Annotated in this window: 53 protein-coding genes and 3 pseudogenes; 34 read left to right on the top strand and 22 right to left on the bottom strand. The window is 67.6% G+C overall.

Going from position 1 to position 51,442, the window contains the following annotated elements:
* Positions 1-203 precede the first annotated feature (203 nt).
* Positions 204-1,826, bottom strand: coding sequence for an integrase (locus ACF08B_RS39100; protein WP_392321804.1), 1,623 nt, complete (start codon positions 1,824-1,826; stop codon positions 204-206).
* Positions 1,827-2,059: 233 nt separating this feature from the next.
* On the bottom strand, positions 2,060-4,717 hold the full coding sequence (locus ACF08B_RS39095; protein WP_392321806.1) for an ATP/GTP-binding protein: 2,658 nt from the start codon (positions 4,715-4,717) through the stop codon (positions 2,060-2,062).
* 320 nt (positions 4,718-5,037) lie between these two features.
* Between ACF08B_RS39095 and ACF08B_RS39090 the strand changes: the two genes are divergently transcribed.
* Entirely contained in the window at positions 5,038-5,253 is a 216-nt protein-coding gene (locus ACF08B_RS39090; RefSeq protein ID WP_392321803.1) for a hypothetical protein, read from the top strand.
* Here ACF08B_RS39090 and ACF08B_RS39085 read toward each other — a convergent pair.
* Together ACF08B_RS39085 and ACF08B_RS39080 are read right to left on the bottom strand one after the other, a co-directional pair.
* Positions 5,217-7,082 carry a zeta toxin family protein gene (locus ACF08B_RS39085; protein WP_392321802.1) on the bottom strand — a complete coding sequence of 622 codons (1,866 nt, stop codon included), beginning with the start codon at positions 7,080-7,082 and terminating at the stop codon, positions 5,217-5,219. The genes ACF08B_RS39090 and ACF08B_RS39085 overlap by 37 nt on opposite strands.
* A gap of 75 nt (positions 7,083-7,157) precedes the next feature.
* A complete protein-coding gene (locus ACF08B_RS39080; RefSeq protein ID WP_392321801.1) occupies positions 7,158-7,586 on the bottom strand; it encodes a DUF4357 domain-containing protein in 429 nt (142 codons plus the stop codon).
* 145 nt (positions 7,587-7,731) lie between these two features.
* Between ACF08B_RS39080 and tap the strand changes: the two genes are divergently transcribed.
* Genes tap through tpg (ACF08B_RS39065) form a run of 3 tightly spaced genes read left to right on the top strand, consistent with a single transcriptional unit; the run spans position 7,732 to position 10,788 of the window.
* The gene (tap, locus tag ACF08B_RS39075; protein WP_392321800.1) at positions 7,732-9,795 is read left to right on the top strand and encodes a telomere-associated protein Tap; all 2,064 of its coding nucleotides are present in this window, start codon (positions 7,732-7,734) and stop codon (positions 9,793-9,795) included.
* A gap of 48 nt (positions 9,796-9,843) precedes the next feature.
* Positions 9,844-10,227 (top strand): hypothetical protein, encoded by a 384-nt coding sequence (locus ACF08B_RS39070; protein WP_392321799.1) that lies wholly within the window; start codon positions 9,844-9,846, stop codon positions 10,225-10,227.
* Positions 10,228-10,230: 3 nt separating this feature from the next.
* Positions 10,231-10,788, top strand: a complete 558-nt coding sequence (gene tpg, locus ACF08B_RS39065; RefSeq protein ID WP_392321798.1) for a telomere-protecting terminal protein Tpg — start codon at positions 10,231-10,233, stop codon at positions 10,786-10,788.
* Here tpg (ACF08B_RS39065) and ACF08B_RS39060 read toward each other — a convergent pair whose 3' ends face one another.
* A complete protein-coding gene (locus ACF08B_RS39060) occupies positions 10,789-11,310 on the bottom strand; it encodes a hypothetical protein (protein WP_392321797.1) in 522 nt (173 codons plus the stop codon). It lies immediately after the preceding gene.
* 59 nt (positions 11,311-11,369) lie between these two features.
* On the opposite strand from ACF08B_RS39060, the pseudogene ACF08B_RS39055 reads away from it, so the two are divergent.
* The 4 genes and pseudogenes from ACF08B_RS39055 to ACF08B_RS39040 form a co-directional block, all read left to right on the top strand.
* Positions 11,370-11,534: pseudogene (locus ACF08B_RS39055) on the top strand (DnaB-like helicase C-terminal domain-containing protein); the annotation flags it as partial.
* Positions 11,535-11,610: 76 nt separating this feature from the next.
* Positions 11,611-11,688 (top strand): annotated as a pseudogene (locus ACF08B_RS39050) (XRE family transcriptional regulator); the annotation flags it as partial.
* A 370-nt stretch (positions 11,689-12,058) separates the two neighbouring features.
* Complete coding sequence (locus ACF08B_RS39045) at positions 12,059-12,628, top strand: sigma-70 family RNA polymerase sigma factor (protein ID WP_392321796.1); 570 nt, start codon at positions 12,059-12,061, stop codon at positions 12,626-12,628.
* Positions 12,625-13,710 carry a hypothetical protein gene (locus ACF08B_RS39040; protein ID WP_392321795.1) on the top strand — a complete coding sequence of 362 codons (1,086 nt, stop codon included), beginning with the start codon at positions 12,625-12,627 and terminating at the stop codon, positions 13,708-13,710. Before ACF08B_RS39045 ends, ACF08B_RS39040 begins: the two co-directional genes overlap by 4 nt.
* Positions 13,711-13,952: 242 nt before the next feature.
* Here the strand turns inward: ACF08B_RS39040 and ACF08B_RS39035 are convergent, their stop codons facing one another.
* Entirely contained in the window at positions 13,953-14,873 is a 921-nt protein-coding gene (locus ACF08B_RS39035) for a hypothetical protein (protein ID WP_392321794.1), read from the bottom strand.
* 399 nt (positions 14,874-15,272) lie between these two features.
* Here ACF08B_RS39035 and ACF08B_RS39030 point away from each other — a divergent pair, with 399 nt between their 5' ends.
* From ACF08B_RS39030 to ACF08B_RS39020, 3 genes are all read left to right on the top strand, one after another.
* A complete protein-coding gene (locus ACF08B_RS39030; protein WP_392321793.1) occupies positions 15,273-15,578 on the top strand; it encodes a hypothetical protein in 306 nt (101 codons plus the stop codon).
* Positions 15,579-15,917: 339 nt separating this feature from the next.
* Positions 15,918-16,835, top strand: a complete 918-nt coding sequence (locus tag ACF08B_RS39025; RefSeq protein ID WP_392321792.1) for a hypothetical protein — start codon at positions 15,918-15,920, stop codon at positions 16,833-16,835.
* Positions 16,836-17,598: 763 nt separating this feature from the next.
* Complete coding sequence (locus ACF08B_RS39020; RefSeq protein ID WP_392321791.1) at positions 17,599-19,245, top strand: hypothetical protein; 1,647 nt, start codon at positions 17,599-17,601, stop codon at positions 19,243-19,245.
* 140 nt (positions 19,246-19,385) lie between these two features.
* On the opposite strand, the gene ACF08B_RS39015 is transcribed toward ACF08B_RS39020, so the two are convergent.
* The 4 genes from ACF08B_RS39015 to ACF08B_RS39000 all read right to left on the bottom strand — a co-directional run bounded on the left by ACF08B_RS39015 (position 19,386) and on the right by ACF08B_RS39000 (position 23,250).
* On the bottom strand, positions 19,386-19,907 hold the full coding sequence (locus ACF08B_RS39015) for a hypothetical protein (RefSeq protein ID WP_392321790.1): 522 nt from the start codon (positions 19,905-19,907) through the stop codon (positions 19,386-19,388).
* Between the two features lie 1,326 nt (positions 19,908-21,233).
* The gene (locus ACF08B_RS39010) at positions 21,234-21,653 is read right to left on the bottom strand and encodes a helix-turn-helix domain-containing protein (RefSeq protein WP_392321789.1); all 420 of its coding nucleotides are present in this window, start codon (positions 21,651-21,653) and stop codon (positions 21,234-21,236) included.
* Positions 21,654-21,711: 58 nt separating this feature from the next.
* The gene (locus ACF08B_RS39005; protein ID WP_392321788.1) at positions 21,712-22,332 is read right to left on the bottom strand and encodes a hypothetical protein; all 621 of its coding nucleotides are present in this window, start codon (positions 22,330-22,332) and stop codon (positions 21,712-21,714) included.
* 609 nt (positions 22,333-22,941) lie between these two features.
* On the bottom strand, positions 22,942-23,250 hold the full coding sequence (locus ACF08B_RS39000) for a hypothetical protein (protein WP_392321787.1): 309 nt from the start codon (positions 23,248-23,250) through the stop codon (positions 22,942-22,944).
* Positions 23,251-23,537: 287 nt separating this feature from the next.
* Between ACF08B_RS39000 and tpg (ACF08B_RS38995) the strand changes: the two genes are divergently transcribed.
* The 6 genes from tpg (ACF08B_RS38995) (at position 23,538) to ACF08B_RS38970 (ending at position 26,651) form a co-directional block, all read left to right on the top strand.
* A complete protein-coding gene (gene tpg, locus ACF08B_RS38995; protein ID WP_392321786.1) occupies positions 23,538-24,092 on the top strand; it encodes a telomere-protecting terminal protein Tpg in 555 nt (184 codons plus the stop codon).
* A 455-nt stretch (positions 24,093-24,547) separates the two neighbouring features.
* Positions 24,548-24,739 carry a hypothetical protein gene (locus tag ACF08B_RS38990; protein WP_392321785.1) on the top strand — a complete coding sequence of 64 codons (192 nt, stop codon included), beginning with the start codon at positions 24,548-24,550 and terminating at the stop codon, positions 24,737-24,739.
* Positions 24,732-24,902 carry a hypothetical protein gene (locus ACF08B_RS38985; protein WP_392321784.1) on the top strand — a complete coding sequence of 57 codons (171 nt, stop codon included), beginning with the start codon at positions 24,732-24,734 and terminating at the stop codon, positions 24,900-24,902. Before ACF08B_RS38990 ends, ACF08B_RS38985 begins: the two co-directional genes overlap by 8 nt.
* Before the next feature lie 135 nt (positions 24,903-25,037).
* Positions 25,038-25,394 carry a hypothetical protein gene (locus ACF08B_RS38980; RefSeq protein WP_392321783.1) on the top strand — a complete coding sequence of 119 codons (357 nt, stop codon included), beginning with the start codon at positions 25,038-25,040 and terminating at the stop codon, positions 25,392-25,394.
* 325 nt (positions 25,395-25,719) lie between these two features.
* Positions 25,720-25,929: a hypothetical protein gene (locus ACF08B_RS38975; protein ID WP_392321782.1), complete on the top strand. Its 210-nt coding sequence runs from the start codon at positions 25,720-25,722 to the stop codon at positions 25,927-25,929.
* A gap of 95 nt (positions 25,930-26,024) precedes the next feature.
* Positions 26,025-26,651 carry a restriction endonuclease gene (locus ACF08B_RS38970; RefSeq protein WP_392321805.1) on the top strand — a complete coding sequence of 209 codons (627 nt, stop codon included), beginning with the start codon at positions 26,025-26,027 and terminating at the stop codon, positions 26,649-26,651.
* 134 nt (positions 26,652-26,785) lie between these two features.
* On the opposite strand, the gene ACF08B_RS38965 is transcribed toward ACF08B_RS38970, so the two are convergent.
* Together ACF08B_RS38965 and ACF08B_RS38960 are read right to left on the bottom strand one after the other, a co-directional pair.
* Complete coding sequence (locus ACF08B_RS38965) at positions 26,786-27,169, bottom strand: hypothetical protein (RefSeq protein WP_392321781.1); 384 nt, start codon at positions 27,167-27,169, stop codon at positions 26,786-26,788.
* Between the two features lie 654 nt (positions 27,170-27,823).
* A complete protein-coding gene (locus ACF08B_RS38960) occupies positions 27,824-28,036 on the bottom strand; it encodes a hypothetical protein (RefSeq protein ID WP_392321780.1) in 213 nt (70 codons plus the stop codon).
* 294 nt (positions 28,037-28,330) lie between these two features.
* Here ACF08B_RS38960 and ACF08B_RS38955 point away from each other — a divergent pair, with 294 nt between their 5' ends.
* Positions 28,331-29,068, top strand: coding sequence for a hypothetical protein (locus ACF08B_RS38955; RefSeq protein WP_392321779.1), 738 nt, complete (start codon positions 28,331-28,333; stop codon positions 29,066-29,068).
* Positions 29,069-29,434: 366 nt separating this feature from the next.
* Here the strand turns inward: ACF08B_RS38955 and ACF08B_RS38950 are convergent, their stop codons facing one another.
* Both ACF08B_RS38950 and ACF08B_RS38945 read right to left on the bottom strand, forming a co-directional pair.
* Complete coding sequence (locus ACF08B_RS38950) at positions 29,435-30,013, bottom strand: ImmA/IrrE family metallo-endopeptidase (protein ID WP_392321778.1); 579 nt, start codon at positions 30,011-30,013, stop codon at positions 29,435-29,437.
* Between the two features lie 8 nt (positions 30,014-30,021).
* Positions 30,022-30,390, bottom strand: a complete 369-nt coding sequence (locus ACF08B_RS38945; RefSeq protein ID WP_392321777.1) for a helix-turn-helix domain-containing protein — start codon at positions 30,388-30,390, stop codon at positions 30,022-30,024.
* 122 nt (positions 30,391-30,512) lie between these two features.
* Here ACF08B_RS38945 and ACF08B_RS38940 point away from each other — a divergent pair, with 122 nt between their 5' ends.
* From ACF08B_RS38940 to ACF08B_RS38915, 6 genes are all read left to right on the top strand, one after another.
* Positions 30,513-30,638 (top strand): hypothetical protein, encoded by a 126-nt coding sequence (locus ACF08B_RS38940; RefSeq protein WP_392321776.1) that lies wholly within the window; start codon positions 30,513-30,515, stop codon positions 30,636-30,638.
* Between the two features lie 894 nt (positions 30,639-31,532).
* Positions 31,533-31,793: a hypothetical protein gene (locus ACF08B_RS38935; protein ID WP_392321775.1), complete on the top strand. Its 261-nt coding sequence runs from the start codon at positions 31,533-31,535 to the stop codon at positions 31,791-31,793.
* Complete coding sequence (locus ACF08B_RS38930) at positions 31,793-33,631, top strand: helix-turn-helix domain-containing protein (RefSeq protein WP_392321774.1); 1,839 nt, start codon at positions 31,793-31,795, stop codon at positions 33,629-33,631. Before ACF08B_RS38935 ends, ACF08B_RS38930 begins: the two co-directional genes overlap by 1 nt.
* 857 nt (positions 33,632-34,488) lie before the next feature.
* The gene (locus ACF08B_RS38925) at positions 34,489-35,001 is read left to right on the top strand and encodes a sigma-70 family RNA polymerase sigma factor (protein ID WP_392321773.1); all 513 of its coding nucleotides are present in this window, start codon (positions 34,489-34,491) and stop codon (positions 34,999-35,001) included.
* A gap of 1 nt (position 35,002) precedes the next feature.
* Positions 35,003-35,710, top strand: coding sequence for a hypothetical protein (locus tag ACF08B_RS38920; RefSeq protein WP_392321772.1), 708 nt, complete (start codon positions 35,003-35,005; stop codon positions 35,708-35,710).
* 516 nt (positions 35,711-36,226) lie between these two features.
* Positions 36,227-36,646 carry a hypothetical protein gene (locus ACF08B_RS38915; protein WP_392321771.1) on the top strand — a complete coding sequence of 140 codons (420 nt, stop codon included), beginning with the start codon at positions 36,227-36,229 and terminating at the stop codon, positions 36,644-36,646.
* 148 nt (positions 36,647-36,794) lie between these two features.
* Here ACF08B_RS38915 and ACF08B_RS38910 read toward each other — a convergent pair whose 3' ends face one another.
* Entirely contained in the window at positions 36,795-37,028 is a 234-nt protein-coding gene (locus tag ACF08B_RS38910; RefSeq protein WP_392321770.1) for a hypothetical protein, read from the bottom strand.
* A 452-nt stretch (positions 37,029-37,480) separates the two neighbouring features.
* Between ACF08B_RS38910 and ACF08B_RS38905 the strand changes: the two genes are divergently transcribed.
* The 4 genes from ACF08B_RS38905 (at position 37,481) to ACF08B_RS38890 (ending at position 39,736) form a co-directional block, all read left to right on the top strand.
* On the top strand, positions 37,481-37,837 hold the full coding sequence (locus ACF08B_RS38905; protein ID WP_392321769.1) for a hypothetical protein: 357 nt from the start codon (positions 37,481-37,483) through the stop codon (positions 37,835-37,837).
* Complete coding sequence (locus ACF08B_RS38900) at positions 37,824-38,165, top strand: hypothetical protein (RefSeq protein ID WP_392321768.1); 342 nt, start codon at positions 37,824-37,826, stop codon at positions 38,163-38,165. The genes ACF08B_RS38905 and ACF08B_RS38900 overlap by 14 nt, the downstream gene beginning before the upstream one ends.
* A gap of 401 nt (positions 38,166-38,566) precedes the next feature.
* Positions 38,567-39,127 carry a helix-turn-helix domain-containing protein gene (locus tag ACF08B_RS38895; RefSeq protein ID WP_392321767.1) on the top strand — a complete coding sequence of 187 codons (561 nt, stop codon included), beginning with the start codon at positions 38,567-38,569 and terminating at the stop codon, positions 39,125-39,127.
* A gap of 237 nt (positions 39,128-39,364) precedes the next feature.
* Positions 39,365-39,736, top strand: coding sequence for a hypothetical protein (locus ACF08B_RS38890; RefSeq protein WP_392321766.1), 372 nt, complete (start codon positions 39,365-39,367; stop codon positions 39,734-39,736).
* Between the two features lie 471 nt (positions 39,737-40,207).
* Here the strand turns inward: ACF08B_RS38890 and ACF08B_RS38885 are convergent, their stop codons facing one another.
* The 3 genes from ACF08B_RS38885 to ACF08B_RS38875 form a co-directional block, all read right to left on the bottom strand.
* Positions 40,208-40,789 (bottom strand): ASCH domain-containing protein, encoded by a 582-nt coding sequence (locus ACF08B_RS38885; RefSeq protein WP_392321765.1) that lies wholly within the window; start codon positions 40,787-40,789, stop codon positions 40,208-40,210.
* On the bottom strand, positions 40,786-42,825 hold the full coding sequence (locus ACF08B_RS38880) for a GNAT family N-acetyltransferase (RefSeq protein ID WP_392321764.1): 2,040 nt from the start codon (positions 42,823-42,825) through the stop codon (positions 40,786-40,788). Before ACF08B_RS38880 ends, ACF08B_RS38885 begins: the two co-directional genes overlap by 4 nt.
* 397 nt (positions 42,826-43,222) lie before the next feature.
* A complete protein-coding gene (locus ACF08B_RS38875; RefSeq protein ID WP_392321763.1) occupies positions 43,223-43,642 on the bottom strand; it encodes a hypothetical protein in 420 nt (139 codons plus the stop codon).
* A 39-nt stretch (positions 43,643-43,681) separates the two neighbouring features.
* On the opposite strand from ACF08B_RS38875, the pseudogene tpg (ACF08B_RS38870) reads away from it, so the two are divergent.
* A pseudogene (gene tpg / locus ACF08B_RS38870) lies at positions 43,682-44,014 on the top strand (telomere-protecting terminal protein Tpg); the annotation flags it as partial.
* Between the two features lie 145 nt (positions 44,015-44,159).
* Here the strand turns inward: tpg (ACF08B_RS38870) and ltrA are convergent.
* A complete protein-coding gene (gene ltrA / locus ACF08B_RS38865; RefSeq protein WP_392321762.1) occupies positions 44,160-45,923 on the bottom strand; it encodes a group II intron reverse transcriptase/maturase in 1,764 nt (587 codons plus the stop codon).
* Between the two features lie 728 nt (positions 45,924-46,651).
* Here ltrA and ACF08B_RS38860 point away from each other — a divergent pair.
* From ACF08B_RS38860 to ACF08B_RS38845, 4 genes are all read left to right on the top strand, one after another.
* Positions 46,652-46,975, top strand: coding sequence for a hypothetical protein (locus ACF08B_RS38860; protein WP_392321761.1), 324 nt, complete (start codon positions 46,652-46,654; stop codon positions 46,973-46,975).
* An 8-nt stretch (positions 46,976-46,983) separates the two neighbouring features.
* On the top strand, positions 46,984-47,292 hold the full coding sequence (locus ACF08B_RS38855) for a transposase (protein ID WP_392321760.1): 309 nt from the start codon (positions 46,984-46,986) through the stop codon (positions 47,290-47,292).
* Positions 47,289-48,161, top strand: a complete 873-nt coding sequence (locus ACF08B_RS38850) for an IS3 family transposase (RefSeq protein WP_392321759.1) — start codon at positions 47,289-47,291, stop codon at positions 48,159-48,161. The genes ACF08B_RS38855 and ACF08B_RS38850 overlap by 4 nt, the downstream gene beginning before the upstream one ends.
* A 75-nt stretch (positions 48,162-48,236) precedes the next feature.
* Positions 48,237-48,446: a hypothetical protein gene (locus ACF08B_RS38845; RefSeq protein WP_392321758.1), complete on the top strand. Its 210-nt coding sequence runs from the start codon at positions 48,237-48,239 to the stop codon at positions 48,444-48,446.
* A gap of 259 nt (positions 48,447-48,705) precedes the next feature.
* Here ACF08B_RS38845 and ACF08B_RS38840 read toward each other — a convergent pair whose 3' ends face one another.
* The 3 genes from ACF08B_RS38840 to ACF08B_RS38830 all read right to left on the bottom strand — a co-directional run bounded on the left by ACF08B_RS38840 (position 48,706) and on the right by ACF08B_RS38830 (position 50,872).
* Complete coding sequence (locus ACF08B_RS38840) at positions 48,706-49,026, bottom strand: type II toxin-antitoxin system PemK/MazF family toxin (protein WP_392321757.1); 321 nt, start codon at positions 49,024-49,026, stop codon at positions 48,706-48,708.
* Between the two features lie 11 nt (positions 49,027-49,037).
* Positions 49,038-49,718: a hypothetical protein gene (locus tag ACF08B_RS38835; protein WP_392321756.1), complete on the bottom strand. Its 681-nt coding sequence runs from the start codon at positions 49,716-49,718 to the stop codon at positions 49,038-49,040.
* A 788-nt stretch (positions 49,719-50,506) separates the two neighbouring features.
* Entirely contained in the window at positions 50,507-50,872 is a 366-nt protein-coding gene (locus ACF08B_RS38830; RefSeq protein ID WP_392321755.1) for an STAS domain-containing protein, read from the bottom strand.
* Between the two features lie 194 nt (positions 50,873-51,066).
* Between ACF08B_RS38830 and ACF08B_RS38825 the strand changes: the two genes are divergently transcribed.
* Positions 51,067-51,369 carry a hypothetical protein gene (locus ACF08B_RS38825; protein ID WP_392321754.1) on the top strand — a complete coding sequence of 101 codons (303 nt, stop codon included), beginning with the start codon at positions 51,067-51,069 and terminating at the stop codon, positions 51,367-51,369.
* The last annotated feature ends 73 nt before the right edge of the window (positions 51,370-51,442 follow it).

Genomic DNA, 51,442 nt, shown 5'->3' with positions numbered 1-51,442 from the left:
CTGCACCTCTTCGTCGGCAGGCACGCTTACCGATCATGTCGGCACCAAGCTGCCCAAACTGCCGCACTCATAGGCATTTTCAATGACGCCTAACACCCCGGTCGAAGGAGGCTGCAGGTGGCCGGTTGGGCCCTGTGGGCGAGTCGGCCGGACGCCACCAGTCGACGGCGGCTCTGCTGCAGTGGCGGTCCTCGCTGCGGTGCTCAGCGAGGGGGCTCGAGTAGGTCAACGGTGGTCAAGCCGGTTTCGCCGTCGACGAGTTGCAGGGCGACTTCAGCGCGCGCGGCGAGATCGAGTGGGTCAAGCCCTTCGGTGTAGGAGGCGTGGACGATGCGGTCGAGGCCGGCGCCCAGGAGGGGTGCGGCTGTGCGCAGGGAGGCGTCCAGGGCTACGCCTTGGGTGGCTCCGCCATGGAGGACGATGTTGCGGGTGCGGTAGAGGCGGCGCAGGGCGATGCGGAACGCGTGGTTGACCTCGGTGAGTTGTTTGCCGGGGTTCTGTACGAGTGCGGCCATGCGCTGGGCGGCTGCGGTGTCGGTGTACTTCAGGGCGAGGGCGTCGGGCCCTCCGCTGCGTAGGGCGTCGGCGACGAGCCGGGCGCGTTCACGGTTGGTGGTGCAGGCCGCGATGGCCTCGGAGAGGGCGTCCGGCTGGGCGGGCTGGTGGCGGTGGGCCAGCGTGGTCAGTTCGGCCCGGGGCCAGGAGCAGGCGATGATCGCGGCCATGCGGTCGGCTGCGACGGCCTTCCCGGACCGTTCTCCGTCGCCCCTGGGGTCATCGGGGTGGACAAGGAGGGACTCGACTGCTGCCCAGCCGCCGGCGACGGCAGGCGCCAGGGCGCCGCGGTTGCTGACGGCGGCGAGTTCGAGTGCGTCGTCGATGCGCTCGGGGCTGTCGACCTTGTAGAGGTGGCCCTCGTATACGAGGGAGAGGACGTCGACGCCACGGGCGGGGGGTTCGAGCGGTATGGGGGTGTCGTATCCAGCGACCCAGATGTGCGGCAGCGGCTGTACGCCTCCGCGGCGTCCGCGGAGGAATTCCGAGCGGGCGGTCATGCGGTCCAGGAGCTGGCGGGCCTGGTCGGCCGCGCCGAGGGGATCGAGCGCCTGCAACGGGTAGACGAATCCTCCGCCGGTGCGGAAGCCTGCAGTGTCGTGGCCCTGTTCGCGCAGCCAGGCGCCGACCTTTCCTTTGTCGAGCCAGTTCGGCAGCGGCTCGGCGAGATCGCGGTGGGGCACCTTGTCGAGGGCCACCAGGACCTCGAAGGTCTGGGGGCGTGCGCGGGCCAGTTCTGCGGCGCTCTGGGCGATGTCGGTGGCTGTCACTCGGGCGGTCCTGAGGCCGCGCGCCCAGTTCCGCAGGTGGAGGCCGCTGTAGCCGAGGTCCAGGAGGTGGGCGGCCACGGTCCGGGAGAACCGCTCCGGCTTGACCCGCTTGGCTTCCTCGACATCGATCGCTGTCACCCACCGGTCCAGATAGCCGGGACGCAGATGCCCGATGACCTCCTTCAGCCGGCGCCGCTCCGGGCTCGGGTCGGGCAGGGGCTTACTGAGCAGGGTCGTAATCTCCCTGCGGAGGTCCCTGTCGCCGAGACCGGCGTCCCGGCCGAGGATCGCCTTGAGTTCATGGCGCTGCCAGTCGCACGCGGCAGGCCGGAGCACGTTGTGGGCCTGCCAGCGGCCGGCCTCCCACACTTCTTCCAGCGCGAGCACGGAGCCTACGTCCCAGAGGCGGCGGGGCCAGGGCGTACGCTCATCGGCGAAGAAGTCGGACATACGCGCGAGGACGTGACGTGCGTAGGGGTCCTGGACTGCGGTGGAGGCCATTTGGGCACCCTATCGAAGCCTGACCAGCGGAAACTGGTAAACGGGTGTCCCGTGCTACAATCGGTGCAGACTTGAAGGGGCACTCGCCATTTATGGCCACTGCCCCTCTTTTCTTTTGGTCCGCACGCCGATCGGCGTGCGGACCATTTGCTTTGCCGGGCCCTGGCGCTGGCGGCCTGCACGACGGCGGCCCCGGACCCTGTTGATCCGGGCCGCCGTCCTTGGCCGGGTGGTCAGTCGCGGTTGCGCAGGTGTTGTTGCCGGTCCTGGACCAGGCCGCGCCATGCGGAGCGCACGTGTTCTTCGCTCTTGGTCCAGCGGACGGCAGAGAGACCTGGCAGGGGCAGGCCGGCCATGAAGTGGGCGACGTCGACGAAGTACGCGAAGTCGCCGCTGGCAGTGAGAGCTCGGAGCCGGTCGATAGTCGCGGCAAGGTCCTGGTCCTCGCCGCAGACGGCGTGGTGGAAGGCGGTCGCAAGTTCCACGAACCGATGGAGGAAGGGGAGCCCGGCGGCCTCGATGTCGCTGTGCAGAGCCTGGGCCCGGGAGGGAACGCTGTGCGTTCCCGCGTCCTTGATCAGGGCGGCGGTGTGCGCGAGGAGGGTGTTGGAGCGCTGGTCGAGCCCGTCGAGGAGCTGGTGAGCGAGGGCGAGTTCGTCATCGGCGCGGACCGGGGCGGCGAAGGAGACGGCCAGGGCGAGGCGGACCTGCATCATGGCGCGCTCGCCGGCGGCGCCGTGCTGCTCGGCTTCGGCACGGCCGGCTTCGAAGGCGGCCGCGGCGGCAGCGGTGTCGGCGTGGGACCAGTGGATGTCGCCGAGGACGCGGTAATGGCGGCCCTTCCAGCCCAGGGTGGGGACTGCGGCCAGCGCGGTGGGGAAGTCGCCGGCGAGGCGGGCCAGGTTGGCCAGGCCGCGGCGGGCTTTGGGGGCGAGACGTCCGCCGAGGTCGGCGACCTGCTGCATCCCTGTCCGGGCTGCATCGTTCTGGCTGAGGTCCTTGTGGGCCTTGGCCCGGTAGTACAGGGCCATCTCGGTCAGCTCGGCGGGCAGCAGCCCGCTGTCCAGGACGGCGGTGAGGCGGTCGGCGGTGCGCTGGCGGTGCTCGCGCTGGCGGCGGGCGATGGCGGTGAGCAGTTCGGCCAGGGCGTCGGCGGCGGTGTCCAGTTCCGGGTTCGGTGCGCTGGTGGGTGGGGTGAGGTGTTCCCACACGGAGTCGTCGGTGTAGGCGTGCGCGGCGTCGATGAGCCAGCCCAGGCCGGTCAGGCGGTGGTCTCGGGCAAGACGCAGGCCCTGGCGCAGGCAGGCGACGAGGAGCGTGCGGCTGGGGGTGAGGGACGCGTTCGCGGTCCATTGGTCGCCGAGTGCGGCCAGGGCGCGGGTGGCGGCCTGGTGCCAGTCGGCGTGGGTCCAGCGGTCGTCGGTGTGGTCGTCGGCTTCGGTGAGGGCGGAGCGGATCGCGCCGTGCAGGTGGTAGGGCCACAGGGCGTACGGGTTCTCGTAGACGATGGGCCGCTCGGTCAGGCGCCGGGCGGGCGCCTGGTGGGTGAGGCCGGCGGCGCGTGTGGCGAGGTCGAGGTCGAAGGCGTCCAGCAACGACACCGAGCGCAGCACGTGGCGTTCGTCGGCGGTGAGGTCGGACAGCACCCGGGCCAGGAGTGCGGGGAAGGTGCAGTCGAAGTCGGCTGGCTCGGGAGTGCGGCCGTTGCGGCGGATCTCCAGGAACCGGCCGACCGCGAGGTCGAGGTGGAGGGGCAGTCCGTGGGACCGGTCGGTGATCACGGTGCGGACGGCGGGGCTGATGAGGGGCTGGCCGTTGTTGACCAGCCGGCGGGCGAGATGGTCGTCGCAGTCTTCGGGGGAGAGATCTCCCAGCAGATGCTGCCGCCCGCCCGGCGTGTGTGTGCGAGGCGCCGGCACTGTGCCGGACGTCGCGGACAGGCCGGGCCAGGCGGTGGGGCCGGTGTAGTCCAGCTGCCCATGCAGGGCAGGATCGGCCCACTGCAGGCGGGAGCGGCCGCTGATGACGAACAGGCATCCGGGCATCAGCCACACGACCCGCTGCAGCATCCGCTCGAAGTCACGGTGGCGGTCGGCGGCGTCCTCGAAGGTGTCCAGCAAGATCACCGGCGTGACCTTCTTGCCGGCAGGCAGCCGATCCATTTCCCATGCCAGGAGATGCGGGTAGAAGGACAGCGCATCCAGGTCGGGGTCGGCTTCCAACAGGGGGGCCAGGCGTGCGCAGCCGGCCAGTGCTCTCACGGTCTGGTGCCGCTCGCGCAACGCGCGGACCAGCGCGCCGGTGACCTGTCCGACCACCGAGCCGACGGTGCCGGGCAACAGCAGCGCCTGGGCGATGTCGCTCAGGGCGCTCTGCGTCTGCTGCGGCAGAGCTTTGCCGAACCGGCTGGCCAGCCCGCCACGTTCGAGGTAGCCCTCCAACGGGTCGCCGGGATGTCGTACCTCCCAGTACCGGCGCAGGGCGATGTCGAAAGCGGGCAGCGGGCGGCCTACCGTGGCAGCGAGCGCGGCCCGGATGGTCAGCACGACGTCCTCGAAAGTGGTGTCGGCCGACCGGGCCAGGTCGATCCGAACGGGCAGGATCGTGTGTCCGCCCCATACCGGCTCACCCCACCGGGCGGGCCGTTGTCCGGCGCCGCCGAGAACGGCTTCGAGCTTGCGCAAGAAGGTGGACTTGCCCACGCCGCCCACCCCGTGGAAGCACATGACATTGGTGCGCGGCGCTTCAAGGTCGGACGGGTCGAAGCCCGGGGCGCTGGCGTGCCGCAGATGCTCTTCGAGCACGGTGGCGAACAGCTCCCACTGGCGCTCGCGGTTGGTGAACGCCTCGCTCGTGTCGATGGGTTCGTTCGAGCTGAACAGGGCACGCATATCGGTCACTTGATTTCCCCCACCGGGTGATCACCAGGCGTTCAGCCTATGCCCGTGCTCGCCTCGCCCGGCAGCCCCAACCTGGCCGTCCCGACCGGTACCGGGCTGGATTTTGACCGCGGCGCGCCGGCCCGCGGAGGAGCATGCGGCTTGCCGGGGTGAGACGAGGCCTTGAGAATGATCCCTGCCTGTTCCTCTTCGACTTGGTGGCCTTCGTGCACGACCCCGCGCTCCCCGACCCCAACGCTGACCCACAGCCCGGCCACAGGCCGGGGGCTGCGCACTCGGGCGGGCACGGAGGAACTGTTGACGAGGCGGCAGTGGCAGGGCTGCTGACGCAGGTGATCGCGCTGTACGGCCAGCTGATTCACACCGAACGCCGAGGTGGAACGGATCAGCATCGACTCGACGAGCTGCTCGCTGAGCAGCAAGCCTGCGTACGGGACCGCGCGCGCCTCGCGGAGGCTGACACCGAGGAAATCACGCGCCTCGCGGCCCTCTACTCGGCGCGGCTTAAGGAACTGCAGGACTCGTAATTGCGTGCGGGCAGAGCGGCCACGTCGGCAGGCCCGCGCAGCCGGTACGGCAGCAGGTGCTCGGGCATCAGCGGTCGCGCCAGCTGGGCGATCTGCTCGAGGTCGCGGCGGTAGAGCGGCAGCTGCGAGCGCAGCCGCCGCTGGATCGCCCAGAACCGGGCGGCCTCCTGATCGGTGTACGGGCGATTGTGCTCGGAAACCAGGGCGTGGACTGCGCCCGCCGGCCTCACCCACGACTCTCCGGACGCGCGCTCATTGCGGTACAGCACGCTGCCGTCCCGCCGCATCACCGTCACCAGCTCGGCCACGGGCACGTCCTCGGCGGCCTCCACCGCCTCCTGAAGCGCCGCGAAGTGCATGTCGTGCCCGCTGGCGGTAGTGAACCGGCCCGCTGCGCCCAGCTGCAGCATCTGCGCACAGCGATCGGCGGTGCCCTGGCGGGAGTCGGCGGCCCGCACGGCGAGCACCACCAACTCCACGCGGTATCCCGCCTGCCGGTACAGCAGCGCGGCGTTGAGAAACGTGGCCGCGCTGGAGGGGGCGATCTCAATGACTGCATCGCTGCGCCGCTCGCGCACGTACTGTTCGGCCAGGACCTGCCAGGCCCGGTAATCCGCGCGGATGCGGGCCCCTGCGGCGCGCGGTTCGTCTTGCAACAGTTGGTAGTAGTCAGGGTGGGCTGCTTTGAAGTCGTCGCCGCTGATCCGGGTGGGCCGGCCGCGCAAGGAGCGCAGGACCATCCGCGTCATGTTCGTCTTGCCGGCCCCGGGCTGGCCCATGAGGTAGACCACGACGGGCTTGTCCTGCGGGCTGGTACGTGCGGCAAGGTCCGGCAGGATCAGGTTGTCGAAGATCCACCGGTGTTCCTCACCGGTCAGCCGGTGGTAGTCGACGCCGGGCGCCTCGCCTCTGGGCTGGGCGATCCGCCGGACAGGCTCGGCCAGCGCGGCAGCGCGTTCTGCGTCGCGCCGCACGGCCAGGGCCCAGTCCTCGGGAAGGCGCGGGTCGTGGGTGCGCCGGTCGGCCTCTGCGAGCTGTCGGCGAAAGGCGCCGGTCTCCGCCGGTGTCCATTTGCGGGCGCGTTCGGCGAGCAACGTCTCGCGCGCAGCGGGCGAGCGGGCCCACTGCCCACGGTCTGTGAGTTCGTTGACGTAGAGCACCTCCGTGCCGCGCCGCACAACGACGACCCGGTCGGCCAGGTGCTCGGTTTCGATGTCCGCGAGTACATCGACGAGCGCCGTGGCGCAGGCGTCGTGGTTGTCCCAGGACACGTACCGGGCCCGGCCTTCCTCGGCCAGGCGCAGGTAGCGGTCCAGTATCCCGAGCTGGCTGACCGCTTCCGGCACGGCCAGGGCCACGACCTCGATCCGGTATCCGGCTTGGCGGTAGGCGGCGAGCGTGCCCTTGAAGGCGACCGGGTCGGCCAGGGCCTCCTCGGCGACCACGTCGTAGCGGTGCCTACGGGCCTGAGCCTCGACCTCGGCCTGCCACCGGTAGGTCTCCGGCCGCACCCGAACCCCGGCCGTCCGCACGTCCTCCGTCAGGAAGCCGGAGTAGTGCGGGTGCACGGTCTTGTAGGCATCCCGCTCCACCCGGAGTGCACCGCCCCGCCGGTCAAGAGCGGCGTGGACCACGTCCATCACGAGCGTCTTGCCGCTGCCGGCCTGCCCTGCCACGAAGACGACTATGGGCTTCACCTGGGACGTCGCTGTCCGAGCGGCGCCTGGGAGGGTTGCTACCTCGAGCTCTCCTGAGGCCTGGCCAGGCAGACAGCCCAAGGCTGCTCCCGCAACCGGCGCCGGGAACAGCGGGTGGAACGGCGAGCTCACGTGCTCCTCCACGGGCGAATGACGATAGAGGGTTACGGGGTGTCCCCGGGCCGGATGGTTGGGCGGATGGGCCGGTCAGTCCTGCTGCAGCTGATCGCGCCGCAGCGCATCGAGGGTGCGGCCGTCCGCGGTGCGCCACAGGGTCCAGCCGTTCACGGTGCTGTGAGTGACCGCGCTCGCAGCCTTCGACGGCGAGGTGTAGGGCATGGGGTGGCCTTCGACGATCAGATGGCCCTCAGCCGTCACCACGGCAGTCGCCTGCCGTCCCGCCCGCCGTTGCTGAAACGACAGAACCTCACCGGGCTGCAGCAGGCCTCGCAGCAGCAGCTCGGCCAATGGTCCCTGAGGAGTCACCGCTTGCTTAGCAGCGGAGTCTCCAGAAAGTGAGGTGCCAGCCGACGGTGCGGCGTCGATGGACAGAGTGATGTGAATGGTCTCGTCTTGAGCAGCCGCAGCCAGCTTGGCCAGCAAGGACGAGTCGAAGTGAAAGCTCACCGTGGGCACTTGGGCTCCTCTCGACGTCCAGACCAGCATAGCTGCTGACGCCTCCAGTAATGGAGTCGTCAGCAGGAAAAATCCTGTACGGGTTAAATGAACGGGTTAAATCTGAGGCCAAGTCCTGCTAGCGTGGAGAGCGGAGGTAGAAGACATGGCGTCCGAGGAAGAGCTGTTCGCGAACATCGACGCGCTGCTGGCGGAGGAACCGCAGCTCCCGCCCCCGGCGGAGCGCGCCCGGCTTCGCGAGGCCGCCGGCATCACCCAGGCCCGGCTCGCGCAGGCCCTGAAGTCGACCGTGCAGACGGTCAAGAACTATGAGAACGGCCGCTCCGAGCCGAAGTCGCCGCGCCTGGAGGCGTACCAGCGGCTGCTGAAGGGGTGGGCGGCGAAGTACCCCGCCCACGGCACCCCCGCCACGCCTGTCGCCCCCGTGGCTCCGGCCGCCGCGCCGGTGGAGGCTCCCGCCACCCCGGAGCGCCCCGCCCGCCCGGCCGCCCGTCCGACGACGTCACGGCGCCCCGCAGCGAAGAAGGCGACGAAGCCCGCCGTCGACCCGCGCTTCCCACACGGCCCGCTCGCCGTGCTGGACGGCGACGGCTCCGCGTACGGTGTCGACGGGATCGTGCTGGACTGCCCGGCGACCACCGTGGTGGAGCTGGTGGAGTGGACGCTGCGCGAGTCCGGCCTCGGCGCCCCGAAGCTCAACCGCTACGGCAAGGACTCCGATCCGCTGATCGTGCTCACCGCTGCGGCCGCCGTGAAGCTCGGGCTGCCGGAGCGCCTGGAGGGCCACGAGCAGCGCCGCTCCCTGCGCCTGCCGGAGGACCACCCGGTCGTCAAGCAGGTGTTGAAGGCGAAGTGGCAGCTCACGCAGCGCGGTTTCGGCCCGTGGGCGCGGATCTACCGCAAGGCGCAGGGCCGCGAGAGGCAGTGTGTGCAGCTGGCGATCCTGTCGTGGGACGCCCTCGATGAGCGGTCCTGGCCCGGCGTGAGCGAGATGGAGTCGGCCGACATCGCCCGCGTCCTCGGGGTGTACGCCCAGCGGGTCATCACCCCGCGTGGGTCGACGGCTGTCTCGGGCCTGGAGCTGATGACGGCGCTGCGGCCGCCGACGAAGCCGGAGCGCGATGAGGAGACCGGCAACTGGGTGTCGGCCTACAACCCGGGGTCGCTGGGGACGGAGCCGATGGACCCGGCGCCGCCGGAGGCCACCGCGGAGCACCCGGTGGTCGTTCAGTCCGGCTGGACGGGCGGGTTCCTCAAAGAGGAGGCGTACCAGTGGGTGCGGTCGGTGGACTCGCTCAGCGATGAGGAGTGCATGATGCCCTTCGCGGTCGGCCTGGACCTCAACACCGCGTTCCTCGCCGCCGCGGCCCGCCTGGTCGTCGGCCTCAGCGCTCCGGACCACTTCCACGCCCCGAAGTTCAACCCGAAGATCCCCGGCTCGTGGCTGGTCGACCTGTCCCACATCGAGCTGGACCCGCGTCTGCCTTCGCCGTTCACGCCGGACGGCTCCCGTCCGACGGGCCCGGCCTGGTACCAGACGCACACCGTCGCCTACGCCCAGGAGCTCGGCTACGACGTGCACCCGATCGAGGCGTACCTGCGCCGCGAGACCGGTGCGTACCTGGACCCGTGGCACGACCGCCTCAAGAACGCCTACGTCGACACCCTCGCCGACCTCGGCATCACCAAGGACCTGGACGACCGCGCCTTCCTCGCCGCGATGGAGCAGCACAAGCAGGTCGACCCGGCCCTTGCCGCCGTCCTCGCGGCCATCAAGGCCACGGTGAAGGGCGGCGTCGGCAAGCTCCGCGAGCGTCCGCAGGGCAAGCACTATAAGGAGGGCGAGCGGTGGCCGGCCCTTCAGCGGCCGACCTGGCGCCCGGACATTAGGGCCGCCGTCATCAGCAAGGCCCGGGTCAACATGCACCGCAAGCTCAACAACATGGCGAAGATGACCGGGCTGTTCCCCCTCGCCGTCCTCTCCGACTGCGTGGTCTACCCCTCGCCGGGCGCGAGCCCGCTGGACTTCCTCCCCTACGCGGCCTCCGGCAAGCCGCAGCCGGGCGGCTTCCGCCTCGGGTCGACGCCGGGCCTGGCGAAGCTGGAAGGCGTCCAGCCGATGCTGTGGGCGGTGGAGCTGATGGAGAAGGGCCTCAACCCGGCCCGCCACATTAAGGGCGGTGACGCCGTCCTCGAGGACGGTGAGTAACTTCCCACCTCGCCTGCCCTACCCGACTCCATACGAAGGACCGCACCGATGACCTCCACCAACAGCGTCCGCCCTCGATGGGCACTGCCTACCCGCCCGCCGGGCCACGACCCGATCCTGTTCGCCCGGGCGATGCGCGACATGCGCCTGACCTGGCGCGCCCGCGGTGTCCTGGCCGAACTCGCCACCGGATACCCCGACGACGACCAACCCCTGATGCACCAACTGTCTTCGCTGACCCGCGAGGAGCGGCTGGCCGCCGAAGGCCGAGAGGCGTTCCGCAAGGCCGTCGCAGAACTGCGCACGCTGGGCTACCTCAAGCCCGAGAGCGATGGGGTTGCCGAGCGCTTGGCCGTGAACCTCGACGCGGCCAAAGATGCCCGCCTCGTTCACGACCGGTTCCACCGCGATGCCGATTACGACGGCAGGTGAGCCGTGAAAGAGATCGAGGACGCGATCGAGCGTGCCGACCGCGAGGCATTCACCAAGGAGCCGCCCAAGACTCTCAAGGGCCAGATCGGCTACCTGATCCGGCAGCTCGGCAGCGCGAAGGCCGTCGCGCAGGAGATCGGCGTCACCGCCGACTCCGTCAACCGCTACCGCCGCGGCGCCCGCAAGCACGCCCGCGATGACGTCGCCGCGAAGATCGATAACGCCGTACGGAAGCGGTGGCAGCCGCTGGTGCGCAAGCGCCGGCAGAAGCAGGCCGCCACCACCGGCGGGATCACGGTGGAGACCCGGGCCCGGTTCGGCTACACCGCGCCGGTCGGCACGACCGACGACGGACGGTTCCGGCGACTCACCGTGCACCTCCCCCCGGAGTACGCACGGCGCCTCTTCGACGCCCGCGACGCGGGGGTCAGCGACCAGCAGATGCGCGGAATCATCGCCGAAGGTTTTAAGGAAGTGTATTTCCAGGACGGCGGCGGTCGCGCTATGGGACTGTCGGACGTGGAAATCAACGACATCGACTACCTCGATCTGGATTACTGACTAGGAGCGAATACGTGACGGCTGAATTTCTGTGACTGAGCCGAAGAAAGGTGCGCGGGCTTTGGTGTACCAGTCCGGGACGTGGCCGTCGGCCGGGGCCACGATGCGGAGAATCAGTGGAAGCATGTCCGGCACCGCGTTGGAGGCAACGGCACGGATCTCGTCCAGGATCCGAGCGAATTGGACGGAACCGACGGGCGCGTTCCAGACGCGCGGCAGCTCGAAGGGATAGTCCTCCAGACCGTAGTGTCGGTGCACCACCCGCAGGTCGAAGGCGATTTCTGCCTGGTCGTCGAGCCCGTCGACCGGGCGCACCACGAACGAGAACTCCACTGCGGCCTTGCCGTCCTGATCCGGCGAGGTGAACAGCGCGCCGCGTTGATGTCCCCACTGGGGCATCAGCATCGGCAGCAGGCGCGTCGCGTCACTCGGCTCGGGCTGCGACTCGTAGTAGAGGAACTTGCCCTGGAGCATCCCGTTGACCACGCCCCACAGGTCCGTGAAAAGAGCGTTGAGCTCCACGACGACTGGTCAAGAGAGTTCCGGCGCTACAGAGCCAGCTGCGCGGCCTCGCGCGACGCAGCACGATCTCCCGGCACCTGAAGCTGCTGGCCAAGGACCTGCGTGGGCCGGTCATCGCCCTCTCGCAGCTCAACCGCGGCTCCGAACAGCACGAGAACAAGCGGCCGGTGGTGTCCGACTTGCGCGAGTCAGGTGCGATCGAGAACGACGCGGCCATGGTGATCCCTCGTCGGACGGGCTGATCGGCCGCCAGGACTGGTCGCTGATGGCCTGGACCGTGCCGTGCAGAAGGTCCGCCCGATGCCGAAGTCCGCAGGTGCGCAGATGCGTTACCTGGTCCGCCAGCTCAAGGGCAGCCGCCAGGTCGCTGAGCTGCTGGTGGACGCTGGTCGGGGGAGCGTCGAAAAAATCTTGGCTATTAGGTTCACGCTGAGGACGTCTATCGCCTCTTAACTCTGACGAGCTCATCGCGGGTGCGTCGTAGGGAGGAGGCTCGCGTGGACTGGGCCACGTTCGTGATCGGTACCGCATCGCTGGTTATAGCCAAGGTAAGCGGGCTACTTGCCCTGTGGCTCCGCCTGCGGTGGCGTGAGCGGCATGAACTTGCACGTCAGAGCTGTTTGGCGGATGTAGCGAAGACCGTTGCGGCAGGTGGCCGCCTTGAGTTCACCACGCGCTCGGGAGATGGACACCACCTGACGATGCGGGTCGATCGTGGGCCCGTGGCTGACGCGGGGAGGGAGGCTGCGTGAGCGATGACAACCTGGCCCGTCCCGCGGAATTACCCGCTTCGCACAATGCTACAAGACGTGGTTCGACTCCCCCAAAAGGGAAAGATGAGGAATTTTCCGCCTTTTATCGCGAGACGGTGCGAATGCTGATTGGCTTCCTAATCAACCAGGGAGCCTCCCTAGCTGACGCGTCTGACATATCACAGACTGCGATGGCCTCCGCGTATCAACGGTGGAGCGAGATTAATAATCATCGATCCTGGGTGTTTACGGTTGCTGCTCGAGCTCTAGTCAGGAAAATCGCTGATGTGCGCGAGGATCCAGTCGATGAGATACCTGAACCGACCTCCCTTACGCCACGCCCCGATGCTGTGATCGAATGGGAATGTCAACATTATGCTTTGAGTGTCATCAGGAATTTGCCTGCCCGGCAACGGCAGGTCCTCGCTTGGACCCTTAGTGACTTCACGCCGGTGGAGATTGCTGAGCAACTGGGCATGAGCCCCGAAGCAGTAAGAGCAAGCCTTAAAAAGGCCCGGCGCGCTGCGACCGCACGCATCCGCGAGTGGGAGGAAGGGGAACGATGAACCGGAATACACCTCCCGGTGGAACGTCAAAGGCGAAGCTCAACCAGGCGCATGACAGGCTCCTGGCGTCGCTGGACTCAGTTATCGATGTAGAAGCAGGCCTGCGAGAAATCCTACTTCAAGCCGACAACGAAATCGTGACGCAAAGTCTCAGCTCAGTCATCGACGTGGAAGCAGGCCTGCGAGAAATCCTGCCCGCAACACGTGTCGAGCTGCGCCAGAACCCCGAAGCCGTTGCGCCGCAGTCGGCCAACGGTGTCGATAAAATCAAGGCGGAAATATCCCCTGCAGCACGAATGATGCTGCGCGCCAACCCTAGCTTCACCAAGCTCATCGCTGGTCAGCACCAAATGGAGGTGGCCGAAGAGAACTGCCGAGGCCTAAGCGATACCGTGCAACGCCTACATGATGCACTGTTTGGCGGGCGGAGCATGAAGCTCGCGGTAGCAGTTGACTGCTCGGTTGTCTTCATCAGCACAGCCGAGAACATGCTCATCACGCTACGTGAGATTGCTGAAATGGTTCCCAGGGTGTTTGATGAAACTGAGGAGCAGCTCGAAGAGATGGTGAAATTCGGCAGAGAGCTCGGACTAGCCATTGATCGAGCAAGCAATATCAACCGTGAGCAGCAAAGGGTGCGCAGGGATAGCAGCTCCCGCGGTCGACAGACTGCACGAGAGTTGACCCGAGACCTTGCCCGAGCACAGAAAGAGGTTGAGTACAGAGCGCGCGGCCTCGATCGTATCGTGCCAACTTACGCGATGATGCTCGCCGAAACGAAGTTCCGACACTTCGTGAAGAATGAGGCGCAAAACTTTCTGCACGCGCCGAGGTTCCCAGTATTGACTTTCTCAGAATGGCGTGAGTTTTTGGATGATTTCACAGCAGCAGACCTGCGCAGCGCTCTGCTAGTGGGAGTTGACTTGGCTGGGGTTCGCTGGACCTTGCGTCACACCCTGTGGCCCCAAGAGATTGACGTTGAAGACCTTCTAATGCGCTCTTTGGAGATTCCTGAGGGTAGCGGAGTATTTGTGGTTCGATCTGGCACAGCAAGGACCCGGAAATTCGCAAGCGCGACATAAGAGACGCGGGCGTTGAGAGCCGGCGACCGGTTTTTCCTGTGCAGTGGTGAAGGGCCCACTGATGTTCGACGGTCGGGCGGCGGGCCGTCTGCTGATGACGAAATGGGCGGCGAGCTGAGCGAGGACGTGCCCGGGGCTGAGGCCGGCCCCGGCCGCGGGCTTGCAGTCGGTGGTCTGTGCGGGCAGCCACACCTGTGCACGCAGTTCGGCCTTCGCGCCCTGATGCTCGCCCCATGCCTGTATCAGGTCAGGCACTGATGCCTCCATACGGGCCCGAGAGTTGAGCGGGTCTGCACGCGGTTATGCAAGAGGAGAGGTTGTGACAGCCGGCGGCAGGGCGGCTTCCGCAGCCTATCGCCGGGGTCGGCATCCAGCGTGGTTCTTGATGGCGTGCATGATGGCTTCTGCCAGCTGATCGGGGTGCGCCAGTGGGCTGCGCACAAGCAACCCGTCTTGGTTGTGCCACGTCTTGCTTCCGTCAAGGGTCTCAAGTGCGTCGCTGTCGCACAACAGGTCCACCCCATGTCTGCGAGGTCGAAGTAGTACAGCTCGCCGTCGACGTGAATGCGGATGTGGCAGCCGCAGGGGTCCTCGCTGGCGCCTTGGTTGTGGCCGATGTCGGGTGTGTGGAGCCGGGCGCACGGCCCCAGGGCCTTGGCGACGGCCACCATGGTGCCGTGCACGTCGGAGGCGGGACGGTACAGGCCAGGCGCCGCATCCAGGACGCTGATGGCCGGCAGCAGCACGCCCAGGTGACCCTCGACTTCGTCGGCCACGGTTTCCAGACGGTCCAGGGCGTCTCCCGGAGTCTCGTCATCCACGCTGATGAATGCGCCAGTGGGACCGGGCTGAGCGAAGTCGCCACGAGCGGCCACTTCTTTCACAGCCGCAGACAGGGCACGCAAGTTGGTCACGGCGGCGGCCATGCTCGCGTGCAGCGCTGACGCGACAACGGCCGCCTCCTGCGGCGTGTAGAGCGCCCAGACGTGCCCCAGCGCCTTCTCCAGGCCCTCGCCGGCTTCGGCCATCGCGCAGGCCAGGGCAAGCGTGTCAACGGGCTCGGTTGCATCGTTTCCGACCTGCCCGATCTCGCCGGCCACATCGCCCATGTAGGAGGCGTTCTGCGCGGACCAACCGCTGTGGACGGAAGAAGTGTTCGGCACGTACCCACCTCAGCAAAGGGAAGCCATCGACCGCTGATGCGGTTGACCTAGGCACCCTAGCGACGCCAGGGCCCAATAGGTTTCGGTGCGCGGGCGTGCCGCCCGCCTAGCAGCCCTGTTCGACACCCAGCAAGCGGGGCCAGCGAGCAGCAACTGTGTGGCACCCTGCGCACCCAGTAGGAGGGGATCCGTCCATGCCCGCATCGACGGCCACCCGGCGCGCCTACCGTGAGGTGACGACCCGCCGGGAGGACCAGATGAGCGCGCAGCCCGACCACGCACACCCGTCACGCCGTACACCCCCGCGCCCGAGGCGCCGGCCGAACTCCTTGCCCAGCTGCGCGCCGACCGGCGCGCGGACACCTGGGTGCCGGCCTTCGAGCGGGTGATGAGGCCACGGTGCGCGCGGTGGTCCGCCAGGCCGTCCGTGACCTCCGCACCGCGCCGCCCCCGCCACCCGCCGTCCCGTCGGCGGACCCGACCGTCGCCGCGCTGCGCCGCGTTGTCGACGAACTCGCCGCCAGCACCCACGTCATCGGCGAGCTGATGCTCGAAGTCGCGCCGGCCTACCTGTCCGACACCGATGCGGCCGACGTCCTCGCCCTGCTCTGTGAGGAGATCGGTGAGCCCCTCGAGCACGGCCTCGCCGCCCGCCGCTACGCGATCTCCGGTGACCGCCGTGCCCTGCACGGCACCGTCCTCTGACCGCCGCCGCTCGCGGACACCCGGCTCCCGCTTTGAGTCACACACCCTGTTCTCCCTGGTGGACGTGGGGTGCTGTGAGGTTGTCAGGCGTACGACCCGGGCCGCCGCAATCACCGCATCCCGCGACCGCGACATGATCCGGCACGACGATTGACCGTCAGACCCTGCATCGGGTGCGCTACTCTGCCGCCTGCGGCAGCACGCGCCTGCCAGACTCCCGGCCGGAAGCACCCACGCGCCCCGGGACGAGGACAAGGGTCACCGACTCGCGCGATCACCTGACTTGATCATGATGGCCGGGCTACGGCATGGGCGTGGGCATGCCGTGGTAGGAACGTCGTGACCAAGGACAAGAAGCGGAAAGCTGAGATCCGCGCCGCCCAGCAGAGCACCGACCGCCGGTACACCCAGCTCGCCCGTGAAATGGCCGCAGCACCGGCCCGCACCACCCGAACCTTTCTCCTCTCCGAGCTGCTGAACGAGTGCGCCACCCTTCCGCCCGCGGACGTCGACTGGGGCTATGACGACGAGTACGCGCCGGCCGTTTTCCAGTCCCAGGTACTCGGCGAAGCCATCCCCTACGGCACCGTGCTCGAACTGGCAGGCTCCCTTGCCCGGGAAGGGCACAAGGCACGGATCACCGTGGAGTCCATGGACCCGCTGGAGACGGCGTTCGTGGTGTGCAACGAACGCCGCTTCCGGCTCATCATCACCCAAGACCGGGCCGACGAGCTGTGCCGGACACCTGGCTGCCGGCACTCGCCCACCTCGTGGGCCTTCAGCCGATGCGACAGCCACCTCGCCGACTGCGACGCCCAGACCCTGGCACGCATGGCCAGCGACTGGGGGCACGCCCGAAACGAAGAACTCGACCGCGACCCAACCCGTCTCGGCGGCAGCCCCGAGGCGGACCTGCTCATTAAGGCCGCCGTCGCCAACGGCGCCTTCGAACCGGTCAGCAGGTCCCTGCTGCACATGTGCTTCGAGGACCCTGACGTCATCGACGAAGTCTTCTGGAACGAGACGGACGCCCTCGCCATGCGGTACGGGCTCGAACGGGAGCGGCTGCGCCTCTACGAGGTGGCACGGAAGGAGGCACTTCGTATCCGCGCCAAGGTCGGCTCCTGCGCGACGTGCAACGGACCTTTCCCGAACCCGAGCCTGCGAGCGTGGGACCGCGGCATTCCGCCTCAGTTCTGTTCGAAGGACTGCCTCACACCGTCCACTCCTGGACCAGGGGATCACCTCTGGAGCTAGCGGGCTGCGGACATGCGTGAGGCGAGGGCCTGCGGCAGGGACCTGGTGCTGCTCCTGGTGGTGGCCGTCGGATGACAGCAGGGCAGTGTCGTGGGTGCAGCGCAGCATTTACATGCGCCCGCGTAGCACAAGGGTGCCGCACGGGTCGGCAGCCGGCCCCGGGATGGTGCAGCGGATGGCGCCGGTTTGTTCTGCTGCTCCAGAACGATCCGGTGTAGTCAGTGCTACCGGCCGCGCTGCGGTCCCGGCCGGGGAAGACGACGGCGCCCTCCCGGTCGGCGGGCGCCGTGACGGTGCGAGGGTGCGGCGGCGATTCAGCCGGCTAGCCGGAGGTTGGGCCGGACCTCGGGGGCGAGGACATCCGCCACGCCTCCGTCGGCCAGCTCTCCCTCACGTACTGGGTGAACCGGCCCCTGCTCCGCCTGTCGGTCCTGACCATCGCCTGGCTCGGATAGCCCCGGTGCAGGCGCTCGACCCCGGCATGTAGCGGCCAGGGAGGGGACGTCGCCAGCGTGACGGGAACGCGGTCCGCACCGTAGTAGCCGACACCGAACCCGTTGATCCAGGACGAAACGGATTGCCGGAATTCCTTATGATCACCCGGCATCTGTTGGATTGTCAGTGCCTGGCTCTACCTTCGAAGGGAAGTCCTCCCAAGCGAAGGCGGTGCACGTTGGCGAACGGCGTCTGGCACGAGGAACTCCAGCAAGTCCTCGCACTCGACAAGGACGACCTCGGTCTCCCCCGCGACAGCAGACACCTCGTGCCCGACCTGATCGACGCGCTGCTCCGCCCGATCGCCGAACGCGACCGGTTCCTGCTGCAGTGCGTCGAAAGCCAGGCGGGCCGCGTGTGCAAGGCAGAGGAGAACGGCGTGCAGAGCCGTTTCATGTACGTCCGGAAGCATCGCGGACCCGATGGCCTGGTGCGTTTGCGGGCGGCGCACCTGCCCACGTCCCACGAGATGACGCCGGAGGAGAGCGACCGGCACAAGGCCATGAAGGAGTTCGTGGCCCGGACCTGTGACGCGGCCGGCATCCGGTACGACGTGGAGAAGGCGACCAAGTTCCGAACGTCCCGGCCGGACGTGACCGTCATCGGCGATGGAGGGCTGAACCTGGGATGCGAGGCGCAGTACTACAACGCCAGCTCCGGGACGGTCCTGCGCCGGTCCCGAGCACACGCCAGCGCCGGGCTCACCGCCAACTGGATCACCGACAACGACAAGTTCCACCTCGTCGACCGAGCGAACTGGATGCTGACCCGGCCGGCAACGTGGCGGCAGATCAGCAATGCCACCGATCTTCCCCTGATGGGCGGGTACCGCGTCCTCGTCGAGTGGGCCTGCACAGCGGCGGCTGAGCGTCCATGCCCCGACGGCCTGGCGAAGACCGGCTGCGGCCGGGTGCACCTGCAGTGGGACACCCCCCGGCGGCTGGACGACGAAGGTACGGGCTGGACCGGGGAAGCCGGAAACACCCGGGGCGTCACCGTCGGCCAGACGCTGATCGGCGCGGCCACCGGAACCGTGGTGCCGCTCTTCATCCCCTCACAACGCAGCCCGCGGGCTGGGACATACATGTGGGTGCCTGCCCGGGACCGGGCCACGTGGTCCGGGTACCGGCCGATCGAAGAGCCGCCGGCCGAGGGAGTCGTCGAACCTGGCGACGCGATCCACTTCTCCGGTGAGGAGGCGGAGCTGTCCTGCCGATTCGGAGAGGAAAAGTGGACGCCATGCGCACCGCTGCCCCGACGCGGCCTCGCGCAGCTCTCCATCACCGTCGACAGGCCCCAGCCTCCCGTGCACCCAGCCGCGGCGGAGCTCGCGCCGCAGTGTGCCCCGCCGGTCCTCCGCCAGCCGCAGCCTGGGGAAGGCGAGACCGAGGTTCTTCGGCGTGACCAGGCGGCGCAGCCCGCCGTCCCGCCCTTGGCTGCAGAGCCGGTCCGTGCTCCCGCTGTACAGGACCGGCAAGCCCCTCAGGACGCGCCCGGTACAGGCGCGTCGAACACCGAACCGGATTCGAACACGCGTATCGTTTCGGTCATGGCTGAGACGTCCTTTCCCAGCGACCTGCTCGCCGCCCGGACCCGCCTGAACCAGGCCACCGCGGAGCTGTCGGCGCTGCTGCGGTCCCTGCCTTGGTCGGTGGAACCCGCGGAGGGCTGGCCCGGCATCGAACACCCTCATACCGGCGAGGTCACCGGAGGCCGGGAGCCCAGCCCGGGATGGACCAACGAGCAGAAGGACGCGGTCACCCGGCTGCGCCAGGAGCGCCTCAAACTGTCCGCAACCATCGTCACCCACTCGTACTGGGATGCCTTCCAGGGCGAGGACGTGGTCAGGGAACGGATGCGACTCAAGGCCGCCTCCCGCCCGATGACCACAGCGGGCCTGAGCCCGGCCGCCTGAGCCGCACGGCGCCGGGCACGCCCTATATCCACCCATCCCCGGGAAGGGGAGCGCCACAACCGCGATCCGTCGGCGACCCTGGCGAGGGCGGCACTTCATGCCCGTGACCCGCAGCTGCCCGGTAAGGCAGCGCCAGGGGATCAATCAGGCTCGGAGGCGAGGGAGTTGAAGGTATCCCGCATGAGCAGGTCGGTGGCGCCGGGCTGTTCGACCACACTGTCGAAGAGATCGGCGAGCAGCCAGAGCACGAAGTTGTGCACCAGGGCCTCCGCCGGCGGGATCGCTCCGAACTGGTCACGCCAGGCCACGGTGTCCATGCCCATGGCCGCAGCCATGAGAACGCCGGTGACCATCGGCACTTGTGCGGGGTCGGCCAGTTCGAAGTTGGGCAGCTTGCGGATCACGGCTGGGATCAGATCGCTGATCGGATCGAGGCGGTTTTCCTCTGCGCCGTCCTGCTGGCCGACGATGTGCGCGGTCAGCGCGCCCACCAGGAACACAGCGCCCCGGGACACCTCCTCGCGACCATAGGTGTCCATCACGGCTTGGACACGCTCCTGCGCCTGCCAGCGCTCCGCCTCTGACGTGCGCTTTTCTAAGATCCGGCACCAGTCCCATGCCGCACGGACCGCCTCGTCCGCTAGTACACCGTCATTGGTCATGTGCCGACCGTAGTGAGTCGGCGGACCGTAGTGGCGGTACTCGCATGAACCGCAGTCCTGGGCCCTGCACGGCTCGCCGGGTTCCGGCCAGAGTGCCGGTCGGGTCGGAGGCCGCAGAGTTTCCGGACACCAGGCCTGTGAGACCTGTGAGACTCACAGCCCAAGATGAGGCCACGGTGCGCGCCGTGGTCCGCCAGGCCGTCCGCGACGTCCGCACCGCCCCGTCCCCGCCGCCCGCCGAACCGCCGGCGGACCCGACCGTCGCCGCGCTCCGAGCGCAGCATTTGCATGCCGAAGAGGTCGTGGGAAGCCGCCGAGAGCCTGAGTCACGATGAGACGCGCCGGACGGGCAAGTGAATCACCGGCGCAGATGGCTGGAACAGCGCGCTGAAAGCGTCCATGAGGGACTCTGGTACGTGGCTGGGGCGCTCCGGGGTGCTGTTTCGCCGGCGGAAGCGGCTGCGGCGGCTGCCTTGACGGAACAACTCCAACTCCCGTCGGCGGTAATCCCATGCGCTGGGAGAGAGTCGGCGTAAGACGTGACCAGGCATCGGCTGGTGCTGGCCAGCAGCCGGAGTCGTTGTCGACACCCGCGGGGTATCGCGGATACCAAGGAAAGCTTTGACGGCTTCGCGCTGTGCCATAGCGAAGTCGAGATGGGGGAAGTACTCGCTTCGTGGGCTGGATGACGGCGAGATCGCGCGGCAGTTCGTGAGCGCGCAAGCCTCGGTGCCCCTGTAGTGGGACGCGCTGGGGATAGCCATGCCCGTGTGACAGCGCCTCCTTGACGGTGCGCTTCTGTACGCAGCGCTTCGAGGCGGGCGCGCGGTTGCCCAGTGGAGCCGATCTTCACGTACGTCACAGCACCAGTGATCGCGAGCACATAGACGTGTCCGGTGCCTTCCAGCGCCTGTCTGGGCACCTGGTGCGCCCTGAAAAAGTGCAGTAACCAGCCGCGCGGATCGTTGTGTACCAGTTCGAGCATGTCCCACCCCTTGGTCTCGGCTGCAACAGTGAATCGAAGGGGTCTGACAGCAGGTGCTGACCTGACGTTTTCCTCGCGTGGCGAGGATGAGTGGCGTCGGCATCCTGCGGTTTGTTCTGCTCCTCTAGAACAAACCGGTTCACCTGGTGCTACCGGCGTCCTGCTACTCGCAGTGGCTGGCGTTTGTTCTGCTCTCCCAGAACAAGCCGGTTTACGTAGTGCTACCGGCTTGATCGCGGGCGGGCATGAAGAAGGCGCCGCACCCGGAGGTGCAGCGCCTGTGTGTCTTCGCTGGGCCAGGAGCCCGCTGGAGGGCCGTTCAGGGTCCTCGGTGGGGTTATTCAACCGGTGGCGGCGAGATTGGCCACCTGGGCGGCGAACCGGGCCCGTCGCTGCTCGGTGAAGCTTTCGGGGTCGGCGGCCTTGATCTCGGGCACCGACATGACGGGGGAGGAGACCGCACCGCCGGTCAGCAGCGGGTGGAGCTGGTAGCGGCCGTCCTCGAGGCCCCAGGCGAGTCCGCACTCGCGCAGCTCCTTGAAACCGCGGTTCACGGTCGGCTTGCTCGCGCCCAGCTCGCGCGCCATCTCGTTCTGGCTGATCTCGGCGGTGCCGGTCTCCGGGTCGCTGAGGTACAGCAGCTGGTCCAGAACGCGGCGGCCGGCGGTGGAGACGTCGACGAGGGCCAGGAGGCGCAGGACATTACGAGTGATCGTGACGGGTGCCTCGGTGGGAGGGCTGGGGACGTAAGAGCTACTCACGGAGCCTCACCACTTCCGATTAGGTCGAGACGTTGTATCGAGGATATGCCGCGCGCGGTCATGCGCTCGCCTTGCGTACGGGCCGACGCTGCCGCAGCGTGACGACCTTCTCCTTGCGGCGGGCCGACTCGGCGGCCTTCTTCTCCGCCTCGCGGATCTGGCGCCACTCGGTGGGATAGTCGGAGTGCGGGATGATGCAGGCCGGGCCCTCCGCGCTGTTCCACAGCGCCTGCCACTTCTCCTGCTCGCCGGAGGTGCCGGCCACCGTGAGCCACGGGTTCAGCTGGAGGATCCCGCGCTTGGCGGTGCGCATCCAGCCGATGTGCGCGAAGAACTGCGACGCCTCGTTCACCGAGGCCGCCGACAGGTTGCACCGGGCCTGGAGGTCACGCTGGTTCGTCTTCACGAAGCCGCGGGCAGCAGCCCGCAGGTTGTCGTCAGCGCGGTTGGCGTTCTGCAGCGACACAAGCTTGCACCAGACCTGGAACCAGGAGCCGGGCATCTTGAGACTACCGAGGACGTCCATCAGCAGCCGGGCGTCCAGCACGTAGCCTCTGCACTCAGCGCTCGCGGCGAACTCGCGGCCCTTGATCTTCTCGACGCCCAGGATCAAGCCGCCCTTGCCGTCCGGCCGCGCGACAACGCGCTCGCCGGGGCGGACGATCGGCAGCTGTTCCATCAGCGCAGCCCTCCAGAGATGATCAACGTTTCGGGAAGCACGGTAGCACTAGGTAAACCGGCTTGTTCTGGAGACGCAGAACGAACGCCACCCCACAGTTGCCTGACGGGTTGTCATCTCTGAAGGGTTTTTGTTCTGGATATCCAGAACACCCGGGACGCGTTTGTTCTGGAACCCCAGAACAAACGGTTTCGCATCACCGCAGGTCAGGACCGGTTTCAGAGCAGAACGCTCTTATGTGTCACTAGAGCCCGGCTGCCACACGCACCCCCACCGACATCGGCGCGCGGTGCGCGGCACAAGCAGCTGGCAGCAGCGGGCGTGTCGCCGTCGACAACCACCGGATCGGGGAGGCCGGCCTCAGCGGCTGAGCTCGCTCAGCGCGCGGCACTGCGCCCCGGTGCGGGTCGCTCAGAGCAGTAGCGGGTCTGAGCGTCGGGTGGTCAGGGCTGTGACGCTCTCAAACACGGAAGCGTGGCTGGTGCCGGTGGGCGGTTCCGCCGCCCGGCCCCGGGGGGCCGTTCGGCTCAGGTACCTCCGTACGTCGAATTTCGACGCTCGCATATCGGGGCTTCCGTTCTGTGGCTGAGCAATTGACGGCCGCGAATTTCAACTGCTGCGCGGTAGTTTGTCGCCGGGGATTGGGGTAGTGCGGCCATAACGCGCGTTCAGGCCCTGCACGACGTCTTGGCTGCCGACTGGCTCGACCATCGCCTGCGCAGTACCTCCTTCGACGTCCCCTTCCTGGTCGGGTGGTTCCCGCACCACCAACCGTGAGCAGGCCGTTGCCGGGGTCTCCCGTAGCCTGAAGATCGCTCCGTCATGCTCGACTGCCCCGACATCGCCCTGCCCCAGCTCGATGACGATGGCCTCATGCGCGATTTGCGGGCGATCAAGAACGACGCGCGTTGTGATCAATTGAGCGACGCGATGCGGACGACAAGGAATCGGTGCGGGCCGGCGAGGTCGACCTCGTCATCGAGGAGAATAGGCTCGGGCCCACCGCCTGCGTGACCGTCGCCGCCCAGCTCCACTACAGCCGATTCGTGGACATGTCCCAGACCTGACCACCCCGGCGCCCCCGCGGAGCGTCCTGAGCGCCCCTCTCGCGGCCGATCACCTGGCCCGGCGTCATATTCCCCCGCCGGGCAGGCTGATCGACCGCGAGAGGGGCCTACAGCAGATCTTGAAAGGATGTCCCTCCCATGGGTCTGGTCTCCGAGGGCCTGGACCGCGCCGCGCAGAAGGCGTTCACCCGCCCGATCCCGAAGTCCGCGGGTGCGCAGATGCGTTACCTGGTCAAGCAGCTCAAGGGCACCCGGGCGGTGGCCGAGCTGCTCGGCGTCTCCCAGCGCACCGTGGAGCGCTACGTGAAGGACCAGATCCGCCGGCCCCGCGCGGACCTCGCCGGGCGCCTGGCCGACGCGGTCCGCGCCCGCTGGCAGCCCCGCATCCGCGAGCAGGCCCGCCGCCAGGCGGCCACCAGTACCGGTCTGATGATCGACACCCGGGCCCGGTTCGGGTTCACCGCCGCGCCCGGCACCACCGACGACGCCCGCCTGCGTCACCTCACCCTCGCCCTGCCCCCACACCTCGCCGCCCGCCTCTTCGACGCCCAAGCCGTCGGCGCCACCGAACAGCAGCTGCGCACCATCACCGCCGAAGCGTTGGGCGAGGTCTACTTCCGTGACAGCGGCCGCCGCGCCCACGGCCTCGAGGTCGAGCTGACCGACGTCGAGCAGCTCGACTTCGAGCTGTAGGTGCGGCGCCTGGCGCACGGCTTGTAGGCGTATCAACCGTGTGGTGGCTCGGTGCGCGGCTAGCCTCCACTTCGGATTATCCGCTTCGGAGAGGCGTAGTCGGTGCGATCTCCTCTCACGCTGGGCGCTGAAACCCCGCGTTGGGGTGACGTAGGCCGGGCACAGGGCGGGCAAGGTGCACTCGTGTATGCATCGCCCATCAGTCGCCGGCACACCTATCCGGAGGCGGCAAGAGTCCTTCGCGTCAACGAGACGTGGCTCCGTCGGCACATCAGGAAGCTGCCCCACACCAAGCTCGGCCGGACTGTGTACTTCACCGACCCGGACCTTGAGCGGATCGACAGCCTTTTCCATCACGAGCCGGCCGCAGGCCGGTTCCCCCTTAAAGCAGACCGGTCGTACAGCACCCGCGTTTTGGTTCCGCTGGCGAGCCGGCGTAGCGCCCGAGAAGCGCTGTGAACCGCGAGGAGCGTCGCGCCATCCTCGGCGACGACGTGATCGAGCGCATCCATCGACGCGTCGCCGCCGCACCCGAGCCCAGCGACGAACTCGTCCAACAACTGCGGCGAATCATGACCGCCCACTGCCGCCCACTGCCCACCCCAACACCAGAACTGCCCGGTGAGGAGCCATGCAACGATGAATGACAACCACTTCTCCCTAGCCGAGGCCGACGCGCTCTTCGGGCCCGAGGCAATCGAGCGCATCAAACGCGAGGTGGCTGCTGCGCCCCGGTTCACGCCGGAGCAGTGCGAGAAGTTCCGTGCCCTGTTTGCCACTGTCCTGCATCAGCGACCTGAGCAAGGGTGACGCTGCCCAGACGAATGTTGTGCGTGGGGTGGAACGCCGTCGTGATCGACTGCCAGGACGGCCCTGTCGACCACCGGCGAGTGATCTTGCTTGGCCAGCCGTGACGACCGGCGCGCGATCGCAGATTGGCTGGGCATGATCCGACGACTCCTCAAAGCGGCGGCCGCCACGGCCGCCGTCCTCGCTACCCTCACCGCAGCCGCCCCTGCCTCGCAGGCACACGCGATGGCCACGGCCCGTCCCAAAGCCTGCAACACGGACGGCGCGGCCGCTCAGCTCCACACCACCGGCCCGGTGCATCTGAGGGCTGGCCGCGGCACCGGGCACCGCTCCCTGACCGTGCTGGCGATGGGCACCGACTTCTACGCCGAGTGCTGGGGCGTCACCGCGCGGGATGTGTGGTGGGCGTACGGCGTGGTGGAGTCCGGGGCCCGCAACGGGCGCCGTGGCTGGGTGAGCGGCGACCATCTCGCCACCGGCTACCAGCACTGACCATGACGCACGGGCTTGTCCATGCGGGGCCGGGCTGGGCACGCCCAGCCCCACAACGCGAAGACTAGCCGCTGTGCCGTCCAGCGCCGGCAGAGCAGAGGCCCGCTACACCGTGGATGGACGTAGGCCACCACATGCCTGGGTAGCCAGCTGCACGTCATCTGCTGGTCTGTCGCACGGTATTCGGCCAGGTCCGATGGGTTTGTGCCATTCGTCGGCAACCTGCCGTCAACGTCACCGGGGCGCCAGTACACAAGAACGCTGGAGCGGTGTTGTGGCCGCCCTGTGTGGTGATGGCTGGGGTCGGTGGGGGAGGTCTGGACGGTTGCTGACCATCAACGTGGCGCTGCTGCTCGCGGTCATCGTGTTCTTCCGGCTGCGGCGCCGTACGGAGTCCCGTAGCCGCACGGACGAGAAGATGACCGTGGTCATCGTCCTGGCCCTGGGCATTCTGATCGCCCCCACACCGGCCGGTCAGGGGATTCTCCATTTTGTGGAGCAGCTGGCGGGCGGCATCACGCAGGCCAGCCGGTGACCCGCCGCCCACGCAAGGGACGGCCGACAGCGCCCCGCCGGCCACCAGGGCGGCGCCGCACCCGCAGGACCAGCAGGCGGCGCGCCGACGACCGGCTGGCCGGCCTGCTGCTGGCTGCGGTGGTGGCCATCGCCGTGGTGGTGACGGTCGTCAACTGGCTGCTGGCGCACTGGTGGATCCTGCTCGCCCTCGGTGTGCTCGCGGTGCTGGCGGGCGGCGGGTGGCTGTACCGGAGGCAGCAGCAGGCGCGGTGGGAGGCGGTCCGCACGCAGGGCCTGCGCTACGCACTGCCCGACCTGGATGCCTTGCACCATGCCCGGTTCGAGGATGCGGTGCGGGATCTGATGCGTCGTGACGGCTGCCCGGACGCGGTCCGTGTCGGCGGCAGCGGGGACCTGGGCGCGGACGTGAAAGCGACCGATCCCTACGGGCGGCGCTGGGTGATCCAGTGCAAACACCGCCGCAACGGACTCGCCGGCTCAGCGGTCGGCACGCCCGACCTGCAGATCCTCAACGGCACCGCCCGGCAGGTCCACGGTGCTGACGTCGCCGTCATCGTGACCAACGGCCGCGTCACCAAGCCCGCTGAGGCCTTCGCCAAACAGCAGCGCCTGCATGTGGTGGACCGCCAGACACTCGGAGCTTGGGCATCCGGTTCGCGACCGTTGTGGGAGCTCTTGCGGGCCGTGCCGCCGCCGCGCAAGCCCACTGCCCTCTCCTGATGTCCGGCCCGGCGTACCTGACCTGAGATTTCCACCGCCAGCTACGCCGTACGCCTGTCACCAGGACGCGGCTCCTCGGTACACGGGTTTCCGGACTGCCGAGTCAGCGCCAATCCGCAGTCCGAGCGGGGCGCCTACGGGGTCGGTAAGTGACCGCTGATGCTTGCCGGAGCGGTCGGGTGGTGGCTCGGGGTATTTGCCGCACCGGAGCCTGCGCCGTTCAGCAGGGCCAGCAGCAGGAGTATGAGCAGCAGGACGCCTCCACCGCCGGCCGCCGCTGCCACGGGGCCGCTGATCTGCCGGTGGTGCCCGCGGACCACGGTTCCGTCGGCGCGGCGGTACGTGCGCACCCACACCGTTTGGCCGGCCGTGGTCGGCTGGGGCCGGGTGGTGGCCGTGCTCACCCGGCGAGGGGCTGCGGTCGGACGAGTTGTCCGGCGGGCGGCCGGACGGGTGCGACGGTGGTGCGGGCGGACGTAGGTGCCGTCCGAGCGGCGATGACCGCGAACGTAAGTCATGGAGGGTCCCTTGGGAGGTCGGGGGAGAGGCCCGTGTGGGCGTGCCTACGAAGGTAAGACCCGGCACTGACAAGGAATCGAACCAACTACGCCTCATGCAGGCGTAGTTGAAAGCAAATGTCGTAGGGGCCCGCGCAGGCGTCGGCCCTCGGCTTCCGTGCCAGCCGTACCATGACCAGCGTGGATGCCCGCCGTAGCCTTGGTACAGGCCCCCAGCCTCAGCGCTACATCAGCGCCGCACAGGCCGACGTCCTGGGTGAACTTCCCGACGTCCGCTTCCCGGACCTCGCGGATATGCGGATTCACGGCGTGCTCGGCTCCCAACCGCCCCACCCCTCGGGCCGGCGCCGGATGCTCGGCGCCGGTGGGCGAGGCGACGAGGAGCCCCTCCTGGGCGAAGAGCACCAGGAGGGGTGAGCGACACTGTCGGGTCCCGCGCTGCTCCAAGGCAGCGGTGCGGCAAGTGGTCGGGCGGCGGTGAGGCCCGCACGGGGCTGGTGCCCCGTCGCGAAAGTCCCATTCTGGGACCGAGTCGGCACAGCGCCCTTTGAACCACGTGTCCTTGCGGCCGCGCCGGGCACGCCCGCCCGATACCCCAACGCTCCTGCAAGTGCTGGCGCTCCCGCAGTGCGATCGATGGCTGAGAGTGGAAGATCAGCTGAGCATGCCGACGAGGACGGCGGCTGCGACTGTGAGGACGGCGACAGGCAGCATGGCCAGGCGTACCCGGAGCATCCGCTTGCTCAGCTCCCTGACGGTACCGGCAGAGAGCTGATCGCTTGGCCGGCTGAACAGATCGTCGCACCACCTGCACTCTGCTGTGCTGATTTCGCTCAGCCGGTAGGCGCCCGTCAGCTGCGCGAACACGGCCTCGTCTCTGCCACCTGTCGAAGCACTCACACTCTGAGGAAACGATCCACCCGCCCAGGAGCACCGGCGTGTGCCGAATCCATTATCTGTACCCGGCCTGGGAGCTGTGACGGGCGAGCGCGGACCGAGCTGGCCGATTGTGCGGTCGTTTGCGCTGGTCAGAGCGGCCCTAGATATGCCAAAGGCCCCCTGGCCTAGATGCCAGCGGACCTTCGGTCTGCCGTTAACCCGTCAGCATGCATGCAGAGGCCAAGCGGGTCTTCTGCCATCAACTATACGATGCAACGCACTATGGGACAACAGAAGATTTCCTCAGAGCAGCTCCTCATAGCCCGCTTCTCCCCCGCACGCATGGCGCCCTACGTTGCGGCGGCAGGCTCGCCTCGTGAAGCGATCAAGCTGTACCGATGGAACGTCGAAGCATCCGCGGTGCTTTACGAAGCCCTGCACGTCTTCGAGGTCGTCCTGCGCAACGCCATTCACGAGCAGATGGCTCTGTGGCACCGGGCAGAAGGAAGAACGGGCAGCTGGCTGACCAACCCGCCCGCCCAGCTGACTGCGCGCAGCAAAGACGACCTTGCGAAGGCGAGGGGGCGGGCGCAGGAAACGCTGACCAAGAAACACCAGCTCGCGGGGGGTGCTTCGGCCCCTGCGCTCACTGACGGTGACATCATCGCTCAGCTCACGCTCGGCTTCTGGCGCTTCATGCTGGCTACGCGCTACACCCATGATCTGTGGCGAGATGCTATCCGTTACGCCTTCCCGCAGCTTACCCACCAGCGGCTGAGCGACATCGAAAGCCCAGTCATTCGCCTGCACTGGCTGCGCAACCGGATCGCTCACCTGGAACCAGTCTTCACGCGGAATCTTCTCCTCGACCTGAAGGACATGAGGACCGCCATCGGATACGTCTGCCCACGCACCCAGGCCTGGTTCGCCTCCACCCGCACCCAGTCCATCAAGGACGTCATCAACGCTTTCCCCCTGGAAGGACTACCAGGACCCAAGCAGGCAACCGGCACACCCTGACCGTGCGAGACGAAGGGCCTTCCGACCCGACGGGCCGCGCCCTGCGATGCCCTCGCCTGCGCGGCCGAACCAGCGGTGGCCCTTCGCCACTTGGCGCCCAGCCTCCGCGGAAATCCACCTGACTTCTGTGGCCTGGCCTGCACTGTCGCTTACCTGAAGAGGGACCCGAGGAGAGCGGCAGAGGACAGCGCCCCTGCCCTGCTGTGTGGGGGAGCTGTCTGGTTGCGTTGGGTGGCCGAGGCGAGCGGCGGTGCTCCATCGTTGCTGTGCCGTGATTCCCCAGCTTTGTGCCGCGCGGGAAGAAGCGGCGGAACGGCAGGCGTGAGCTGAAGTGGATCGGTGTAGGTCACGACGGGTTGCGGCTAGTCAGTGGCGGCCTTGGCGGGCGCGGGCCCGTCGATTGATGATGCGTGCCCCTGTGGTGTTCATTCGCCAGCGTGCGAACTCGACGCTGACTCCGAAAAGTGCTGCGGCGTCCTCGTCGGTGGCGCTGCGGCGGGCCAGACGGTGGGCTGCTTCGGTGGGTAGCAGGAGTTCTCCGGAGAGTTCGGCTGCCTCATTTTCTTGCTCACGATCACTTTCGCGGCACTCCTTGCCCGATGTGCGCAGTAGGGTCGTGAAGGAGTGTTCGAGCAGAATATGTGACATTTCGTGAGCCAGGGTGGATGCTCGTCTCGGCGGTTCGGCAGCGGAGTTCTCCAGGATGACTCTGCCGTGTCCGACGGGAATGACTGCGGCTGAGAAGGCCTCGGGGCGTACCTCGGTGAAGTGGCGCAGGGCGCCCGCCAGCTCGGGAGCTGAAGCTACGTCGTCCAGGGCGAAGACCCGGACACCGTAGAGCTCGGCCAGTTCGTAGGGGTCCAGACGAGCGTGGGCAGTAAGGCCGAGCTCCTGTCTGACTTCGAGAGCTAGGCGCTTGGCTTGGGCTTTGAAGCCTCTCTGCATGTGACCCCCTAGTCCCGCGGGAGAGCCTTCACGCGGCGCACGGTGGCCTGGATGACAGTCTCCAGGTAAGCGACGTCCTCAGGTTCCAGATCTTTCCGAGCGCGGAGCAAGGGGCCGAGCTGGGTGACCAGTTCGGGCTCGTCGCGCTCGGCCGGCTGTTCGCCGGACACCATGAACTGCTCGGCCGGCACCGCCAGCCACTGAACCAGCGTGGCGAACGCGTCGACATCCGGCCGTAGGCCGTTGGCCATCCTCGACAGAAGAGATGGGCTTACCTCAAGCTCTTTGGCCAGCTGCCGCCACGACAGGCCGCGGGCGCTCCTCTGCGCGTCGAGAGCTCCGTAGAGCCTCTCCACGTCGACGTGTCCCTTGGCCATGGGGTCATCCTCCCTCGCGACTGATTCACTTCCGAGACAGTGATTGACTATCACAACACTGCTGATCTACTCTCAATACAGTGTTTCATATCCGAGACACTCTCTCTAGGAGGAGGTACGTCATGCCCAAGAAGGCAACCGGCGGCAACCGCGGACGCAGCGCCATCACCGGCCGTTTCGTGAAGCAGACGACCGTGAAGCGGCACCCCAAGACCACCGTCAATGAATCGGCCAAGAAGAAGAAGTGACGCCAGTAATACCCCGGCGTTACCGCTGTACAGGTGAGGCGGCCCACCAACTGGTGGGCCGCCTCACCTATGCAGCGGTGGCGGCAAGGTGCCAGTGACAGAGCGCTGCGCCGCCGACCCTGACGCCGGACGGACGTGTTCAGTGCGTCGGTCCAAGGCATGCGGCGGTTCTCACGGGCGGAGGAACGCACACTCATGGTGTGTCTGCGCGGCTGCGCATCGTTCTCGCGTTCGTCGCTTGGTATTCGAGCTGGAGCGGCAGACAGTGACGAGCAGTACGTCTTCCGCGTCCCACGGCGTGCCGCCTCTTCGGAGCCGGACCGGCTCCTGTTCGTCCCTGCCCGGGCTTGTGGAATGTACTTCGGCTGGGTCGGGGCGGTCGTTCCGTGGCTGGGTAAATGCGGTGGGGGGCTCCTGCCGGTAACAGGAGCCCCCTCTTTTCTTCCGCCCTTTTGTTGCTGCCGTGCCCAGGAAGGAGGTGGATGCGGCGCTTTTCGGGGGCGGGGTTCCGCTTATTCAGCTCACCATCGGGTGGCCCGACGCGCAAGATCTTCCGCGTTCGGGATGGGTTCGGAACCGTTCTGAACGGTGAACTGGCTGGTCAGGGGCGTGCGGGTGGATGTGGCGGTGTTACGGAGGGGCATGCTGCGGCCGGCGGCGGCCGGAACGGTCCGGGCTCCGCCGGGCGGGCCGCCGGATGATTCCTTACGCCGTGCTGTTCAAGGACGGAACATTTTCGGATTCGGGCGGTGCTTGTCCGGGCTGATTCCGATTGAGCGGAAGGGTTTTCCCCGGTTCCGGCGAAGGCACAGACTGACTCAGGGCCGCATCACAGCCGGTAACTGGATGCGCCTTTTCAGTGATCTTCGTTGTGCCCAGGAAGGGAACACACCTGTGTCCGTACACATGAACCGGTCCCGGCGCCGCCGGCAGACGGGGCCCGCAGGCCTTGCGCTGTGCGGTGCGAGCCTCACGCCGCTGCACCGGATCGCCGTCTTCACGGTCGTCCTGCTGGTCGTCGTCGTCCTCGTCCGCAGCGGGCAGGCGGCGTGTGACGTCGTCGGGCTGATCGCGGCGGCTTCGGCCGCCGTCGCGCAGCTCGGCCCGTGGCCGGGCGCCCAGCGCCCGGCGGCCGGCCCGGCGGGGGGTGCGTGATGAAGAGCCCCCAGCAACAATCGCACGGGCAGGGCAAGGGCCCCGATCCGCTGCACGTACACGACCAGAAGGAGTTCCGCGAGGCGCTGAAGCAGCTGCGCGGGACGAGGAGTTACCAGGCCATCGCGACGGCCAGCAGGGGAGGCCTGTCGACCACCACGATCCACAACGTGCTGACGAAGGACGCGCTGCCCTCGCGGGACTTCGTGGCCAAGTACCTGCCGGCCTGCGGGTTAACTGAGGCGGATCAGGCGCAGTGGCTCACGTGCTGGGAGACGCTGGACGGTCAGCCCGCGCAGCCCGGCAGGCCCGCCGGGTTAGGCAGGCGCTGGCAGAGCCTGCTGGGCGGGCGCCGGGCCAGGCTGCGCGCCGGCCTGGCGGTCGGCACCGTGCTCGTCCTCACCGCGGCCCTGGTGGCCTGGCAGGTGCACAAGACGGACCTGGACCGTTTCCGCGACCAGCACTGCGGGACGTCCAGCCGGGACCTGGTGACGGGGCCCGGCGGGGAGTGCACGGGCGTCACCGACGGCCGCGACGGCGCGGCCGTCTTCGGCGACGACCTCGCGCCCGTCATGAAGGCCATCGGCGCGGAGAACAGCAACGTCACCGACGGCGGCGACTACGTGACGTTCGCCTTCCTCACGCCGCTGAGTTCCGCGGACGCCAACTCGCTGACGGTGGGCCAGTACGTGGCCGAACTCGAGGGCGCCTACACGGCCGTGGAGGAGGAGAACAAGAAGGACAGCCGGCCCAAGATCCGGCTGCTGGTGGCGTCGATGGGCAGCTCCGAGCGCGCCTGGAAGGCGGCCGTCGACCAGCTGAAGTCCGTCAAGGACAGCGAGCACCTGGTGGCGGTGGCCGGGCTGGGACTGAGCCAGCAGGAAACGGTCGACGCCACCCGGGAACTCGCCAAGGCCGACCTGCCCATGATCGGGGACCTGATCACCGCGGACGGCTTCGACGCGACCGGCGCGGTCGACGGCAAGGGGCCGATCAAGGGACTGGCCCGGGTCGCTCTGTCCAACACCGACCAGCTCACCGCGATCAGCAAGGAACTCGGCACCGGCCGGCGCACCGCGGCCCTGGTCAGCACTCAGGTGACCCCCAACGGCACCCGCGACCTGTACACCGAGTCCCTGCAGAAGGGCTTCCGCACCATCACGGGCCTGAAGAAACACCTCGACCCCAACTCCGACTTCGACTTCGACCCGCGCGGCGGACCCGGCGCCATCCTGCCCACCATCAGCCAGAACTTCTGCGGCACCAGCAAGACCATCGACACCGTCTACTACGCCGCCCGCGTCAAGTACCTGCCCGCTTTCCTCGACGCACTCGCCCAGCGCAGCTGCCACGCCCAGCCCATCACCGTCATCACCGGCTCCGACGCGGCATCCCTCGACCCCAAGGTCGAAGCACTCCACACCACCGACGCACCCATCACCGTGCTGTACGCGTCCTTCCCGAGCCCCGCACAGCTGCGCAGCCCGGGCAATCCCGACCGCGGCCTGTACGAGGCGTTCGTGAAGAACTTCACCGCCCCCCACCACGACCAGCAGTTCCCCGCCCGCCACCTGACCACCAGCTACTGGGCTATCGTCGCCCACGACGCCGTCCTCACCGCCTCCACCGCCCTGCACAACGCCGCCGTCCACAGCGCCGGCCCCACCCACCTGCCCAACCGCTACGCCGTCCGCAACGAGCTGTACGCCCTGCGCAACAACGCGGTAGCCGGCGCCAGCGGCCACTTCGGCATCGACGCACACGGCAACCGCACCCGCACCGACACCATCGCCACCGTCCACCGCCTCGGCCAGGCCCTCCCCAAGCCCACCGGCTGACCAGACACCCCCGAACCGGGGTGGTGGGGCAGACCCATACCGGGCCTGCCCCACCACCCGCCGACGCGTCCCGCGCCCGGCCCAAGGGAGACCCAGGGGTCGCGGTCTGGATCCGCAGCATGCTGCGGCGCCGCCATGGCCGCGCGGTGGGCCTCCTCCAACCCGATCCCGACGTGGAGCGCCTTGGGGTAGGACGGGACGTTGGGGTCGCTGTTACGCACCCGCCAGAGGTGCCGCTGAGGCCCGGCATCAGTCGCGGTCAGCTCCTCCTGTGCCGCCTCGTCCAGCAGCGCCTCCCCGTCGGGGCGCACACTCTTGCGCCGGTCCTGGGGGCTGCCCACCGCTACGCTCTCGTCAGGTCGGTGACCTCAAGCCGGTAGGCAGCCGCCGCCCGGTGCAGGAACGACCACGGGTCGTCTCCCCAGCCGCAGGGTGGTACCCACGCCACCGCTCTCCCCTTGCTGACTGTCTCGCCGGAGCCGGTGACGAGCCAACGAGGGGCCGCTGACATGGGGCACGAGCCTGGTTTCATATGCGAACACCGGAGATGTTCACTCGTTCGAGTGGCGGGAGTTCGAGCGGATTCGCACGTTCCGCGAGTGAAGTAGGACACAGTCGGGATCGCAGAGGTGTAGACCATGCGCATGAACCTCTGGTGAATGCGCTGTTCACTCTGCGTTACTGGGTGGTAGCGAATCATTTGGTACAGGATTCAAATATCACTGTGTGACATTCGCTCGGGCGTCCATGCGTGTTCGTCCGTTTGGACCGCTTCGATAGGACCCGTCAGATGGCTTCCCCGGCACGAGCATTCGTGCTGGCGGATCCGTTCGTTCCTGCCTCAACGAAGAGGGTTCATGACCGACGACGCCTGTGCGGGACAGGGTTGCAGCCCGGTGGCGGCCCCCGCCGTGCTGCCCTTCCCGCTCGAGTTCGAGGCTCTCTACCTGAAGAACCACGTCGACTATCGTCGGTTTGCCATGGCCGTGCACAACGACGAGCAGGCCGCTGACGACGCCGTGCACCGAGCTTTCATCGAGATCCTGCGACACTGGCCGGCACTCCTGGCCGGGGGCAACCTCCACCAACAGACCTGGGCCATTCTGCGCCGCACCGTCATCTCTCAGAAGCTGATCGGCTACCGGGGGAACCTCACCGAGCTGACCGAGGACAGTGATGTGGCCCGCGCCCTTTGCTCCCTGCCGTCCCGTCAGTTCGACGTGATGGTCCTTCGCTACCTGTGCGGCTGTACTGCCGACGACATCGCCTGGTATCTCGGCGTCACTGTCAGCACCGTCGACTACCACACCCGCAACGCCAAAAAGCGCCTCGCACAGGCCATGCCTGCACGGGTCCGAAGGAGCAAGTGACATGAATTCCGTCAAAGAACCTGCTCACGCCGAACAGGTGCTTGCCGCTGCCGGATACCGCCTGCGCGGCCGCCAGTCCCGCTTCGACGTGGCTGCGGGTCTGCACCGCCTGGCGCTGGACGCCGGCTATCTTCCCGCCGCCGTCAGCGCTCCCTCTGTCTCCCGCGCTCTGCACGACCTCGCGGTGTTCATTGCCTGGAGCCTGGACCAGCCCGGAGCCGCCACCCACGTCGAGCAGCTTGCCGCCGTCATCGGTGACCCGGATGCTCCGCACCGGCTGTTGACCCGGGACAGGGACACCGAGAATCTCGACGTCGACGGCGCCCACGTCTTCGCCTGCATGCTCTATCTCGCCGACCACCCCGAAAGCGCCCAGTTCTGGTGGCGGCTCACCGCGGGTGCCGGCAACAGCACATCTGCTTTCTGCCTCTACCTTCTCCACCACGGCCGCGGCGAGAGCGTCGAAGCCGACCACTGGCACAAGGCTCTCCTCCACCTCGTTGACGTCGACGAAGATCCTGCAGTCGAGGAGCTGTTCGTCGGCGCGGTCGGCACCTTCGCCGCCTACATCCACCGCAACCGACCTCCGGCCCCGGTCACCCCAGCGCTCAACGCCGAAGTCCAGCGTCTCGCCACCCGCAACGCCGACCGCCTGGTCGTCCGTCCCGATGCGGGCCTCGCGCGTCGTCTGCATGGATGTACCCACTGACCCGCTTTCCGTCATCTCCCTGTGAGGACGCGACGCATCATGAGACGTAACCGGAATCGCGGAGCAACCGTTGCTGGCGCACCACCGCACTCCTCACTCCAGTACGGATTCGCGCCGATGGGCTCGGCATCAACGCTGCAGGCCTGCTTTGTCAGCCCCAGCAACGCACGTAGGTGCCTCAGCCGCCCTGCCCGTCACAGCTCATTCCGCCTCACTGGCGGCGGGTCGGGTGGCGCGGCGGACGGATCGCAGGCGCTGCGCACGTTATGCCAGAGCCCGGACAGCGACGGTGTGGAGCGCCCCCGAAGGATGTCACCGATGGGGACTGGCCTAGCGGGACGGGAGCATAAATTAGCCTGCTTACGCAGTGCTGTTGTCGAGTACTTCTGTGTGGGGGCGTTGATGCCGAACTGGGGACATCAGGTTGTCATAGCTGAGCCGGCAAACCCGGTTGCCCGGCTGGCGCGGTACTGCGCTCCCAAGCCGCACACCGGATGGCGGATTGAGGAAGAGCCCGTGGTCCCTCTGGCAGTGGTGCTGATCGCGGGCGCAGTCTTAGGGGTGGGAGGCCGCCTCGCGGGGAGACTGGCGCAGCACGTGACCGGGCATGCGATTGCTGCTGAGGCTTGGATGGCTTTCGATGCACTGGTCGTTGTTGCCGTGGCGCTGTCCTATGCCCTTACGGCGCGCTACGGGATCCGGTTTCCCCGCGGCGGGGCTGCTGATGGTCTTGCTGGTGCGGTCCGGGTCATCGTTGTTCAGGGCAACGCCGCGTGGAGAGCGCTGCCTCGCAGGGAGCGCAGACAGCACACGAAGACGGTGCGCGCGCTGAATGCTTCAGCAAGGCTGTTGCTGATCGACCCCAGCGATGAACAGGCGAAGGCCATGCTGACTCAGCACGCACAGACGCTGCGAACCCTGGCTACCAGCGGCTGACGCGGCTTCCATGCGCGGCCCAGAGACGCCGGCGCCCGGCGGAAGACGCGTAAGAGCGACGTCTCCCACCGGGCAGCTGCGCAAAAAGCAGTTCACGAGCCCACTCAGCCAAGGATGGGCAGCGAACATCCCTCGGCGTCGGACTGTCTCAGAACAGCAGAAGCTGCCGCATGTCACCGTTCTTCGAGCGGATCAGAACCTGATTGCCGCCGGACGTCTCCCGCTCGACGAGTTCCATGAGTGCGATGGCGCGCCGGATCGACTCCGTCAGGGAGATGCCCCGCTGCTTGTTTCTCTTCAGGAACGCCGCGGTGTCGGTGTTGATGTTCACGCTCAGCCTGGTCGTGGTCTGCGTGGTGTCTGTTGTGTTCTCCGTCGGCATGCCAGGCCCCTTTTTGACGTTGAAGAAGTCGGTTCAGTAGCGGTGAGCGCCCGAGGTCAGTCGCCAGGCAGGCTGCGAACGGGGCGACAGTGGGCCCCTGCCGTGCCCGCGACGAGCTCTGATGTGCGCAGGGGGGATCGGTCAGGGGTGTGCTGGCCCATACCTACGCCCTCTCTGACGTGAACCGTCTGCACTCAACGAAACGAACGATGCCTCGATGGTGGCCCTCCATGCGTCAGATGTCAAGTAAAAAAGCAGCTTTCTTCACTACTCCATGCGGGTCAGATGTGGATCTGATGTGCATCTAACCCGCATCAACGTTGTCGATCATGCACACAGGAGGTTAAAATTATCTACATCGAGTGTGCTAAGCTAGCCCCCAAGCTCTGCTTGGGGGCTAACGAGTCTCCTGGGACTGGAGCCTCCGGGTCTCGCCGAAGGGATCAGCGCACATGACGATCGATCAGACGCCGTCGTACGAGACGGTCTTCTGTCCGTACCTGCCCCAGCGAACCGCCAACGGAGCAGGGGCTCGTGTGCTGGTGAGCGTGGACACGGACTTCATCTGCCCCCGATTTCGTGCACCCGACCATGTACTGCAAAACGGTCCTGACCCATCAGAAGTGCCTGACCTCCTCGACGGTTTGCTCGAGGAGGTCGCTGTCGACGAACTCTGCGACGATGACGGGGAATGGTCCGAGACCTCCATCCCGGAGCCGAACGCTGACGAGCTGACGCTCTACCAGCTGGGCCCGGTGGAGACAGGACCTGAGTGCGAGCCCGGGGAGGGGTGCCGTGAGCGCAGATGAAGACTCGAACCAGATGACCGAACAGGGTGAGCTGTTGAGCGACGACAGCATCCCCCAACCCGGCAGCGGGACCGACAACTTCATCCGCTACGCGGACTACGAGGAGCGCCGAGACAAGCAACTCACCCGGCGCAAGCTCGCCTTCGGGTTGCTGCAGCTCGTTGCCCTACTGGCAGTCGTGCCGACGCTTGCCCTCACTTTCAAGCACTGGACCAAGTTCACCTCCGAAGACTTCCGCGAACTGAGCCTGATCTTCACTCCCGTCGTTGCTCTCGCCAGTGCGGCCTTCGGCTTCTTTTTCGCTTCTGACAACCAGAAACAGCCCTAGCCGCACAAGGGCACCAAGCGGTCACCGGCCCCAATACCCAGCGGGCCGGCCACCGTCAGCCGGGGCCTCCGAATGCGTCGGCCGGCGGCGCTGGCTCGCGGGGGGCTCCGGCACATGGGCACCCGCCTCACCGCCACTGCGCCCACGGCCTGGAGGTGGAGTTCACCGACGTCGAGCAGCTTGACTTCGACCTGTAGCCATATCTAACCCCGCCTCCAACAGTTGGCGAAAGAGCCGCCGGACCCGGCCGTCGGGCCGTGATGCAAAGGTGGTGACTGGAACTAGTTGGTTCGATTCAGGGTTGCTGCGGAAGATCATTATGGTTGGTCCATCGCTCGCTTCACAGCAGCGATGGGCTGCGAACCGGTCACCCCCGTCCTGGTTCGCAGCCCTTCACGCATATGCCCCGTACGGCGCGGCATTTACGGCTCACCGTGGCCGCCCTGATGTACGCGACGGGGGAGACGCAGACCGACCTCGGGCGCGGCCTGGGCCTGAGCCAGGGGCAGATCAGCCGCAAACAGGCCGGGACCACGGCCTGGTCGCTCGCCGCTCTCGACCGGCTCGCCGCCCACTACGGCATCCCCGCCCCCGAGCTGCTGCGCGGCGCCGACCACGCCGTCGGGCTCCTGCCCGCCGCACGGCGAGCCGCGTGCATCGGCGCCACCCAGACCACCCTCACCCCCCACCGGCCCACTCCTCCCGCCACCGCGCCGATCACACACGACGCGCGCCTGACGGCCCTCGAGGCGGACGCGTTCCGGACAGGCCGCACCCTCGCCGAACACACCGCGCAGCTCGAGACGATCCGTGAGCAGCAGACGACCGCGTTCGGGAACATCGACTCCCTCGCCGACGCCATCGGCGCGCCCGGTGAGCGGACGATCGCTCAGCGGCTCGACACGGTGGAGAAGGACCTGGGGCGATGCGGCAGGACGTCGGCGACACCAAGCGCCTGCTGACCGCTCTCGTCCGCGCCCAGGGCATCGACCCCGACCGGCCCCGTCGGGCATCCCCGGGCGGCCCGGTCGGGGCGCTCGAGGGCGGGCGTTGGGCGCGTGTCGGGCTCCGGTGCTCTCCGTTCCTCACATCCGGGCGTTTGGCCCCGTACGCGGCGCTCTGGGGGGTGTGGGCCCGGCAGGGTTGCGGACGCGATGGGGTCCCGGTCGTCGGGGCTTCACCGGACGTGAAGGAGCACGATGCGAGGCTTGAAGGCTCTGGGGGCGGGCGCGCTGGCGGTGGCCCTGGTGTCGGGTGTCGGGTGGGCGGCGCAGGCGTCGGACAGCCAGGCGCCGGCGAAGCCGGAGGCGGCCCGTGCGGCGGCCGCGGTGGTCGACGGGTACCAGGTGGTGAAGCTGCCGAACGCGAACGTGCCGAACTTCCAGCGGCGGACGGTGTACTGCCCGGCCGGGAAGGTCGCCGTCGGTGGAGGCGCTGAGGCGCAGGGCGCCGACGCGATCCTCACCGGCTCGTTCCCGACGGATGACGGGCGGGGCTGGATCGGCATCGGTCGGCAGACCCGGTACGGAGACGTCGGGATCTCGGTGTACGCGATCTGCGCGAACGGCTGATCCGCCACACTGCGCCCCCCGGGGGGGGGCGCAGTGCTGTCCGGGATGGTCGGCCTTTCCCGCCTGGAACACGACTGCGCCCCCGCTCCAGGGATCGGAGCGGGGGCGCTGTGCTGTGCGGTCAGGACGGGATGGGCACGCCGTTGCCGACGGCGTACGGCGGCCACACGGTCCTCTCGGTGCGTGGTCTTTCCTGTGGCCCTGGGTGACCGTATGCGGGCCGCTCAGGGGGCCGGAGGGCGCTCGGGTCCGGGCGGGGGGTGATCGTCTGTCTTGAACGGGGTTCGTTGGCCCCTGGGGAACGGACCGAGTGGCCCCACCTCTAGTGGCGCGGCGGCGGCCCCGCCCACGAGTTCCATGCCGCGTTCGACGGCTGAGCGCCCAGGCATGACACGGCGGGGCTGCCTCGGCAGTTCGATCGCTCCAGGAGCGCCCCTGTGCGGCGGCATGCGGGCGCTGCGCCGCGTGCCGTTACCGCAGAGCCGCGCTGGCGGGTAGTGCTGCCGAGTGCAGGGGGCCAGGCTGTTTGGACGGGGACACAGTCATGGGTTGCGGGGGCGCGGCGTGAGGTGTGCGCCTAGGCGACGATGGCGCAGAGAGCCGGTCGAGGAGTTCGTCGGCGGCGTCGTGTCCGGCGACCAGCTGCTGCAGGTTCTCGGTGGTGAGGTAGCGGTAACTTTGCGGGGGATGGAAGGCGCTGGTGACGCGGAGATGGTCGAGGGGGACCGGGCTGGACAGAGGGCGGGGGGAATCGAGCATGAGGGCGGAGGCGTGGCCCGCACCGTCCATGTAGGCGGTGTATTCGGTCTTGCTGATGCCGCAGTTGGTGCGGTGTCGGCGCCAGATCTGTCCGGGAGCGGCGGTGTCTACGCCGGTCAGGCGGGCTGTTCCGGTCAGAGCCATGACGGGGGAGGTGGCGTAGATGATCACCGGTGTGCCGGGTGGGACGGCGACGCGCTGGCGCCGCAGTTCGACGGTCTTGTCGCCGCTGAGGATGGCTGTGGCGAACCGCGGGTGGAGCGAAAGCAGCAGGGCTCGTTCGGGCGTGTTCACCGCAGTCGATGACCTTCCTCGTACAGGGCACGGAACAGATCAGGCGAGATCTTGAAGACCGACTGTACGTTGACGGTCTGCCCGTACCGGCTACCGAGCTCGACAAGTCGCCGATGGGACACCGTAGATGGGAACAGCGCGGTATCGGAGAAGCGCAGGGCCATCGCCTGTCCTGCGTACTTCTCGGAAGTTGCTAGGACATCTTTGCGACCGTAGACGCCCAGGTGCTTGAACTGCCGGTAGAGGCGCTCACCGTCGTCGACCACGCACTGCTCCAGTCTGGAGCATGCAAAGACAGCAGATACGCTCATGGTGTCGTCGCTGCTGGCATACCAGATGATGCGTGCTGGTGCGGTCTCCCCGCGCGGGATCGGGGAACGATAGTAGACGTGCTCGCGGCTGAGACCGAGGTTGTGGTCGCGCGCGAGAAGTCCTTCGGGGTAACCGAACAACTCGTAGCTCCACCTCGGCTGGACGGGAATGAGGAAGGTGGGCAGCTCGGCGTCGGTGATTTTCACCGGCCACCAGGCGTGTTCGACGGCGGACGCGGCGGCGACTGGAAGCGGAGCGGTGAGCGGGGGCAGCGTCAGGCCGAGTCCTCGGGCAAGTGCGGCCACGTGTGTGTCGAGGGCCCGGGTGTCGGTGAGCCGATCCAGGACGAGCGCGACGAGGCTGGTGTCGCCAGCTGAACGGAAGGCGTCCTCCTTGGCGGCTGCCAGGACTGCCCGCTGCAGGTATGGATCACTCAGTCGAAGGACTTCAACGCCCTCGGAGCGGCAGCGCTGGCGCAGCAGGAACAGAAGCTGCCGGGCCAAAGTGGCACCGAGCGCATGCTGCTCGTCCACGCGCAGCAGCGGAACGTGCAGTTCACCGTCGCGGGTCTCGTGGCAGTAAGTGGCCAGCAGACGGCCGTCCTGGTCGGTGATCTGTTGCCGAATCCACCGGCCCGGCGAGGCCGCGAAGTCCCGCAGCCGCTTCTTGAAGGCCTTTTGCTTCTCCCCGGCGGGCTTGTTGAGGAAGACCAGCTGCTGCTGTTCCTGGCCTGCGGTGACAGCTGTCGTGGTCATGGCGGTGCCGAGCAAGCTGCCGGGCTGGTAGGCCTGCGCGCGGGTCAGTTCATCGATGGCCAGGACGCTGTCGGTCGGCCCCAGGATCCGTACCCCGCACACCTTCTCCGCCACAGGGCTGAGGGCGATCAGACCCTCATCGCGGGTCACCAGCAGTTGCACGCCAGCGGCGCGGGCTTGGATGACATAGGCAAGGTCCGCGTTGTCATTGGGGGTGCGCGGCAACTCGATGCCCAGGTCTTCCCAGGCTGCCTCGATCAATTCCCTGAGTACCTGGTCCTCATTGATCTGTTCGAGTTCAGGGTGCTGGTAACCCATCAGCGCATGGATCTGGGCTCTGCGTTCGGTGGCATGGTTGCCATTGTGGATCTCGGTGACGAGCTGAGGCAGGACGACCAGTTTGAGCAAATCCACCAGCCAGGGGGCGGCCAGGGCCTTCGTCTCCAAAGCACCGTTTCGAGGGAGCGAGCTGTGCAGGTCGGCGAAGATGTTGCAGTCCATCGCCGCAGTCACCAGCGCCGGCGATTCGATGTCGGTGAACAGGTCGGGATGGCCGTGGCTGCGCCACCACACCACAAGCGGTTCACGCGACTGACCGCGGCCTGCGACCTCCGTGCGCATCTGGAAACCCAGCCGGGTCCACATCTTCTCCAGGCCGTAATTCTTACGGCACTTGAGCACGATGCCCAGTCGGTCGGCATGCTGCTCGGAGATGGCTTCGACCAGCTCTGCGTTGATGCCGTGGCCGCGGTAGCCGTCGTCAACGCACAGGTGCGTCAGGCGTACCCGGTCGCGAGGCAGACCGTACAGGGCGTAGCCGGCCAGCCGGCTGCCTTCGACGGCGGCCAGGAGCGTTCCGGCCTGCGCAGCCTGCCGGAATGCTGCATGCGGCAAGAACCCCAGCGTCTTGCGGTTGCGGTCGCCCAGGCCGATGACGGCGGTCAGCAGCTGCTCATCCTCCGTGCCCACCGCTGTGATCCGTACTTCCCCAACGCCCCCCGCTTTGACCGGCACAGCGGTACCCCCCGACGCTTCTGATGATCTGTTAGGCACAGAGTGTGGTCACTCCGGTCACCGTTGTCACCCGAATCAGCTATACATCCCCCGAGTTATCCCGCCTGATCCTGGCCCCCCTCGCCCGAGGACGGCAGCAAGGCCGACCGTGTTGCGCTCGAGCTCATTTGCATAAGGGATCCCGGGCGGCCCCGCCAGAGCAGCGGGCGATTGTAAGAGGCGGGATGAGGGGCCGGGCGCCCACGCGAACGCAGAACAGTGGCGGCGGCGCCATCTGAGCACCTTCACCCAGTCGGCATCTCTGACGGAAGAAGACACGATTAAGGGCTGGGATGAGGGCGTGCCTCAACTCTCAGTCGGTGAGGCTCCTACGACGTGCGCGCAAGGAGTATGTCGTCGTCCCGTTCGGCCTGCCGCGCTTCGACCAACCGCCGCTCGTCGCGATCACCCAGCCCCTCTGCTCCTTCATCTGCACGGCGAAGGTACGCAGGTCGTTGATGGAGCAGCCGCAGGCGAGGATAACGTCGATGCCGAGGTACTGGCTGCGGGGATTGTCGTCACCGTATGGATCCTTGGTCCATTCGACCTCGTGAACATGGTCCTTCAGGCCCGTTCGTTCCTCGTCGTGCTTGACCCCGAGTGCCTTGGCGAACTCGTCCAGATCATCGATCTCGAAGAGGTCGCTCGACCACTGGCCGGGCCACACGGCGAACAGGCGGGACTTTCCGGCGACCGCGCGCTCGTAGGCGGCGCGCTGGTCTCCGTGGGTCACGGTGCCGTCTTCATGGACCTCTATGTAACACGTGACGCGGTCCGCGCCCGCTGGCAGCCCCGCATCCGCGAGCAGGCCCGCCGCCAGGCCGCCACCTCCACCGGTCTGATGATCGACACTCGGGCGCGGTTCGGGTTCACCGCCGCGCCCGGCACCACGGACGACGCCCGCCTGCGCCACCTCACCCTCGCCCTGCCCCCACACCTCGCCGCCCGCCTCTTCGACGCCCAGGCTGCCGGCGCCAGCGAGCAGCAGCTGCGCGCCCTCACCGCCGAGGCCCTGGGCGAGGTCTACTTCCGCGACAACGGCCGCCGCGCCCACGGCCTGGAGGTCGAGCTGACCGACGTCGAGCAGCTCGACTTCGAGCTGTAGCAGCTGGGAGGAAGGCGCCGCGCTTGCTTGACTGTGGTCGGGTAGCCGGATCACGTTGCCGTGACCCGGCCCCCTCAGAACCGGACGTGCGCCTTTCAGCGCATCCGGCTCAAGCAAGCCCCAAGGGCTTCGCAGGTCAGCAGGGCTATGTGGTCCGCTTGCCGTCGCCAGCGTGATGCTGGCGGTGGCAAGCGGAGTGCACGAGACGAAGGTTGTTCCGCTCGTCCGTGCCGCCGTCTCGTCGGTAGGTGAAGTGATGCTTGTGGAGCGTCTTCTTCGAGGCCGCGAACCAGTTGATCCACTCGCGTGGGCTGTCCGGTTCGTACTCGGCTCCGACGATCAGCGCCTGCTTGCAGAGAGGGCAGAGCCCCTGCTGCCGGACCGCCAGGAGAAGACTCGTCTTGTCCATCGGCGGTGGCGCTTTCCTGCGACGGCGGTGCCGCCAGTACTCGGTCAGAGCAGGATCGTCCGGGGACGCTCCGCCCTTGACGAGCTGGTGGCGGACGATGCCGGTCCAGGCGAACTTGATGAGGAAGGCGCCGCTGTCGCGGTCGCCGAACACCCACCGGTCTCGCCGGGACGGGTGGAACCGGCCGAAGTACCGGTCCACGACCCAGTACCTCGACTTGTTGCGGTGGCGTCGCCTGGCCCATTTGAAGGTCAGCCGCCACATGTAGTGATCCAGCGACGAGAACGTCGTCGTGGATGCCACTGCCCGGTAGTAAGCCGTCCAACCGCGAACGATCGGGATCAGCCTGCGCAATACGGCCTCGGCATTGGACCCGTGCAGGGCCTTCATCTCGGTCCGTAATCGCGCCCGGAGCCTCGCGCAAGCCGCTGTGCTCGGCTTGATGATCAGCTTGTTTCGGCTCGTCCGGCGGACGGTGAAGCCGAGGAAGTCGAACCCCTCCGCGAGGTGGACGACCTGGGTCTTCTCCTCGTTGAAGCGAAGACCCCTCGGCTCCAGCCAGTCCTCCAGCCGGGCCCTGACCTGGTGCACCTGTTCCTCATCGTGACAGAGCACGACGAAGTCGTCGGCATACCTAACCAGCACCGGAGTGCCGGGCATGGCACCGGGCTCGCGCCCGGCCCGAACCGTGTATTGGCACCCTGCGGCCTGTTCCAGTCCGTGCAGAGCAACATTCAGCAACAGCGGGCTGATCACACCACCTTGAGGAGTTCCCTCCTCGGTCGGTGCGAACCGGCCGCAGTCGACCACGCCCGCCTTCAGCCAGCCCGCGATCAGGTCCCTGGCGGGGAACTGGCCGAGCATGGTCAGGAGGTGGCCGTGATTGATGCGGTCGAACGCCGCCGACAGGTCCGCGTCCAGGACCCACAGACGTTTCGGGTTCTTGCCCTTCACCGTCCAGAAGATCGCTTGCATCGCGTCCTGGCAGCTGCGGCCGGGCCGGAATCCGTATGACCTCGGCTCGAACCGCGCTTCCCACTCGGGTTCCAGCGCGTTCTTCACGCGGGCCTGGAGGACCCGGTCACGGATGACCGGGATGCCGAGTGGTCGCTGTTTCCCGTTGCTCTTCGGGATGAACACGCGCTTGACCGGCCTGGCCTTCCAGGGCGTCGACGACCGATGGATCTCGGCCGCCAACAGTCCTCTCGCCTTCGGCGTGAGGGCCCGTTCCCCGTCGATGCCAGCGGTCATGCGACCACTGCTCTGCTGCGTCACCCGCTTCACGCTGACCAGCGTGTTGCTGCGGCTTCGCAGCATGAGCTTCTGCAAGTTGCGGACCTTCTTGAGGTCCCCCTCCTGCGTTGCCTTGAAGATCCTCTGCCTCAGCCGCCGTACGTTCTCCTCGCAGGTGGCCCAGTCAATGCCGTGCCAGTCGAGTAAGTCGTCCTCGGGTCCGTTCACCGCGCGCGAGGGCGTCACGACGGGTGTCGTGATCTCCATGTTCGCCTCCGGTGTCTAACTTGTCCCTCGGTTCGAGCGTCCTTGCAGTGGTGACTTCAAAGGCTCACCTGATCCACGTGGGCGCCCTTTCGGGCCGGGCCACCAGGACCCGTATCCGGCGAGTTATGCGAGAGCGGGTGAAAGTCCCGCCTCCCGGTTTCCTCTGGCCTTTCGGCCCGCCGGCCTTTGCTTCTTGGATCTTCCTTCTCCCGCCGGGGACTTCAGCCTTCCTTGCGGTCGGCCTACCAAGCCGGGGCTTGGACCCCGTCGGGGTTTCCACGTTCCGCACCAGTAAGACGCGGCTGGGGTGGGCGCCCCCTCTACCCCGAGACCAGCGGTGTCCTCCCTCCGGGCTCAGTTACCCGAAGGTCGCTTGGTGCCTTTCAGCACCGGGTCCTGTGACCGCCGCCAACACGCCATCGACGCGGTCTTAAAGTCACGAGGCATCATCGAGGGTTCACTTGCGTTCGCCCGTCCAGCCTTCCCCTCACCTGTTGCCTCCCGATGGCCGGGACGCTCTTGGGCTTGAACGCTCCGCTTCACACCCCGCCGTTACCAGCGACGCATGGGAGCGCGGGGACGGACCTTGGACACTGGCCCGAAGTTCAGCCGATCGATACCTCCTTCACATGGCTGGACTTACTTACCTGGAGCGACTTCGTGTCGCACACTGAGCACTTCACTTGGCGGCCTTCACTGCCGATTGGTCTCACCGTACGGTCCGGTGCATGGACTGGTTGGCTCCTGTGAACACCCTGATCGGCGCTGTGATTGGCGTCGGGTCCACCCTGCTCGCTGATCGGCATCGCTGGCGTCGTGACCGTGCAGCCCTCAATCAGGACACGCGACGGCAGGCGTATGCGGCGTTCATGACAGCACTGTCAGACGTCTATCAGCGGCTGGACGAGCTCGCACACGAGGAGCATCCGACGCAGGAGTTGCGAACGGCGGCGCACGAAGTCTTCGTGTCCCGCAACTTGTACCTGCTGCGTTTGGGCTTGCTTCGCTTTGAAGGACATCTGAGATCAGGGGTTTCGGCCCCGGAGGGATGATGTTCATCATGGAGAGCATGGGGAAGAAGAAGCCGCGTCCTCGCCGCTCGTTCACGCCGGAGTTCAAGGCCGAGATCGTCGAGCTGTGCCGGCGGGGTGACCGCTCGGTCGGTCAGGTCGCCAAGGATTTCGATCTGACCGAGACCGCGGTCCGCGACTGGGTGAAGCAGGCCGAGATCGACGCCGGCGAACGCGACGGGCTGACCAGCAGTGAACGTGAGGAACTGGCCGCACTGCGGCGGGAGAACCGCCGCCTGCGGGAGGACGTCGACATCCTCAAGCGTGCGACGGCTTTCTTCGCGACGGAGACCCGGTGAACGTGGACCCGTTCATCGAGGCGGAGAAAACCGCAGGTCACAACGTCAAACGGACGTGTGAACTCCTCAAGGTCTCCCGGACCGCCTACTACGCCCGCCGCAACGGCACCCTTGGCCCCCGTGCGGTGCGGGACGCGGAGCTGACCGAACGGATCACCACTGTTCACCAGCGTTCCCGCGGCACCTATGGTGCCCCGCGCGTCCACGCCATTCTTCAGCGCGAGGGTGCCGGCTGCGGACGCCGACGGGTGGCCCGCCTGATGCGGCAGGCCGGCCTGTCGGGCCGGCACCGACGGCGCAGGCACCGCACCACCATCCCGGATCCACACGCGGCCAACCGTCCTGACCTGGTCCTTCGCAACTTTCAGCCCGACCCGGCAGGCCTCGACACTCGCTGGTGCGGCGACATCACCTACATCGCCACCGACGAGGGCTGGCTCTACCTGGCGACCGTCATCGACATCGCCAGCCGCCGCGTCGTCGGCTGGGCCACCGCCGACCACCTGCGCACCGAACTCGTCGCCGACGCCCTGCGGACTGCCTGCCACACCCGCCGCCCGTCCGGCCCTGTGATCTTCCATTCCGATCGGGGCTGTCAGTACACCAGCCGTGAACTCGCCACGTTGGCAACAGAGTTCGGGATCCGCTTGTCGGTCGGACGCACCGGCCAGTGCTGGGACAACGCCCTGGCCGAATCGTTCTTCTCCACTCTGAAGAACGAACTGGGCGACACCCGCCCCTGGCCCAGCCGAGCCACCGCCCGCACCGCGGTCTTCGAGTGGATCGAGAGCTGGTACAACTTGCACCGGATCCACAGCAGCCTCGGCTACCGCAGTCCCGCCGAATACGAGACCGCCTTGGCGGCCTGACCACCACACCAAAGGTGTCCGCCAAAGCGAAACAAGCTCAGTTACGAACTTGCTCTGATCGCTCCTTGGGAGGTCATGGAACCGGTCAATGAGGCTTTCTGGAGGGTTCGCGATCTCCGCGACCTGATCGCAAAGGGCACAGTCAGGGGGAACCAGGAGTTCGGCAGGCACCTTCGCGCCTATCTCGCGGCGACCGAGACGGCTCAGGTGGCCATGCGCCGCGATCTCGGCACCTCGTGGCCGGAACGCCCGGACGGCTCTGTTGCTCCCCCGGTCGGCGGCTGACTCGCCAACCAGCTACTCATCCGCCAAGTGAGGTGCCCAGTCACGTTGACCAGACCGGTCGGCCGGACTCGTTTCGACGCAACCGGCCTAGAGCGATCGGGCTTTTTGTAGAAGACGCTCGGCGTGATGGGTGTTAAAACGCGTTTCCTGTCACATATGGCAGGAAACCGAGAAGCCGCGCGCAGGCTGCCGGTCGCCGTGCCCCTGGCCTGGAGGTGGAGCTGACCGATGTTGAGCAGCTCGACTTCGAGCTGTAGGTCTAGTAGTCGAGGTTGATGCGCAGGTGCAGGAGCCTGCCGAGTGCGAACTCGACCTGTGCCATGTCCGTGCCTGTCAGGTGGTCGACGGGTTCTCCGCGCACGAACTGCGTGTCGATGGCGCGTATCTGGTCCGTCAGGGCGACTGTCGTCCGGCCGGCGATGACGAGCTTGGGGCGGAAGATCGCCGGTTGCGCCCTGGTCGATGTCGGCACGATGACGACTGCTGACCAGGTGTCGGGGGCGTCGCTGAGGACGATGCCGAACCTCCGGCCTCGCTGTTCGTGTCCGCGTTTCACGTCCCCGAGATCCACGGGGTACACCGAGCCCCGGATCACCGCTTGTGGGCCCGGCGTGCTGCGGCGCGGGCGGCGATCAGACGCTTGTGCGAACGACTGCGGGACTGTTCGCCGGCAGGCTGCCGGTCGGACGCCTCAGGAACGAGCACGGCGACAAAGGGGGTGGCAAGTACCGGGGCGTCCGGCTTCTCGGTGCTCTCCGTGTCGTCCGTGTCGAGGGTGCAGCTGTACGAGGTGAAGAGTGCAGGCAGGAAAGACCCGCGGTAGGCGAGGAGGCGATCCATCTCGGGGGAGGTCATTCCTGCGACGCTCCTGAGGAAGTCGGCGATCTCCGTGGATTCCAGTGCGGGGACCGAGAGCGCGGTCCGTAGCGGGCCGGCGGTGCTTCGGATGCTCTTGAGAGCCGACTGGTAGCTGCTCATGCCGTACCAGGTCTCCGCCCCGGCTTTGACGTTCTCGTCGGACGTCGGGGTGCTGCGCCCGCGAAGATCGGCGGGGGCACCGTCCTCGTCGTATCCCCACTCGTCCGGCTCGTCGGAGAGGTCCTCACCGCTTGCCGCGATGCGCTCCATGTCCTCGCGCGCCTGGCTGTCCCACCGCTCCCGGTCGAGCGCGCGCAGAGCCCGGCGCAGGACATCGGAGGTCGACTCGTCGGGACGCTTGTGGGCCTGGATTATCTCGTTGTCCTCTGGTGAAGGGCGGAATCCCACGCTCATGATTCGAGCGTACAACTTTTGTCCAACAGCGGGGGATCTTCCCGGCCCGCACCGAGCGGACGCCCTGCTTGGCGGCGCGTCCCCCGCCCACGGCACGCACGCCTGGCTACGCTGCGCACCGGATTCTTCTGCGGAGAACCACGGGTGCGGCCGGGACCCCCACTGTCCGGGCCGCACCCGTCCTTTGTGGGCGGTCTATGGCCTCCATCGGCGTACCGCCCATTCCGCATGCTTTGCGCAATTTGGGGTATTTGCCGGGTGCAGGTGACCGCGTGTTGCCGGTCCGGGGAGCCCGGCCGTCGCCGCTGATGATGAGGCTGCCGGTGGCGGCCGGGACGGCTTCGCAGCGCCCCAGGACGAAGGGGGCTGCGGGTGGCCGTCTGGACTCCGCGGTGCCAAGCTGGAGGTGGCCGGCCGGGCGGCATACCGGCACGGCCGCAGTCAGGAAACCGCGACGACATCGCCAACCTGTTGTCGCACGGCCACCGCGTCCAAGGGCCTCACCTTCACGACGCGCGGCACAGCGGGCCCGGAACTCTTCTCCCGGGTCCGCTGCCCTGTTTTTCGAGGCCCGACATCATGAACCTGCGCGCCGGGCCCCAGCCGACCACGGCACACCTGCAATTCCACGACCAGACCCCCTTTGTTGGTCAGCTCTGGGGGGTGCCTGCGGTGGTGTGCGGGCGGACCGGCTCCGGCAAGTGGGCCCGGGCATCCCGGCCCGGCCGTGAAGTTGCGTGGGGCGGTGGGGTAGGCGCCAGCCAACGCGGCCAGGGATTTGGGTGGGGTCAGAGAGTGAGGGCATCGCTGACGGTGGGGTGGCAGGTGATGATCTGGTCGACGCCGACGATGTCCAGGGTGCGCATGACGGAGGGCTGTACGCCGGCCAGGCGCAGCCATCCTTCTGCGGCGGTGAGGTTGCGGTGGGCGATGAGCAGGACGTTGATGCCGCTGGAGTCCATGAAGGCGACCTGCTGCATGTCGATGACGACGCGGGGCCGCTCGCCGTGGCTGCCGGCCTCCAAAGCCTCGATGAGGGGGGCGGCGGTGTGGTGGTCGATCTCCCCGGCCACGGTCACCACGGTGACGCCGCCGGTATCGGCGGTGACTACCTGCAGGGGTTCCGGCCGGTAGGCGTTCTCGGTCTCCGTCACGATTTTCCCCAGCGTCCTCGATGACTGTTCCGACCTGGCATTTTGCCCTGAGCGGTGCCCGGCATCGTACGAGTGGACGCGGATGTGTGGCGTAGGCAACAGTCGGCGTACTGGCGGGGTTGCGCGCGTGGTTCACGGGTAGCCGGGCGGGAAAGTGTGCGGTTGTAGAGGCGGCGCGGATGGAACGGGTGCCGATGGGCGAGAGCAGCGTGACGCCCCACCCTGATGGCGACGTCCCCCTGGGCGCCGCGGTGGCCCTGGACGGGCGGGGCGCGTGCATTGCCGAGGCCCGGCACATGGCCGCCGGCTTCCTGAACCGCGTGCGCGCCGACCACGGTGTCGGCGTCTCCCAGCGGGCGGTGGAGCTGACGCAGCTGGTGGTGAGCGAGCTGGTAACCAACGCGCAGAAGTACGCCGCCGGGCCGGTGCTGCTGGATCTGCGGATCGCGGGTGATCTGGTGGAGGTGCAGGTGTGTGGCTTTATTCACGGGTTGTGAAGTCAGTTGTTCATGGGTTTGGGAGGCGCCCAGATCCACAGTCGGGTGATGTTCACGAGTTTTGAAGTCACCG

Source organism: Streptomyces sp. NPDC015139 (assembly GCF_043079785.1).
GTDB lineage: Bacteria > Actinomycetota > Actinomycetes > Streptomycetales > Streptomycetaceae > Streptomyces > Streptomyces albidocamelliae.
The sequence above is the reverse complement of the archived record's forward strand: the minus strand, read 5'-3'. Positions and strand labels throughout refer to the sequence as shown.

Bases quoted from the DNA above. Each gene is read 5' to 3' on its own strand.
- ACF08B_RS39040 (WP_392321795.1), top strand. From the start codon at position 12,625: ATGAACCGGAATACACCTCCCGGTGGAACGTCAAAGGCGAAGCTCAAC.
- ACF08B_RS38835 (WP_392321756.1), bottom strand. From the start codon at position 49,718: ATGAGCGTGGGATTCCGCCCTTCACCAGAGGACAACGAGATAATCCAG.
- ACF08B_RS38910 (WP_392321770.1), bottom strand. From the start codon at position 37,028: ATGCCGACGGAGAACACAACAGACACCACGCAGACCACGACCAGGCTG.
- ACF08B_RS38985 (WP_392321784.1), top strand. From the start codon at position 24,732: ATGAATGACAACCACTTCTCCCTAGCCGAGGCCGACGCGCTCTTCGGG.
- ACF08B_RS39095 (WP_392321806.1), bottom strand. From the start codon at position 4,717: ATGCGTGCCCTGTTCAGCTCGAACGAACCCATCGACACGAGCGAGGCG.
- ACF08B_RS38890 (WP_392321766.1), top strand. From the start codon at position 39,365: ATGCGAGGCTTGAAGGCTCTGGGGGCGGGCGCGCTGGCGGTGGCCCTG.
- ACF08B_RS38980 (WP_392321783.1), top strand. From the start codon at position 25,038: ATGATCCGACGACTCCTCAAAGCGGCGGCCGCCACGGCCGCCGTCCTC.
- ACF08B_RS39005 (WP_392321788.1), bottom strand. From the start codon at position 22,332: ATGGAACAGCTGCCGATCGTCCGCCCCGGCGAGCGCGTTGTCGCGCGG.
- ACF08B_RS38825 (WP_392321754.1), top strand. From the start codon at position 51,067: ATGGGCGAGAGCAGCGTGACGCCCCACCCTGATGGCGACGTCCCCCTG.
- ACF08B_RS38895 (WP_392321767.1), top strand. From the start codon at position 38,567: ATGCCCCGTACGGCGCGGCATTTACGGCTCACCGTGGCCGCCCTGATG.
- ltrA (WP_392321762.1), bottom strand. From the start codon at position 45,923: ATGGAGATCACGACACCCGTCGTGACGCCCTCGCGCGCGGTGAACGGA.
- tap (WP_392321800.1), top strand. From the start codon at position 7,732: ATGGCGTCCGAGGAAGAGCTGTTCGCGAACATCGACGCGCTGCTGGCG.
- ACF08B_RS38845 (WP_392321758.1), top strand. From the start codon at position 48,237: ATGGAACCGGTCAATGAGGCTTTCTGGAGGGTTCGCGATCTCCGCGAC.
- ACF08B_RS38940 (WP_392321776.1), top strand. From the start codon at position 30,513: ATGCCCAAGAAGGCAACCGGCGGCAACCGCGGACGCAGCGCCATCACC.
- ACF08B_RS38925 (WP_392321773.1), top strand. From the start codon at position 34,489: ATGACCGACGACGCCTGTGCGGGACAGGGTTGCAGCCCGGTGGCGGCC.
- ACF08B_RS38965 (WP_392321781.1), bottom strand. From the start codon at position 27,169: ATGACTTACGTTCGCGGTCATCGCCGCTCGGACGGCACCTACGTCCGC.
- ACF08B_RS38945 (WP_392321777.1), bottom strand. From the start codon at position 30,390: ATGGCCAAGGGACACGTCGACGTGGAGAGGCTCTACGGAGCTCTCGAC.
- ACF08B_RS39100 (WP_392321804.1), bottom strand. From the start codon at position 1,826: ATGGCCTCCACCGCAGTCCAGGACCCCTACGCACGTCACGTCCTCGCG.
- ACF08B_RS38955 (WP_392321779.1), top strand. From the start codon at position 28,331: ATGGGACAACAGAAGATTTCCTCAGAGCAGCTCCTCATAGCCCGCTTC.
- ACF08B_RS38920 (WP_392321772.1), top strand. From the start codon at position 35,003: ATGAATTCCGTCAAAGAACCTGCTCACGCCGAACAGGTGCTTGCCGCT.
- ACF08B_RS39015 (WP_392321790.1), bottom strand. From the start codon at position 19,907: ATGACCAATGACGGTGTACTAGCGGACGAGGCGGTCCGTGCGGCATGG.
- ACF08B_RS38950 (WP_392321778.1), bottom strand. From the start codon at position 30,013: ATGCAGAGAGGCTTCAAAGCCCAAGCCAAGCGCCTAGCTCTCGAAGTC.
- ACF08B_RS38855 (WP_392321760.1), top strand. From the start codon at position 46,984: ATGGAGAGCATGGGGAAGAAGAAGCCGCGTCCTCGCCGCTCGTTCACG.
- ACF08B_RS38930 (WP_392321774.1), top strand. From the start codon at position 31,793: ATGAAGAGCCCCCAGCAACAATCGCACGGGCAGGGCAAGGGCCCCGAT.
- ACF08B_RS39070 (WP_392321799.1), top strand. From the start codon at position 9,844: ATGACCTCCACCAACAGCGTCCGCCCTCGATGGGCACTGCCTACCCGC.
- tpg (WP_392321786.1), top strand. From the start codon at position 23,538: ATGGGTCTGGTCTCCGAGGGCCTGGACCGCGCCGCGCAGAAGGCGTTC.
- ACF08B_RS38860 (WP_392321761.1), top strand. From the start codon at position 46,652: ATGGACTGGTTGGCTCCTGTGAACACCCTGATCGGCGCTGTGATTGGC.
- ACF08B_RS38905 (WP_392321769.1), top strand. From the start codon at position 37,481: ATGACGATCGATCAGACGCCGTCGTACGAGACGGTCTTCTGTCCGTAC.